At 68.7% G+C, this 42,226-nt stretch carries 43 protein-coding genes and 1 tRNA gene (1 of these 44 only partly in view); 27 read left to right on the top strand and 17 right to left on the bottom strand.

All coding sequences use genetic code 11. From position 1 onward, the window contains the following. The 8 genes from radA to HB724_RS02405 all read left to right on the top strand — a co-directional run. Nucleotides 1-742, top strand: partial view of a DNA repair protein RadA gene (radA, locus tag HB724_RS02370; RefSeq protein WP_213979294.1) — the 3' portion only. 629 nt of this gene lie to the left of the window's left edge; 742 of the gene's 1,371 nt are visible here — the last part of the coding sequence; the start codon falls outside the window, past its left edge; the stop codon is at nt 740-742. A 152-nt stretch (nt 743-894) separates the two neighbouring features. Next, entirely contained in the window at nt 895-2,319 is a 1,425-nt protein-coding gene (locus tag HB724_RS02375) for an amino acid permease (protein WP_213979295.1), read from the top strand. A gap of 130 nt (nt 2,320-2,449) precedes the next feature. Further along, nucleotides 2,450-3,007 carry a CvpA family protein gene (locus HB724_RS02380; RefSeq protein ID WP_213979296.1) on the top strand — a complete coding sequence of 186 codons (558 nt, stop codon included), beginning with the start codon at nt 2,450-2,452 and terminating at the stop codon, nt 3,005-3,007. A gap of 49 nt (nt 3,008-3,056) precedes the next feature. Next, nucleotides 3,057-3,482 (top strand): iron-sulfur cluster assembly scaffold protein, encoded by a 426-nt coding sequence (locus tag HB724_RS02385; RefSeq protein ID WP_213979297.1) that lies wholly within the window; start codon nt 3,057-3,059, stop codon nt 3,480-3,482. Beyond that, nucleotides 3,482-5,269, top strand: a complete 1,788-nt coding sequence (locus HB724_RS02390; protein ID WP_213979298.1) for a cation:proton antiporter — start codon at nt 3,482-3,484, stop codon at nt 5,267-5,269. The genes HB724_RS02385 and HB724_RS02390 overlap by 1 nt, the downstream gene beginning before the upstream one ends. After that, nucleotides 5,266-5,646 carry a diacylglycerol kinase gene (locus HB724_RS02395; RefSeq protein ID WP_213979299.1) on the top strand — a complete coding sequence of 127 codons (381 nt, stop codon included), beginning with the start codon at nt 5,266-5,268 and terminating at the stop codon, nt 5,644-5,646. The genes HB724_RS02390 and HB724_RS02395 overlap by 4 nt, the downstream gene beginning before the upstream one ends. Beyond that, nucleotides 5,646-5,984 carry a DUF423 domain-containing protein gene (locus HB724_RS02400; RefSeq protein WP_213979300.1) on the top strand — a complete coding sequence of 113 codons (339 nt, stop codon included), beginning with the start codon at nt 5,646-5,648 and terminating at the stop codon, nt 5,982-5,984. The genes HB724_RS02395 and HB724_RS02400 overlap by 1 nt, the downstream gene beginning before the upstream one ends. A gap of 11 nt (nt 5,985-5,995) precedes the next feature. Beyond that, nucleotides 5,996-7,105: a hypothetical protein gene (locus HB724_RS02405; RefSeq protein WP_213979301.1), complete on the top strand. Its 1,110-nt coding sequence runs from the start codon at nt 5,996-5,998 to the stop codon at nt 7,103-7,105. 16 nt (nt 7,106-7,121) lie between these two features. Here the strand turns inward: HB724_RS02405 and HB724_RS02410 are convergent, their stop codons facing one another. Genes HB724_RS02410 through HB724_RS02430 form a run of 5 tightly spaced genes read right to left on the bottom strand, consistent with a single transcriptional unit; the run spans nt 7,122 to nt 11,573 of the window. Further along, entirely contained in the window at nt 7,122-8,993 is a 1,872-nt protein-coding gene (locus tag HB724_RS02410) for a M1 family metallopeptidase (RefSeq protein ID WP_213979302.1), read from the bottom strand. 53 nt (nt 8,994-9,046) lie between these two features. Beyond that, entirely contained in the window at nt 9,047-9,451 is a 405-nt protein-coding gene (locus HB724_RS02415; protein ID WP_213979303.1) for a VOC family protein, read from the bottom strand. Next, nucleotides 9,448-9,948, bottom strand: coding sequence for a helix-turn-helix transcriptional regulator (locus HB724_RS02420; protein ID WP_346344649.1), 501 nt, complete (start codon nt 9,946-9,948; stop codon nt 9,448-9,450). Before HB724_RS02420 ends, HB724_RS02415 begins: the two co-directional genes overlap by 4 nt. 9 nt (nt 9,949-9,957) lie before the next feature. Next, a complete protein-coding gene (gene aroB / locus HB724_RS02425) occupies nt 9,958-11,046 on the bottom strand; it encodes a 3-dehydroquinate synthase (RefSeq protein ID WP_213979304.1) in 1,089 nt (362 codons plus the stop codon). Next, nucleotides 11,043-11,573, bottom strand: a complete 531-nt coding sequence (locus HB724_RS02430) for a shikimate kinase (protein WP_346344650.1) — start codon at nt 11,571-11,573, stop codon at nt 11,043-11,045. Before HB724_RS02430 ends, aroB begins: the two co-directional genes overlap by 4 nt. An 83-nt stretch (nt 11,574-11,656) precedes the next feature. Between HB724_RS02430 and HB724_RS02435 the strand changes: the two genes are divergently transcribed. The 4 genes from HB724_RS02435 to HB724_RS02450 all read left to right on the top strand — a co-directional run bounded on the left by HB724_RS02435 (nt 11,657) and on the right by HB724_RS02450 (nt 15,618). Continuing rightward, the gene (locus tag HB724_RS02435) at nt 11,657-11,794 is read left to right on the top strand and encodes a hypothetical protein (protein WP_213979306.1); all 138 of its coding nucleotides are present in this window, start codon (nt 11,657-11,659) and stop codon (nt 11,792-11,794) included. 25 nt (nt 11,795-11,819) lie between these two features. Continuing rightward, entirely contained in the window at nt 11,820-13,568 is a 1,749-nt protein-coding gene (locus tag HB724_RS02440) for a hypothetical protein (protein WP_256731269.1), read from the top strand. Beyond that, nucleotides 13,565-14,482 carry a tyrosine-type recombinase/integrase gene (locus HB724_RS02445; protein ID WP_213979307.1) on the top strand — a complete coding sequence of 306 codons (918 nt, stop codon included), beginning with the start codon at nt 13,565-13,567 and terminating at the stop codon, nt 14,480-14,482. The genes HB724_RS02440 and HB724_RS02445 overlap by 4 nt, the downstream gene beginning before the upstream one ends. A 188-nt stretch (nt 14,483-14,670) precedes the next feature. Beyond that, a complete protein-coding gene (locus tag HB724_RS02450; protein ID WP_213979308.1) occupies nt 14,671-15,618 on the top strand; it encodes an acetyl-CoA carboxylase carboxyltransferase subunit alpha in 948 nt (315 codons plus the stop codon). A gap of 96 nt (nt 15,619-15,714) precedes the next feature. On the opposite strand, the gene HB724_RS02455 is transcribed toward HB724_RS02450, so the two are convergent. The 3 genes from HB724_RS02455 to HB724_RS02465 form a co-directional block, all read right to left on the bottom strand. Beyond that, on the bottom strand, nt 15,715-16,377 hold the full coding sequence (locus tag HB724_RS02455; RefSeq protein ID WP_213979309.1) for an HAD-IA family hydrolase: 663 nt from the start codon (nt 16,375-16,377) through the stop codon (nt 15,715-15,717). Nucleotides 16,378-16,489: 112 nt separating this feature from the next. Further along, the gene (locus HB724_RS02460; RefSeq protein ID WP_213979310.1) at nt 16,490-16,654 is read right to left on the bottom strand and encodes a Flp family type IVb pilin; all 165 of its coding nucleotides are present in this window, start codon (nt 16,652-16,654) and stop codon (nt 16,490-16,492) included. Nucleotides 16,655-16,793: 139 nt separating this feature from the next. Next, a complete protein-coding gene (locus HB724_RS02465; protein ID WP_213979311.1) occupies nt 16,794-16,976 on the bottom strand; it encodes a Flp family type IVb pilin in 183 nt (60 codons plus the stop codon). Between the two features lie 57 nt (nt 16,977-17,033). Here HB724_RS02465 and HB724_RS02470 point away from each other — a divergent pair, with 57 nt between their 5' ends. Then, the gene (locus HB724_RS02470) at nt 17,034-17,444 is read left to right on the top strand and encodes an NUDIX domain-containing protein (protein WP_213979312.1); all 411 of its coding nucleotides are present in this window, start codon (nt 17,034-17,036) and stop codon (nt 17,442-17,444) included. Nucleotides 17,445-17,471: 27 nt separating this feature from the next. On the opposite strand, the gene HB724_RS02475 is transcribed toward HB724_RS02470, so the two are convergent. Beyond that, on the bottom strand, nt 17,472-18,311 hold the full coding sequence (locus HB724_RS02475) for a methyltransferase domain-containing protein (protein WP_213979313.1): 840 nt from the start codon (nt 18,309-18,311) through the stop codon (nt 17,472-17,474). A 43-nt stretch (nt 18,312-18,354) separates the two neighbouring features. Between HB724_RS02475 and HB724_RS02480 the strand changes: the two genes are divergently transcribed. Genes HB724_RS02480 through HB724_RS02495 form a run of 4 tightly spaced genes read left to right on the top strand, consistent with a single transcriptional unit; the run spans nt 18,355 to nt 20,637 of the window. Continuing rightward, nucleotides 18,355-19,086 carry a ComF family protein gene (locus HB724_RS02480; protein WP_213979314.1) on the top strand — a complete coding sequence of 244 codons (732 nt, stop codon included), beginning with the start codon at nt 18,355-18,357 and terminating at the stop codon, nt 19,084-19,086. 47 nt (nt 19,087-19,133) lie between these two features. Continuing rightward, complete coding sequence (gene grxC / locus HB724_RS02485) at nt 19,134-19,391, top strand: glutaredoxin 3 (RefSeq protein ID WP_213979315.1); 258 nt, start codon at nt 19,134-19,136, stop codon at nt 19,389-19,391. Beyond that, on the top strand, nt 19,388-20,212 hold the full coding sequence (locus HB724_RS02490; RefSeq protein WP_213979316.1) for a carbon-nitrogen hydrolase family protein: 825 nt from the start codon (nt 19,388-19,390) through the stop codon (nt 20,210-20,212). The genes grxC and HB724_RS02490 overlap by 4 nt, the downstream gene beginning before the upstream one ends. Beyond that, complete coding sequence (locus HB724_RS02495; protein WP_213979317.1) at nt 20,209-20,637, top strand: DUF1178 family protein; 429 nt, start codon at nt 20,209-20,211, stop codon at nt 20,635-20,637. Before HB724_RS02490 ends, HB724_RS02495 begins: the two co-directional genes overlap by 4 nt. Nucleotides 20,638-20,672: 35 nt before the next feature. Here HB724_RS02495 and HB724_RS02500 read toward each other — a convergent pair whose 3' ends face one another. Beyond that, entirely contained in the window at nt 20,673-20,954 is a 282-nt protein-coding gene (locus tag HB724_RS02500; protein WP_213979318.1) for a hypothetical protein, read from the bottom strand. A 75-nt stretch (nt 20,955-21,029) separates the two neighbouring features. Between HB724_RS02500 and HB724_RS02505 the strand changes: the two genes are divergently transcribed. The 3 genes from HB724_RS02505 (at nt 21,030) to HB724_RS02515 (ending at nt 23,186) form a co-directional block, all read left to right on the top strand. After that, entirely contained in the window at nt 21,030-21,479 is a 450-nt protein-coding gene (locus tag HB724_RS02505) for a helix-turn-helix transcriptional regulator (RefSeq protein WP_256731270.1), read from the top strand. A 35-nt stretch (nt 21,480-21,514) separates the two neighbouring features. Next, a tRNA-Arg gene (locus HB724_RS02510) sits at nt 21,515-21,591 on the top strand. Nucleotides 21,592-21,800: 209 nt separating this feature from the next. Next, nucleotides 21,801-23,186, top strand: coding sequence for a PAS domain-containing protein (locus HB724_RS02515; protein ID WP_213979320.1), 1,386 nt, complete (start codon nt 21,801-21,803; stop codon nt 23,184-23,186). Nucleotides 23,187-23,437: 251 nt separating this feature from the next. Here the strand turns inward: HB724_RS02515 and HB724_RS02520 are convergent, their stop codons facing one another. From HB724_RS02520 to HB724_RS02550, 7 genes are all read right to left on the bottom strand, one after another. Next, nucleotides 23,438-24,952, bottom strand: coding sequence for a SulP family inorganic anion transporter (locus HB724_RS02520; RefSeq protein WP_213979321.1), 1,515 nt, complete (start codon nt 24,950-24,952; stop codon nt 23,438-23,440). Further along, on the bottom strand, nt 24,949-25,644 hold the full coding sequence (locus HB724_RS02525) for a carbonic anhydrase (RefSeq protein WP_213979322.1): 696 nt from the start codon (nt 25,642-25,644) through the stop codon (nt 24,949-24,951). The genes HB724_RS02520 and HB724_RS02525 overlap by 4 nt, the downstream gene beginning before the upstream one ends. A 114-nt stretch (nt 25,645-25,758) precedes the next feature. Beyond that, nucleotides 25,759-27,063 (bottom strand): ATP-binding protein, encoded by a 1,305-nt coding sequence (locus HB724_RS02530; RefSeq protein ID WP_213979348.1) that lies wholly within the window; start codon nt 27,061-27,063, stop codon nt 25,759-25,761. 5 nt (nt 27,064-27,068) lie between these two features. Continuing rightward, nucleotides 27,069-27,779 (bottom strand): response regulator transcription factor, encoded by a 711-nt coding sequence (locus tag HB724_RS02535; protein ID WP_213979349.1) that lies wholly within the window; start codon nt 27,777-27,779, stop codon nt 27,069-27,071. Nucleotides 27,780-28,254: 475 nt separating this feature from the next. Then, on the bottom strand, nt 28,255-29,406 hold the full coding sequence (locus tag HB724_RS02540; RefSeq protein WP_213979323.1) for a serine hydrolase domain-containing protein: 1,152 nt from the start codon (nt 29,404-29,406) through the stop codon (nt 28,255-28,257). A gap of 119 nt (nt 29,407-29,525) precedes the next feature. Then, complete coding sequence (locus tag HB724_RS02545; RefSeq protein WP_256731271.1) at nt 29,526-30,176, bottom strand: response regulator transcription factor; 651 nt, start codon at nt 30,174-30,176, stop codon at nt 29,526-29,528. Further along, nucleotides 30,169-33,216 carry a sensor histidine kinase gene (locus HB724_RS02550; protein WP_213979324.1) on the bottom strand — a complete coding sequence of 1,016 codons (3,048 nt, stop codon included), beginning with the start codon at nt 33,214-33,216 and terminating at the stop codon, nt 30,169-30,171. Before HB724_RS02550 ends, HB724_RS02545 begins: the two co-directional genes overlap by 8 nt. Before the next feature lie 273 nt (nt 33,217-33,489). On the opposite strand from HB724_RS02550, the gene HB724_RS02555 reads away from it, so the two are divergent. The 7 genes from HB724_RS02555 to HB724_RS02585 all read left to right on the top strand — a co-directional run. Then, nucleotides 33,490-34,320 (top strand): alpha/beta hydrolase, encoded by an 831-nt coding sequence (locus tag HB724_RS02555; protein ID WP_213979351.1) that lies wholly within the window; start codon nt 33,490-33,492, stop codon nt 34,318-34,320. Nucleotides 34,321-34,342: 22 nt separating this feature from the next. After that, the gene (locus HB724_RS02560; protein ID WP_213979325.1) at nt 34,343-35,125 is read left to right on the top strand and encodes an alpha/beta hydrolase; all 783 of its coding nucleotides are present in this window, start codon (nt 34,343-34,345) and stop codon (nt 35,123-35,125) included. A 148-nt stretch (nt 35,126-35,273) separates the two neighbouring features. Then, on the top strand, nt 35,274-35,885 hold the full coding sequence (locus tag HB724_RS02565; protein WP_213979326.1) for a TetR/AcrR family transcriptional regulator: 612 nt from the start codon (nt 35,274-35,276) through the stop codon (nt 35,883-35,885). 469 nt (nt 35,886-36,354) lie between these two features. After that, a complete protein-coding gene (locus HB724_RS02570; protein ID WP_213979327.1) occupies nt 36,355-36,774 on the top strand; it encodes a hypothetical protein in 420 nt (139 codons plus the stop codon). Next, nucleotides 36,752-38,011, top strand: a complete 1,260-nt coding sequence (locus tag HB724_RS02575; protein ID WP_213979328.1) for an efflux RND transporter periplasmic adaptor subunit — start codon at nt 36,752-36,754, stop codon at nt 38,009-38,011. The genes HB724_RS02570 and HB724_RS02575 overlap by 23 nt, the downstream gene beginning before the upstream one ends. Before the next feature lie 103 nt (nt 38,012-38,114). After that, nucleotides 38,115-41,300 carry a multidrug efflux RND transporter permease subunit gene (locus HB724_RS02580; RefSeq protein WP_213979329.1) on the top strand — a complete coding sequence of 1,062 codons (3,186 nt, stop codon included), beginning with the start codon at nt 38,115-38,117 and terminating at the stop codon, nt 41,298-41,300. A gap of 105 nt (nt 41,301-41,405) precedes the next feature. Next, nucleotides 41,406-42,226 (top strand): TolC family protein (locus HB724_RS02585; protein ID WP_213979330.1); only part of this gene is annotated, 821 nt, incomplete at its 3' end.

The following is a 42,226-nucleotide window of genomic DNA, read 5'->3' on the forward strand; positions in this document are numbered from 1 at the left end:
GGCGCTGGTGCTGGTGGGGCATGTCACCAAGGACGGCAGCATCGCGGGGCCGCGCGTGCTGGAGCATATGGTCGATACCGTGCTGGCCTTCGAGGGCGAGCGCAGCCACCAGTATCGCATCCTGAGGGCGGTCAAGAACCGCTTTGGCGGCACCGACGAGATCGGCGTGTTCGCGATGGAGAGCGAGGGGCTTTCGGAAGTCTCCAATCCCTCTTCGCTGTTCCTGACCCAGCGCGACGAGAGCGTGACGGGGACGATCGTGTTTCCGGCGCTGGAGGGGACGCGGCCGGTGCTGGTCGAGGTGCAGGCGCTGACGGTGCGGCTGGCGAGCGGCGCGACGCCGCGGCGGGCGGTGGTCGGCTGGGATTCGGCGCGGCTGTCGATGGTGCTGGCGGTGCTGGAGGCGCGGTGCGGGCTGAGCTTCTCGTCGTGCGAGGTGTATCTGAACATCGCGGGGGGATACCGGGTGCAGGATCCGGCGGCGGACCTGGCGGTGGCGGCGGCTCTGGTTTCCGCGCTGGCCGAGCGGCCGATGCCGGCGGACGCGGTGGCGTTCGGCGAGATCGCGCTGTCGGGCGAGGTGCGGCCGGTGGCGCATGGGGCCTTGCGGTGCCGGGAAGCGGGCAAGCTGGGCTTCGCGCGGGCGCTGGCGCCGGTGACGCAGGCCAAGGACAAGGGCGGGCTGGAGATCGCGGGGTTCCGGACGCTCGGGGCGTTCGTGGACCATCTGCTGGGGCGGTAGGGGTAGGTGGCGGCAGTGTGTCCGCTTCTGGTCACACGGAGGGACTGGCTGCCATCCAGGAAGAGGCTGTTGGAGATCGTCAATGCGCAAGGTAGGGTCGGCCCGCTCGCGCCATGAAGCTCCGGGCACGATTCTTCTTGTCGGGGGGCGATATGGCGACGGTCGAGGCACGATCCTACGAACCATCGCTAACGCGCACGCTGACCTTGCTGCCGGCGATGGCGCTGATCGTGACGAACGTCGTCGGCACCGGCATCTTCACCAAGACGCGCGCGATGACCTGCAATGTCGGCTCGCCCTGGCTCGTCCTGCTCGCCTTCGCGGCGGCGGGCCTGCTCACCCTCGCGGGCGCGCTCACCTTCGCCGAGCTGGGGGCGATGCTACCGCGCTCCGGCGGGCACTACACCTATATCGGCACCGCCTTCGGCCGCTTCTGGGCCTTCCTGTTCGGCTGGATGGAGACCCTGCTCGATGGCGCCGCCAGCGTCGCCGCGATCGCCATGGTCTTCGCGATCTTCCTGAACGACCTGACCGGGGGCGCACTCTCTTCAGGCGAGGTGCTGCTCGCCACGCTCGCGACGATCGGCGCGACGACGTTGCTGGCAAGCGCCTCGATGCACGCGAACGGCAGAGTCGTCGCCGTCATGACGGCCCTGAAGCTGCTCTTGATCGCAGGGATCGGCGTGGCCGCCTTCTGGGTCGCGGATGGTTCGTTCGCGCATTTCGCCGGCAATGCGGCGGGCGCGGCATGCGCGGACGTGTCGCTGAGCGCCAGACACGGGATCGCCGGGTTCGGCGCGGCGATGATCGGCGCCTTATGGGCCTATAATGGCTGGGCTGACCTGTCCTTCGTTGCCGAGGAGGTCCGGCGGCCGGGCGTGACGCTGCCGCGTGCCATCATCGGCTCCAGCCTGCTCGTCATCGCGCTCTATCTTCTCGTCAACCTCGGCTATTTCTTCGCACTCGACCCGAAAACGATTGCCGGCCTGCCGGAAACCGCCTCGGTGGCCGGCGCGGTCCTTTCGCGATTGTTCGGCGCAGGCGGCGCATCGCTGCTGATCGTCGCCATGATGATCTCGACCGCCGGCGCCCTTCACTCGACGTCGCTGTCGATCGCGCGCATCCCCTTCGGCATGGCCCGTGATGGCCTGCTGCCGGCATGGCTGGCGGCTGTCTCGCCGAGGAGCCGGGTGCCGGTTCACGCCACGCTTCTGGTCGGCCTGTGCGCCGGCCTGTTCGCGCTCTCCGGGACATTCGACGCGCTGACCGACATGATCGTCTTCGCGCTGCTGTTCTTCAACGGGCTGGGCGTCGCCTCCGTCTATGTCCTGCGCCGCTCGCTCCCGCGGCTCGACCGTCCCTATCGCGTTCCCGGCTATCCTTTCGTGCCGGCGGCCTTCCTGATCGTCAGCGCCGCCTTGATGCTGAACACGTTGATCACGGCACCTGCCCGGGCTCTGATGGGTGTGGCACTCGTCGCAACGGGCGTTCCCGTCTACCTGTTCTTTTCGCGGCGTTCGCGGGCGGTTGCGGCATGGGATGATGACCGCTTTTCAGGCGGCATCGAAGATCTCTGATCGGCTGACTTCGGGGGCGATGGCGGCCTTCGCCGGCGAGGAGATTCCGCACTGCCATGCAACGCTGCCCTCAGGGGGAGTTGGCGCCGCGCCGCTTCCGCGATAGGTCGCGCATCGGGAGGGTGATTGCGTGACCGGACTGGACATCATCGTGCTGATCGTGATCTGCGGGGCGGCCGTGCTCGGCTTCGTGCGCGGGTTCGTGACCGAGGTGCTGGCGTTCGTCGCCTGGATCCTGGTCGTGGTGGCGATCAAGTTCTTCCATACGACCGTGACCGGGTGGCTCACCGGGCTGATCGGGACGGAGCAGGGGGCGGCGGTGCTTGCCTTCGCGATCCTGGGCGGCGTGACCTATTTCGCCGGGCGGCTGCTCGCCAACAATCTGGGATCGCGGATGCGCGACGGCTTCCTGGGGCCGATCGACCGGGCGCTGGGGCTGGGCTTCGGTGCGCTCAAGGGGCTGATCCTGGTGAGCGTCGCCTTCCTGCTGCTGGTGCTGGTGTTCGATACCGTGGGCGGCGGGCGTTCGCAGCGGCCGGACTGGATCACCAAGTCGATGACCTATCCGATGCTCGACGCGACCAGCGCGGGAATCGCGGATTTCGTCGACCGGCGGCGCAAGGGTGAGCCGGTGTTCGGGGAAGCGGAGCCGGACGACCGTGAAGCGAATGCGAGCGCGCCGAGGTAATTCGGTGCAGGGCCTCGCATCTCGGCGCCCGGTCCACTAAGTCCCGGGCATGAACGCGCCGCTCTACAATACCCAGATCCTGCGGCTCGCCGCTTCGATTCCGTTCCAGGAGCGGTTGCCGGCGCCCGCAGTAACTTCCGAGAAGCGCTCGCCGGTGTGCGGGAGCCGCGTGACCGTCGATATCGACATGGCCGAGGGCCGCGTCTCGGCGGTGGGGATGCTGGTGCGGGCCTGCGCGCTGGGCCAGGCTTCGGCGGCGCTGATGGCGGCGCATGTCGTGGGGCGGACAGCCGGGGAACTGGCCGAGGCGCGCGATCAGCTGACCGCCTGGCTGGCCGGCGAGCGTGCCGAGCCGCCCGAATGGCCGGGGTTCGAGCTGTTCGTGCCGGCATTGCCGCACCGCGCGCGCCACCCCTCGATCCGGCTGGCGTTCGAGGCGGCCGCCGAGGCTGCGGCGCAGGCGGAGGCGGGCTGATGGAGGGGCATGCGGACGGAGGACTCTCTCTGCTGACCGACGCCGTGCCGATGCTCGGCTTCGCGCTCGTCTTTGTGCTGGTGTTCCGCCGGCTGGGGCTGGGGCAGACGCTGGGCTTCCTGGTCGCGGGCGCGGTGATCGGGCCGCAGGTGCTGGGGCTGGTGGGCGATGCCGAATCGAAGCTGGGCATCGCCGAGCTGGGCATCGCGCTGCTGCTGTTCCTGGTCGGGCTGGAGCTGAGCCCGAGCCGATTGTGGCGGATGCGTCGCGACATCTTCGGGCTGGGTCTGATGCAGGTGTCGCTGTGCGGGCTGGCGCTGGCCGGGCTGGTATGGGCCGCGACGCAATCGACGCTGGGCGCGGCGCTGGCGCTGGGCCTGCCGCTGGCGCTGTCTTCCACCGCGCAGGTGCTGCCGCTGCTGCAATCGGCGGGCCGGCTGCGGACTCCATTCGGCGAACGAGCCTTCGCGATCCTGCTGTTCCAGGATCTGTCGATCGTGCCGCTCATCACGATCGTCGCGGCGCTCTCGCGCAATCCGGCCGACCAGAGCGGGCCGCCGGGATGGCTGCTGGCGGCCTATACCGTCGTCGCGATCGTCGGGCTGGTGCTGGTGGGGCGCTTCCTGCTGCGGCCGCTGTTCCAGCTGATCGGCAATCTGGGCGAGCGCGAGATGTTCGTCTTTGCCGGGCTGTTCGCGGTGATCGCCAGCGCGGCGCTGATGGAGGCGCTGGGGCTGTCCGCCGCGCTGGGGGCGTTCATCGCCGGCGTGATGCTGGCCGATTCGCCCTATCGGCACGAGCTGGAGGCGGACGTCGAGCCGTTCCGCGCGATCCTGCTGGGGCTGTTCTTCCTGGCGGTGGGGATGTCGCTGGACCTGCGCGTGATCGCCGCGAACCCGCTGTTCGTGGCGGGCATGGCGCTGGCGCTGATTGCGATCAAGGCGGCGCTCATCATGGGCATGGCGATGCTGTTCGGCGCGAAGCTGCGCAATGCGTTCGCGCTGGGCGTGCTGCTGAGCCAGGGCGGCGAATTCGGCTTCGTGCTGTTTGCCCAGGCGCAGAAGGCGATGCTGATCGAGGGGCAGGCGGCGAGCATCTTCGGCGCGATCGTCACGCTGTCGATGGCGACCACGCCGTTCCTGATGATGGCGACCCGCAGGATGCGCGCCGAGCCCGCGCGGAGCGCCGCGCACCTCCAGACGCCGCAGCATGACGGCAGCAACGCAGTGCTCGTCGGCTATGGCCGCTTCGGCCAGACGGTGGCGCAGATGCTGATCGGCCAGGGCATCCCGGTGACGCTGGTGGATACCGATGTCGAGATGATCGAGACCGCCGGCGATTTCGGCATGAAGGTCTATTATGGCGACGGCACGCGGATCGACATATTGCGCCAGGCCGGTGCCGACGATGCCGAGCTGCTGCTCTTCTGCCAGGACGGCGACAATCTGGACACCGAGGCGCTGGAATCGATCCACCACGCTTTTCCCAAGGCGAGCATCCTGGTGCGCGCCTATGACCGGCGATCGGTGATGAAGATGAAGGGCGCGCCGGTGGCGGGGATCGTCCGCGAGATGCTGGAGAGCGCGATCGTGATGGCGCGGCGGGCGATGGAGGCAGTCGACGTCGACGGGGCCGAGATCGACAAGACCGAGAGCGAATATCGTCGCCGCGATGCCGCGCGGCTCGATATCCAGAAGGAGACCGGCGATCTCTATGCCGCGCGCGATCGCATGTTCAGCCAGGGGGCAGGGGCGGCGGCTGCCGAATCGGACGTGAATCCGCGGTGAAGAACCGGCCCTTCCGCGTCCGGATGGGGTTCGCGGTGGCGGGGATGCGCGCATGCTGGCGCGGCGAGGCGAGCTTTCGGACCCAGGTGCGGCTCGCAGGCATCGCGCTGGCGGTGCTGATCGTGCTGCGGCCGGCACCGATCTGGTGGGCGGCGGTGGCGCTGAGCTGTGCGGCGGTGCTGGCGCTCGAGCTGCTCAACTCGGCGATGGAGGCGGTGATCGACCGGCTGCATCCCGAGATCCATCCCGCGATCGGACTGGCCAAGGACATGCTGGCGGGCGCGGTATTGACGACGAGCATTGCGGCGCTGGCCGTGGGGGTGGCGATGGTGGCGGATGCGGGACCGCGCTTCCTGCGCGAGATCGGAGCTTGGTGATGCGGATTGCTATGGTGCTGGCGGCGCTTTCGGGCGCGCTCGCGGTGGCGGCGGGAGCGTTCGGCGCGCATGGCGCGAGCGGCGAGGCGGCGGAATGGCTCAAGACCGGCGGGCATTACCAGCTCGTCCATGCCGTGGCGGCGCTGGTGGCGGTGCGGATGCAGGCGAAGGGGCCGGCCTGGCTGTTCGTCGCGGGGGCCATGCTGTTCGCGGGGACGCTGTACCTGATGGCGCTGGGGCTGCCGCGCTGGCTGGGGGCGGTGACGCCGCTGGGCGGGACGGCGATGATTGCGGGATGGCTGTGGCTGGCGGTGCGAGCGGCGCGCAGCGGAGAGTGAGAGGAGAAGACATGGTGCGTGGTCTGATCGCGTTCGGCGCGATGATGGTGCTTGCCGCCCCGGCGGCGGCGCAGAATTTCGGGCTGGACAGGCGCGACGCCAATTTCGGCGAGCGGCTGACGCTGATCGACGAAAGCCAGGCGCCGGTGATCGGCCCGGACGATCCGGGGCTGGCGGGCAACAAATCGGGGTTCGAGAACGGTTTCACGTTGAAGCTGGGCGACACCTATCACCTGTTCATCTCCGAGATGTTCGGGCGGCCGCATCTCGACCTGCGCATCGCGCACTGGACGAGCAAGGACGCGATCCACTGGACCCGCAAGGGCGTGGTGATGGGGAGCAAGCCCGGGCGCTCGGCGGAGAATCCCTTCTCCGAGGTCTGGATGCAGACGGTGATCTTTGACAGGAAGACCGATCGCTGGAACCTGTTCTACATCGCCTATCGCGGCGGTAGCCCAGCGCATGGCGAGGCGCTGAACATGGATTACGAAGGCGTCGCCCGCCGCGCGGTGGCGGAGGTGCCGGGGATCGAGGGCATCGACGGGCCGTTCAAGGATGCGGGCGTCGCGATGGCGCCTGGCGGCAAGGATGCCGCCCTGTGGGAGGGGCAGCAGGGGCTCGATTCCTTCTTCCCCTATCCGGTGGGCGACAAATGGGTGGCACTGCACGGCAGCCACAATCATTTCCCGGTCGCGCCCTGGCAGGTGGGCGTCGCGACGGCGCCAGGCATGGATTCGAGCGTCTGGACTCGCGTGCCGAGCGAGCAGCCCTCGCCGATCGAGGGACTGTTCATCGAGAACCCGATCGTGAACCGCCTGCCCAACGGACATTATATCGCCGTGTACGACGCCAATCATTTCGCGCCGAACCAGCCCGAGATCGCGGCCAATCCAGGCAATTCGGTGGGCTACAGCATCTCCGAGGACGGTATCCACTGGCACCAGGGCCGATCGCTGGTGGTGCAGACGACCGAGGCGAGCAACTGGGCGTCGGATCTCCGCACGCCGCTGGGGCTGGTGCCCGAGGGCGATGGGATCTTTACCCTGCTCTACACGGGCAAGATGAAGGACAAGCCGTTCTGGGCGATCGGGCGGGTGCGGGTGAAGCTGACCGGCGATTGAGCGGCGGCGCTTCCGATTATTCGGCCACCAGCTTCGCGAGGCCCGCCGCGACGGTCGGGTGATAGCCCGCCTTGGCCGCTTTGTAGAGCTGGCGGGCGATCGGTTTGCCCCAATCGCCCTGCGCCATCAGCCCGCGATAGACCGGATAGATGAGCAGGCCGCGGCCGACACTCGTAGCGAAAGCGCGGATCGAGGGGATCGCGGGATCGTAGCGGTTGGCGATGGCGAGCTCGGCCCAGGCGGAGCGGACATAGGCGTTGCTGGAGGCGGACAGGCCGAGCGTCTCGTCCAGTTCCTTTAGGCGCTCCGGGCTCTGCTGGCGGGGCAGGCCATTCAGGAAGCGGAGCCATTGCTGGGTGCTCCAGCCCTGCGGCTGGACGGCGGAAACGGGACCGCCGGCCTTGACCGTCGCCAGCCTGGCATCGACCGCGGCAAGCGTGGCGGACGGGATGTGTACTGCATTGTCGGGCAGCCCCGGCTGATAGGCCCAGCGATCGAGCTGGAGCTTCGCCTCCAGCGCCGCGTCGCCCTTGATGAGGTTGGCGCGCAGGTCCGCCAGGAAGCCGGCGGTCGTCTGGGGCTGGAAGGCGTGGCGATCGAAATAGGATTTGAGATACGCGTCCCAGCGCGCGCGGCCGACGGCGCGCTCGATCGTGCGCAGGAAGGTCGAGCCCTTGAAATAGTCGAGCTGGCCGGCGGTGGCGCCGGGATCGCCGTGGAGGCGGGTGGTGGGGGCGTCGGCGCCACCGGCCTCGGTGATGTCCTTGTTCAGGCCGTCCCAGTCGAGATCGGCATAGATGGCGGCGCGATCGGGGCCGTAGACCGCCTCCATGATGCGGTTCTCGAAATAGGTGGTGAAGCCCTCGTTGAGCCAGCTATCCGACCAGGTGGCGTTGGTCACGAGGTTGCCCGACCAGCTATGCGCGAGCTCGTGCGCGACGACATCGGTGTTCGAACGGTCGCCGGTGACGATCGTGGGGGTGAGGAAGGTGAGGGTGGGGTTCTCCATCCCGCCGAAGGGGAAGCTGGGCGGCAGGACGAGCATGTCGTAGCGACCCCAGCGATAGGGGCCGTAGAGCGCCTGGGCGGCGTCGATCATCTTCTCGACATCGCCGACTTCGTGCGCGGCGGCGTCGAGCTGCGAGGGCTCGGTCCAGACGCCCGAGCGGGGGCCGGTGGCCTTGAAGGCGAGATCGCCGACCGCGAGCGCGATCAGATAGGGCGGGACGGGCTTGTCCATCCGGAAATGGAAGGTCTGCCAGCCGGGGCCGGCGGGCGTGCCTTTCGCGCCGTCGATGCGCTCGCCGCTCATCACCGCGACCAGATCGGCGGGGACGGTGATCGCCGCCGACCAGGTCTGGCGGATGCCGGGGCTGTCCTGGGTGGGGATCCAGCTGCGGTTGTTGATCGGCTGGCCCTGGCTGAAGAGATAGGGCCTGGCCTTGCCGGCGGTGAGCTCGGGCGCGAGCCATTGCAGTGCCGAAGCGCCGGGCTTCGAGCTGTATCGGATGATGATCCGCTGGGCGCCGTTAAGCTGGATGGTGAGCGCGGAGCCCAGCTCCTTGTCGCGTTCGCCGAGCGTGAAGGGCAGGGGCTTGCCGGCGGCATCGGTGATCGCGGCGATGTCGAGATCGTCGGCGTCGAGGACGATCTCCTTCGCGCCCGGCGCGGCGAGGATGTCGAGCCTCGCGGTGCCGGACATGGTCTTCGCGGCGAAATCGGCGCGCAGGGCGAGATCGACATGGGTGACGCGGGCGATCTCGGGCCGGGCATGGGTCCAGACGTCCTTCGCCTCCGGAGCGGTGAGGATCGGGGCGACGGGCGCGGTCTGGGCGAGGGCGGAGCTGGTGGTCATGAGCGCGGCAAGGGCCGGGAGGAGGATATTCATGACGTGCTGCTATGCCGATCGCGGCCGGACGGCAACCGCTCCCCAATCGCCGGTCATCGTGCCTGGATCATTTTCCATCCATTCCCCGAGGGATCGCGGAAACCGGCGTCGACGCTGCCATAACGCTCGATCGGCTCCTGCGTGAACTCCACGCCGCCAGCGTGCATCCGGTCATAGGCGGCACGGCAATCGTCGACGGCGAGCACGAGCGGCGGCATCGCGCCCTTTGCCACAAGCTCGCGCAGGGTCTGCGCGGTCGCCGCGTCCACCGTCGGCGGCTGTGGCACGAACAGGCCGAGCTGGAGGGAGGGCTGGTCCGGATGCTGCACCGTGAGCCAGCGATAATCGCCGTTTCGCGCATCGGTGTGGACGCGGAAACCCAGCTTCTCGACGTAGAATGCAAGCGCTTCGTCCTGATCGCGGACATAGATACCGATAGTTGCGACACCCTGGCTCATGGAACCTCCTTTTCCTGGGACACGCTCCTATTATCGCCCGCTTCCTGCCGCCGCTTCTCCGAAACTGCTATGTTGAGATCGGGCCGATGGGCGGCGCTCAGGATGCAGGCCGGCACGCGCCCGGGCTGGTGCGGGGCGGATTTCTCCCGCGCGCGCAAGGCGTGCGGGCTTTCGCCCGTGATGTCGCGGAAGGTGCGCCCGAACGTTCCAAGGCTGTTCCAGCCGGTCGCGAACGCGATCTCGGTGATGGACAGGTCGGTCTCCCGCAGGAATGCCGTGGCCCGCTCGATCCGCCGCGTGAGCAGGTAGCGGTGCGGCGGCATGCCGAAGGCCTGTCTGAACGATCGCGCGAAATGAGCCTCCGAGACTCCGCTCACGCGCGCCAGCCGCGGCACGGTCCACGCCTCGTGCGAGGCGGCGTCCATCCGGTCCCTGGCGCGCAGCAGGCGGCGCAGAAGCTCGGGATCCTGGCCTGTACCTCCGCGTTCAGCTGCCACGGCCGGGGTTCAGGGCCGCGCGTCGAGGAAGGCGGCGACCTCTGTCAGATCCACCGTCTTGTCGAGATAGGTCTTCCCGATGCCGTGCGCGAGCAGGAAGGGGAGGGTGCCGGCGGCCATCTTCTTGTCGTGGAGCATGTGCTCGACCAGCCGCGCGCCGCTGGCGGTGACGCCGGCCGCTGCGAGGCCGTCGGGCAGGCCGATGGCGCGGAGATGGGCGGCGACGCGCTCGGCGTCCTGGCCGGGGCAGAGGCCCTTGCGCGCGGAGAAGCCGAAGGCGAGGGCCATGCCGGCGGCTACGCCCTCGCCGTGGAGGAGCCTGGAGGAGAAGCCGGTCTCGGCCTCCAGCGCATGGCCGAAGGTGTGGCCGAGATTGAGGAGGGCGCGCTTGCCCGTCGTCTCGCGCTCGTCCTCCGCGACGATGCGGGCCTTGGCGGATACCGAATGGGCGATCGCATGCTCGCGCGCGGCCGGGTCTCCGGCGAGTAGCGCGGCGGCATTGGCCTCGCACCATTCGAAAAAGGCGAAATCGTCGATCAGGCCGTATTTCACGACCTCGGCATAGCCGGCGCGCAGCTCGCGGGGCGGGAGGGTGTCGAGCACCTGCGGATCGATCAGGACCAAAGCGGGCTGGTGGAAGGCGCCGATCAGGTTCTTGCCGGCGCGGCTGTTGATCGCGGTCTTGCCGCCTACCGACGAATCGACCTGGGCGAGCAGGGTGGTCGGCATCTGGATGAAGTTGCAGCCGCGCTTGAGGATGCTCGTCGCGAAGCCGACCAGATCGCCGATCACCCCGCCGCCCAATGCGATCACATGGTCGCTGCGCTCGACGCCGAGATCGAGCAGCTTGTCGGTGAGCGATTCGAGCTGCGCCCAGCTCTTGGTGCCTTCACCCGGGGGCAGGACGATCGCTTCGCTGCCGGCGCCCAGCGCGGCCTGGAGCGTGGCGAGGTGGGGGCGCAGATTCTCGTCGGTGACGATGACGAAGCGGCGGCCCTTGGCGAGCGGGGCGAGATGCTCGCCGGCGCGGGCGAGGAGCCCCGCCTCGATGCGGACGTCATAGCTGCGCGCGCCGAGCGCGACGGGGACGATTGTCACGGATGAATGGCCTTCAGGATCGCATCGACGGTGGCGTCGTGCGGCGCTGCTATGCTGACGACGCGGATCGGCGCAAGCGCGTAGAAGGGATTGCGGACCTTGGCGAGCTCGGTGAGCACCTCTTCCGGGTCGCGATCGCGCAGCAGCGGGCGGGTGTCGCGCTTGCGGACGCGCTCGGCGAGAACCGACGGCTCGGCGTCGAGCCATACTGCCAGCGCATGATCGAGAATCAGCTTGCGGGTGCCTTCGTTGAGGAAGGCGCCGCCGCCGGTGGCGATCACCTTGGGCGTGCCGTCGATCAGCCGGGCGATGACTCTCCGTTCGCCGTCCCGGAAGTGCGGTTCGCCGAAACGCTGGAATATGTCGGCGATCGTCATGCCGGCCGCGGTCTCGATCTCGGTGTCGGCATCGACGAAAGGCAGGTTCATGCGGTGCGCCAGACGACGGCCCACGGTGGACTTGCCAGCCCCCATAAGCCCGATCAGGACGATCGGCTTGCCCGTCCAGCCATTTGCGTTCGCATGCATTTGTAACATTGTGCGAAGGGCTATACAGCGTGGCCGGGTCTCGGGCAAAAGGCCCGCGCAGTCACTCTTCCACGGACCAAATCATGCCCCGTTCGCTCGTTGCGTTGATCGTCGTCTTGGTCGTCCTGGTGGGCGGCCTGTTCGTCCTGGCCGGACGCAGCAGCGAGAAGGAGCCGGTCCGCATGGAGAAGGTGGTCCCGCTTGAAAATCTCACCAACTAGGGCTTCGCGGCTCGCACTGACGGGATTGCTGCTGGCCGGCGTCGCGATGCCGGCGATCGGGCAGCAGGATAAGCCCGAATCGCTGCTGCCGCCCGGATTCGACCAGCCCGCGCCGACTCCCGCTCCCGTGCCGGCGCCTTCGCGGCCTGCCGAGGCAGTTGCGCCGCCGCCGGTGGTCGCCGCGCCGCTGCCGGACGACCTTGCGATCGGCAACGTGGCCGATCTGGGCAATGCGCAGGAAGCGGCGCCCGCGCCGATCGACCTCTCGCAATATGAGCTGCCCGATTATGCCAGGCACTCGCTGGCGCGCGTCGGCGCGTTCGCGGCGGGCAATGCGGCGTTTCCGGCGGATGCGTTCGGCGCCGCCGACGGCCGGGTGCTCGGCACGCTGCTGCGGCGGTTGAATGCGCCGATCGCGTCGCGCTGGGCATCGATCGTGCTGCGGCGCGCGCTGATGTCGCCGCTCGACACGCCGAGCCATATCAACGGCGCGGACTTCGCCGCCGAGCGCGCCTGGGTGCTGCTGCGGATGGGCGAGGCGACGGCGGCGCGGGCAGTGGTCAACGACGTCGATACCGACAATTATACGACCCTGCTCTATCAGGTCGCGATGCAGGCCGGGCTGGCGACGGGCGATCCCGCTGCCTTCTGCCCGATCGCCGACGATGGCGCGGCGATCATCCACCAGCGCGGCTGGGCGCTCGCCCAGGCGATGTGCAAGGGGCTGGCGGGCAAGCCGAGCGAGGCGGGGCAGCTGCTCGGCGCCGCGCGGCAGGGGACGAGCGCGAGCGACATCGACAATCTGCTGGCGGAGAAGGTGCTGGGCACCGGCGCGCAGGGCAGGCGGGCGGTGACGATCGAATGGGCAGGGGTGACCCGGCTGACCGCATGGCGCTGGGGACTGGCGACCGCGACGGGAGTCGAGGTACCGGCCGAGCTTTATGCGACTGCGGGGCCGCAGGTCCGCTATTGGCAGGCATTGTCGCCCTCGATCGCGCCGGCCGCGCGCGCGCAGGCGGCGGAGCTGGCGGCGACTTCGGGGGTCTTCTCCAATGCCGGTCTGGTCGACCTCTATGGCGAGATCGATGCCGACAGCGAGGCGAACGGCCCCGAGGCCGGCATCGCGCGCGACCTGCGCACCGCCTATACCGACGGCGATGTCGGCGGCCGGGTGAAGGCGATCCAGGGGCTGTGGGACGAGGCGACGACGCCGCGCACGCAATATGCCCGCCTGATCCTGACCGCGCGGGCGGCGTCGTGGATTCCGGCGAGCAGCAATGTTTCGGTGCCTGACCGGCTGATCGCGTCGATGCTCTCGGCCGGCTATGACGGCCCGGCGATGGAATGGCGCGGCGCGGTCAAGTCCGGCAGCGAGGGCTGGGCGTTGCTGGCGCTGGCCGATCCGGCGACGAGCCCGGTCTCCTATGGCGATTTCGAAGGCTATCGCGGCGCGGCAAGCCCGCGCAAGGCGCAGATGCTGCTGGCGGGGCTCGCCGGGCTCGGCAGGCTGAGCCCGTCCGATGCCCAGCGCGGGGCACAGGCGGCGGACGTGCGGATCGGCGGCGCCAACGCCTGGACCAGCGCGATCGACGCGGCCGGGCGGCGTGGCGATCCCGGCATGGTGGCGCTGCTCGCCGCGGTGGGGATGCAGGCGCCCAACTGGGACTATGTGACGCCCGAGGCGCTGTTCCACATCGTCGCGGCGATGCGCGCGGCGGGGATGGGCAATTATGCGCGGATGATCGCCATAGAGGCGGTCACGCGGACAGCTTGACCAGCTTCGACGCCAATTTCGACGACCGCGCCCTGATCGAGCGCTTCCTGGAGATGATGCAGGCCGAGGCCGGCGCGGCGGCCAATACCATCGCGGCTTACGAGACCGACCTGCGGATCGCCTCCGGGACGCTGGAGGGGCGGCTGGGCGCGGCGGGCGCGGCGGATCTGGAGCGGCTGGGCGGCGAGTGGCAGGCGCTGGCGCGATCCACCGTGGCGCGGAAGTCGGCGGCGCTGCGGCGCTTCTTCGCCTTCCTGGCCGATGAGGGTTTGCGGAGCGACGATCCCGGCGGTGCGCTGCCCCGGCCGGGGACGGCGCGGGCGCTGCCCAAGGTGCTGAGCATCGAGGATGTCGAGCGCATGTTCGCGGCGATCGCCGAGCGGCAGGCGCGCATTCCCGCTGATCCGCGCGACCTGCGGCTCGCGGCGCTGGTGGAGTTGCTCTATGGATCGGGGCTGCGCGCGACCGAGCTGGTCTCGCTGCCCCGCAACGCCATCCATCCCGACCGGCCGTACCTGATCCTCAAGGGCAAGGGCGGGCGCGAGCGGCTGGTGCCGATCTCGGATCGCGCGCGGGCGGCGGTGGCGGTGTGGCGCGAGCATGTCGCGAGCGATCGGGCGTGGCTGTTCCCCTCGGGCAAGGGGCATCTCTCGCGCGTGCGGCTCTACCAGCTTATCCGCGCGCTTGCCGGAGAGGCCGGGATTCCGCCCGATCGGGTGAGCCCGCACGTGCTGCGCCATGCCTTTGCGACGCACCTGCTGGAGGGCGGCGCGGACCTGCGCGCGCTCCAGGCGATGCTGGGCCATGCCGATATCGCGACGACCGAGATCTACACCCATGTCGACAGCAAGCGGCTGGTCGAGCTGGTCAACCAGCGGCACCCGCTGGGCGAGGCGCTGGAAAAGCGGGGGTAATATTTCTTGATCCTCCCCGGCACGGGGAGGGGGACCAGCCGCAGGCTGGTGGAGGGGCTCTCCATGAGGGGAATCGCTTGTGGCACTCCCCCTCCACCACCGCCTTCGGCGGCGGTCCCCCTCCCCGTGCCGGGGAGGATCAGGGCCATGCGTTGACGTGAAGCGCGGCCCGGCGTAGCCGCCTGCGCATGACCACGTTCCTCGACTTCGAGAAACCGATCGCCGAGCTCCAGAGCCGGATCGACGAGCTGCGCAATACCGCCCAGGGCGGCGATGTGAACATCGACGCGGAGATCGGGCCGCTCCAGGCGAAATCCGATAAGCTGCTGCAGGACACCTATGCCCGGCTGACGCCGTGGCAGAAGACCCAGGTGGCGCGCCATCCCGAGCGGCCGCATTTCAGGCATTATGTCGCCGGGCTGATCGAGGATTTCATGCCGCTGGGCGGCGACCGCGCCTTTGCCGACGACGCTGCGATCATCGGCGGGCTGGGGCGTTTCCGCGGGCGCCGGGTGATGGTGATCGGCCATGAGAAGGGCGACGATACCGCCAGCCGGCTCAAGCATAATTTCGGCATGGGCAAGCCTGAAGGCTATCGCAAGGCGATCCGGCTGATGCAGCTTGCCGACCGGTTCGGCCTGCCGGTGATTACGCTGGTCGACACTTCGGGCGCGTTTCCGGGCGTGCAGGCCGAGGAGCGCGGCCAGGCCGAGGCGATCGCGCGCTCGACCGAGCAATGCCTCAACCTGGGCGTGCCGCTGGTCGCATCGATCCTGGGCGAGGGCGGATCGGGCGGCGCGGTGGCGCTGGCGGCGGGCAACCAGGTGCTGATGATGGAGCATGCGGTCTATTCGGTGATCTCGCCCGAAGGCTGCGCCTCGATCCTGTGGCGCACCGCCGACAAGGCGCCCGATGCCGCCGAGGCGATGAAGGTGACCGCGCAGCATCTGAAGGAGCTGGGGGTGATCGACCGGATCGTCCCCGAGCCGCTGGGCGGCGCGCACCGGGCGCCGGGCGTGGCGGTGCAGGCGCTGGGCGACGCGATCGCGCAGGCGCTGGACGGGATGCAGGGGCTTTCGGGCGAATCGCTGCGGCAGGCGCGGCGGGCGAAGTTCCTGGCGATGGGGCGGGTTTGAGGTTTTCCTCTCCCGCTTGCGGGAGAGTTGTGTGAACGTGCGATCGAGAGTGTGTCGCACTTAACCCTCACCCAACCCTCTCCCAGAGGGAGAGGGCTATAAGTCGCTCAGCAACAGTGCGCCGGTCTCGGCAGGCGTGACGCGTAGCGCCGCATAATCGGCGATACGCGGGTGCCGCGTCTCCAGCGGCCGGTGGTGCATCGCGGTGACGACCATCACGCTGGCGCCCGCAGCTTCGGCCGCGGCGATGCCGGCGGGAGTGTCCTCGAACACCAGGCATTCTGCGATCGGCTGGCCCAGCCGCTCGGCGGCGAGCAGGAAGCAATCGGGCGCGGGCTTGCCGTGCGTCACATCGTCGGCGGTGATCAGCGTGGCGGGCATCGGCAGCCCGGCGGCCTCGACGCGGCGGAGCGCCAGCACGCGGGGCGCCGAGGTGACGATCGCCCAGCGATCGGGAGGGAGCGCGCCCAGGAAGGCGGCGGTGCCGGCGATCGCGTCTATCCCGGCGACGTCCGCGATCTCCGCCAGCGTCAGCGCCGCCGCCTCGGCCTCGGCATCGACGCCGGGGAGCGCGAGATTGCGGATCGTCTCGACCGCGCGGACGCCGTGGATCGTCGGGAGGAAGGTCTGGACGTCGAGGCCGTAGCGCTCGGCCCAGGCGGTCCAGACGCGCTCGGCGGCGGCGATCGAGCTGAGGATCGTCCCGTCCATGTCGAACAGGAAGGCGGCGAAGCGGCGTTCGGCAAAGGGAGCGGTCATCGCCATCCGCTTAGGCTCCGGGCGGGGAGCGGACAATCCCGCCAAGGGCGCCAGATACGAAAAGGGCGGCGGAACCGAAGCTCCGCCGCCCTCGTCATCCGTTCAGGAAGTCTTACGACTTCATGTTCGACGTCACGTTGTTGAAGGTCTTGGTGAGCTGATTGCCCAGACCGTTCATCGCAGCGATGGCGGCGACGGCGATCAGCGCGGCGATCAGGCCGTACTCGATCGCGGTGGCGCCCTTGGAGTTCTTCAGGAAGTTACGAATCTTCTGCATACCGGTCTCCATCGTCCCAGAAAGTGCTTCATTCACCGACCGGCCCGAGAAGCTCCCGGGACGGTATCGCTGAGACTAGGGGTGGGAAGTAAAGAAACGCCTAAACCGAGACGTTACGAGACCGTTATGTATTTGCCCGTCAGTGCGCGGCCTGGACCTTGTCGCTGACATCGCTCCACATCGCATTGGTGACGCCGGCCAGATTGATGAGCGCGGCCATCATCACGATCACGATCAGCGCGAGGATCAGGCCATATTCGATGGCGGTCGCGCCTTTCCGGTCGCCGATCAGCGCGCGTACAAAATGGGCCGGGGCTCGCATCGAAGCCGGATCTCCTGCAGGACGTGTCCCTACCCATATTAGGAAAGAGATTACCGAGTGCTTAGCGAATCCCCGATTTTGCTGGTGGTCGCCGCGGCGATGATCGACGGGCAGGGCCGCGTGCTGGTGCAGCAGCGGCCCGAGGGCAAGCCGATGGCCGGGCTGTGGGAGTTTCCCGGTGGGAAGGTGGAGCCCGGCGAACTGCCCGAGGCGGCGCTGATCCGCGAGATCCACGAGGAACTGGGCGTTGCGCTGGCGGCGGACAGGCTGACGCCTGCGGTCTTCGCGAGCGAGGGGCTGGGGGCGCGGCACCTGTTGCTGCTGCTCTATCTGGCGCGCGACTGGCAGGGCGAGCCCGAGGCCCGGCACGCCAGCGCGCTGCAATGGCTGCAGCCGGGGGAGTTGCGGGGACTGGCGATGCCGCCGGCGGACGCGCCGTTGATCGGGCTGCTGGAGCGGCTGGTCTGACTCCCTCTCCCCGGAGGGGATAGGGCGTTAAGGCTTCGGCTTCAGCGCTTCCGCCAGCGAGGCGGTGGCGCTGCCACGGCGGGCTGGCTGGGGCTGCGAGGGGTCGGGCGCCCAGCCGGTTAGATAGACGATCTCGAAGCGTTCGGTGGTGCGGCCGTCCGGATCGGCGCGCCCGGCGAACTGCTCGGCGGCGGCGAGCAGTGTGGCACGGCTGAGCGGCGGGGCGCCGGGCAGCAGGTTGGTGGCGGCCATGCCGCGCAGGTCGCGGATCAGGTTGGGCAGGCCGGCATAGCGCACCGCAAGCGTCTCGACGTCCGCCACGGGCAGCGCGAAGCCGGCGCGGCCGAGCAGGTCGCCGGCGGCGCGGACGTCGATCTGGGGATGGAAGCGTGCGACGGGGCGATCGGCCTCGGCGGCGAGGAACGAGGCGCGCAGCGCCGCCAGCGTGCCGGCACCGAGGAACGCACCGAGGAACAGGCCGTCGGGGCGCAGCGCGCGCTGGGCGAGGGCGAGCGCGCCGGGCACGTCGTTGACCGAATCGAGCACCCCCGCCGAAATGACGAGATCGAAGCTGGCCTCGGGGAAGGGGTGGCGGTCCTCGTCGGCCTGGATCGCGCCCGAGGCGGCGGCGAAGGCGGGGCCGGCTTCGAGGCGGGTGATGCTGGCACCCGGCAGGGTGAAGGCGCCGTCGAAGCTGCCGAGATCGAGTATGTCGCGGAATTCGCGCTTCACGCCCTCCAGCCGCTCATGGAGCCCTTCGAGCATGTGATCGCGGACGAAGCTCTCATAGGCGCGGGCGGCACGGTCGCGGCGCTTGCGGCGGAGCGCGCGGTCGAAGATCTCGGAGGGGGAATCGGGCTGGGGCACGGCGCGCTTGTGCAGCGGCGCGGCGCGGGGGACAAGGCGGGCGATGCACGCGCTCGCGCCTCTCGCCCGCCTCGCCGATCTCGCGCTGCCGCCGCGCTGCCCGGGATGCGGCGAGATCGTCGCGGCCGATCACCGCTTCTGCGCGGCGTGCTGGGGGAAGCTCCGGTTCCTGGGGCCGCCCTGGTGCGCGAAATGCCATGCGCCGTTCGACTATGACCGGGGCGGGGACGCGGTCTGCGGACGGTGCATGGATGCGCCGCCGGCGCATGATGGCGTGCGCGCGGCGGTGGCCTATGGCGAGATCGCGCGGAGCGTGGCGCTCAAGCTCAAATATTCGGGGCGCACGGCCTGTGCCGAGACGATGGCGCGGGCGATGGGGCGGCTGATGCCGGAAGGGGCCGAACTGCTGGTGCCGGTGCCGCTGCATCGCTGGCGGATCTGGTCGCGCGGGTTCAACCAGGCGGCGCTGATCGCGCACGGGCTGTCGAAGGCGAGCGGCGTGCCCGCCGATGCCGAACTGCTGCGCCGGGTGAAGGCGACGCCGGTGCTGCGCGGGCTGGGGCCGCGCGGGCGCGCCAAAGCGGTGGCGGGCGCGTTCTCGCTGGCGCCTGGGGCGAAGGACAGGCTGCGGGACAGGACGATCGTGCTGGTCGACGACGTGTACACCAGCGGGGCGACGGGCGAGGCGTGCGCGCGCGTGCTCAAGCGCGGCGGCGCGGCGCGGGTGATCCTGTTGTGCTGGGCGCGCGTCCTCGAAGACGATGCTTTGGATTGAGCCCCCGGCTTGACAGGGGCAGGGGCGCACCACAAGTCGAGGAGGTTATGGCCAAAATCGAAATCTACACCAAGGCGTTCTGCCCCTATTGCAGCCGCGCCAAGCAGCTCCTCGACGGCAAGGGCGTCGCCTATGAGGAATATGACATCACCATGGGCGGGCCGAAGCGCGAGGAGATGATCCAGCGCGCCAATGGCCGGACCACCGTGCCGCAGGTCTTCATCGACGGCGAGCATATCGGCGGATCGGACGATCTGGCCGCGCTCGACCGGCAGGGCGGCCTGGACGCGCTGCTCGCCGCATGACCCGCGCCGCGCTGCTCCAGATGACGAGCGGGATCGATCCCGCCGCCAATGCCCGAGCGCTGGTGGAAGGCGTGGCCCAGGCCAAGGCGGGCGGGGCGGCGATGCTGTTCACGCCGGAAATGTCGGGGCTGCTCGACAGCGACCGCAACCGCGCGGCGGGATCTCTGGTGCGCGAGGATGAGGACCGGGTGCTGGCGGCCGTGCGCGAGGCGGCGGCGAAGCAGGGCATCTGGGTGCATCTGGGCAGCCTCGCGGTGCTGCGCGACGACGGCAAACTCGCCAATCGCGGCTATGTGATCGACGATTCGGGCGCGATCCGCGCGACCTATGACAAGATGCACCTGTTCGACGTCGACCTGCCGACCGGCGAGAGCTGGCGCGAATCGAACAGCTACACTGCCGGCGAGCGCGCGGTGACGGTGCAGACGCCGCTGGGCGTGCTGGGCATGGCGATCTGCTATGATCTGCGCTTCCCGGACCTGTTCCGCACGCTGAGCGATGCCGGGGCGACGATCCTGGCGATGCCGGCGGCCTTCACCCGCCCCACCGGCGCGGCGCATTGGCACGTGCTCCAGCGCGCGCGGGCGGTCGAGGCGGCGGCCTTCGTGATCTCGGCGGCGCAGACGGGCGAGCATGAGGACGGCCGTGCGACCTATGGGCATTCGCTGGTGGTCGATCCCTGGGGCGAAGTGCTGCTCGACATGAGCGAGCCGGCTGGACTGGGCTTTGCCGAGATCGACCAGGCACGCGTGGAAGCGGCGCGGGCGCGGGTGCCGGTGCTCCGGCATCGCCGGGCGATCCCTGCGGCGGAAATATTGTGATCGTCTTCGACCTGAAATGCGGCACCGGTCATGTGTTCGAGGCGTGGTTCGGATCGAGCGACGCCTATGAGACGCAGCGCGCGGGCGGGCTGATCCAATGCCCGATGTGCGGCGACGGCGATGTGGGCAAGGCCGTGATGGCGCCCAATGTCGCGGCGAAGGGCAACCAGTCGGCGCCGGTCGCTCCGCAAGCGGTGAAGGCCGCGATGGCGGCGATCGCCGAGATGCAGACGAAGATGCTCGAAAAGTCGCAATGGGTCGGCACCGCCTTTGCCGACAAGGCGCGGGCGATGCATCTGGGCGAGACCCCGCAGGCGCCGATCCACGGCCAGACCACGGCGGACGAGGCGCAGGCGCTGGTGGAGGAGGGCGTGCCGGTCGCACCGCTGCTGGTGCCGATCGTGCCGCCCGAGGCTTGCAATTGACCTGTCCGACGGCGTAGCGGCCGCGTTGCCGCGGCTCAGCGCGTCTCTTCCGCGATGCACTTCCCGCAGATGCCGTCCCTGATTTTCGCCGGGTCGGCATCGGCTAGATCGGCGAGACAGAAGGAGCAGCGATTCTCCACGATCGCGATCTTGCCGATCTCGTCCTCGACCATCCGGATACTGGCGCCTCTTTGCTGCCCTGCCTGATCGACGCTGTGATCGAACTCGGCAGTGAGAATCCAATATTCGCGAAGAAGCTCGATCAACCTGGGATTCATGGCGGATGTCCAAGCGTGGGGAATGGCCGAATTGCCCATATAACAACCATAGTTGTTGATTCGCTGCAACCAGATTTCCCTACCGCAGCGCGGGCCGTCTCCTAGGGTGGTCCCATGATCCGGGGCGATCGCGTTGCGGCACGCATTTCAGAGCTGGGAACGAGTCAAGCCGCGGTGGCTCGCGCGCTGGGCATCTCGCAGCAGGCCGTCGGAAAGATCGTGAAGGGCGAGACGCACAACACCGCGCACCTCGTCCGATTGGCCCGCACGCTCCAGACCACGCCGGAATATCTGCTCGGCGAGACCGACGATCCGACGCCGGGCAAGGGTTTCTATGCGCCCCGTGTCGAGGCGCCGGCAATGCAGTTCGTCTCGATGCAGGTGGCGCTGCCTGCCGAAGACGCGCTGACGCGGATGTTCGAAGACCTGTTGCGGCCGCTCGACCGGAACATGCCTTTGGCCGATCTCGCCCGCGCCCTGGCCAGGCGCCTGCCGGCCGGCCTTGTCCAGCTTCGCGATTCCATGGGTTCTGAAGATAATGCGCAGCCGCGCGTTGCCGATTGACCGCAAAGGCGCCCGAACCTACGAAATCGCCGCGTGGCCCGGTAGCTCAGCAGGATAGAGCAAGCGATTCCTAATCGAGAGGTCGGAGGTTCGAATCCTCTCCGGGCCACCAATTCGCTTCCGTTCGCGATCGAGGGTTTCCCCTACGTCTTCGCGCGCGGCGCGACATGTAGCCGGTTTCATCCGGTTGTCGGACAGATCTCGCGAGCGCGAATTTACGCGGCATCAAGCAGAAGCCAGTAAATTAGGAGAGAGACAGCAGCTTGATTTGCCGATAGGATCGGTGACGGTTTGTTTGCTGCCAGTGCGTGGGAGTAGCCGTTGTCGAACAACTTGGCGCATACGGGGGACGTGTACCGGAAATCGGTGACGGTAGCGCTCGATCCTCCCCATGAGCCGTCGTTGCAGTTCCTGTACGATACGGCGCCGATCGGCCTTGCCTATCTGTCGCTCGATTGCCGCTATCTGCGGATCAACCAGCATCTGACGGAAATCTGCGGCATTTCGGTGGAGGGGCATCTCGGCCACACGGTGCGCGAGTGCGTGCCGGCGCTGGCCGACGCGGTCGAGGCGATTGTCCACACGATCGTCGAGACCGGCGAGCCGGTGACGGGCATCGAGGTGGCCGGCCAGAATCCCGGCGACACGATCGACCGCTCCTGGATCACCTATTGGCACCCGATGCGCGATCCGAACGGCGAGATCGTCGGCGTCAATGTCGCCGCGATGGAGATCACCCGGCGCAAGCAGGCCGAGATGGCGCTCCAGGCCAGCGAGCAGCAGTTCCGCACGCTGGCGGATTCGATTCCCCAGCTTGTGTGGATGAGCGACGCGGACGGGTCGATCTTCTGGTTCAACGGGCAATTGGCGGAGTTCAGCGCGTTGCCGGCCGGGGAGATCGCGGGGCAGGACTGGTTCAAGGTGCTGCGCCCGGACAAGGGCTGCGGCCAATGGACCCAGTCGGTCACCACCGGCGAGCGGTTCGAGATGGAAATGGCCCTGCGCGGCAGGGACGGGCAGGAGCGGCCCTATCTGACGCGGGTGGTGCCGCTGCACGGCCCCGGCGGCGGCGTGGATCGCTGGCTGGGCACGCATATCGACATCGGCGAGCTCAAGCGCCGCGAGGAGCATATCCAGTTCATCGCCGAAGAGCTTTCCCATCGCAGCAAGAACCTGTTGAGCGTCGTCATCGCCATCGCGCGGCAGACGGTGGGGCAGACGGTGGACATCGCCGATTATCACGCCCGGCTCGCGCTGCGGCTGACCGCGCTGGCCCAGTGCAACGACCTGCTGGTGCGCGACAATTGGTTCGGCACGCCGCTCCTCGACCTGCTGGCCGGGCAGTTGAAGCCGTTCGGCGGGATCGACCAGGAGCGCGTCGAAGTGGCGGGGCCGCGGATCATGCTCAATGCCGCCGCCGTGCAGCATCTGGGGCTCGCGCTGCACGAGCTGGCGACGAACGCATCGAAATATGGCGCGCTGAGCAGCGATGCCGGGCGCGTGACGATCGATTGGACGCTCGATGAGGAGGCACGCCGGATCCGGATATGCTGGCACGAAAGCGGCGGTCCGGCGGTCGCGGCGCCGCAGCGGCAGGGCTTCGGCAGCATCGTGATCGAGCAGATCGTCCCGCGCGCGCTCAAGGGCAAGGGGACGATGGAATATCTTCCCGAAGGCGTGCGCTGGACCTTCGCCTTTCCAGCCTGAGTTCCGCATCGCGTCCGACGCAACGAAAAGGGCGCGGGATCGAGAAGATCCCGCGCCTCCAGTCGTGGTCCAGTCGCTTTCGATGCCGCGGACGGGGGACGCCGGCAGCCTCGCCTGAAAGGTGTCCCGACCGTCGCCCCCGGACGCTGCGCTTCTCAATTCACGGCGGGGGAACGATCGGTCGGGACTGATATCGATGTACCCCGGCGCCGCTGCCTCCGCGTTGCGGCTCTGTAAGGAAGTGTTGCGGCTCAGGCCGCGAGCGCTGCCATCTTTCCGGTGGCACCGCTCAGCTCGACGTCGTTGCCGGCCGCGCGGCGGCGCTGGAGCCAGTCCTTGAGCAGCTCGGCGCAGCTATGGTCGACCGCGGCGAGGTTGGAGAGTTCGAGCCGCACCCGCGCCCCGTGCGGCGCCGCCTCCAGCGTGTCGGAGAGCTTGGGCAGGGTGACGAAGGTCGCGGTGCCGGTGAGGCGGATCGTGTGGCCCTCGTCATCGCTGTGCTGATCGACCTTGAGGCGCAGGCGCCGGGCATTGGGGATCAGCTCGAGCAGCGACAGCGCCAGGCCGACCAGGACGCCGGTGAGCAGGTCTTCGGCCACCACCAGCACGAGGGTCACCGCCCAGATCGCGGCGGGGAGCATGCCATAATGGTGGAAGAGATGGCGGGCGTGGTGGAGGTTGACGAGTCTCCAGCCGGTGACGACCAGCACGGCGCCGAGCGCGGCCATCGGGATCTCGCGCAGCAGCCAGGGCAGCAGTGCGACGAAGCCGAGGATCCAGACGCCGTGGAGGATCGCCGAGAGGCGCGTGGTGGCGCCCGCCTGGACGTTGGCCGAGCTGCGGACGATGACGCCGGTCATCGGCAGCGCGCCGACCGCGCCGCACAGCAAATTGCCGATGCCCTGGGCGCGCAGCTCCTTGTTGTAGTTGGTGCGCACGCCGTCGTGCATCCGGTCCACCGCGGCGGCGGAGAGCAGAGTCTCGGCGCTGGCGATGAAGGCAATGGCGATGGCGGCGCCGATCACGGTGGGATCGAGCCAGCGGGCGAACATGTCGGCGCCGGGGAGGGTGATCGCGGCGGCGATCGACTCGGGCACCTCGACATGGGCGACGCCCAGGCCGAAGCCCCAGGCGACCAGAGTGGCGGCGACGACGCCGATCAGCGCGCCGGGGACGAGGCGCAGCGCCTGCGGGCGGAACCGCTCCCAGCCGAGCATCACGGCGATGGTGAGCAGGCCGACGAACAATGCGAGCTCGGCCCCCGCGATGCTGGTCGGCGAGATGCCGAGCAGGCGGGCGGGCATGGCGGCGAGATTCTCCAGGCCGCTGGGGAGCGGCTTGGCGTCAAACAGCACGTGGAACTGGCCGACGACGATCAATATGCCGATGCCGGCGAGCATGCCGTGGACGACGGCGGGCGAGATCGCGCGGAACCAGCCGCCGACCCGGGCGATGCCGGCGACGAGCTGGATCAGTCCGGCAAGGACGAGGATCGGCCCGAGCGCCGACAGACCCTGGGCGCGGACCAGCTCGAACACGATCACCGCCAGGCCGGCGGCGGGGCCGCTGACCTGGAGCGGCGAGCCGGCGAGCGCGCCGACGACAATGCCGCCGATGATGCCGGTGAGGATGCCCTTTTCGGGCGGCATGCCCGATGCGACGGCGATGCCCATGCAGAGCGGCATCGCGACCAGGAAGACGACGATCGACGCGGTGAAGTCGCGGCCGATCACCTTGGGCGATGGGATTCGGTCGAGCAGGCTCATTCCGCCGCCTCCGCATATTCGAAATCGGTGGCGACGCGCCGTGCGGCGGGGAGGGCGACCGGGAGCGGGCGATCCTCGCGGATCGTCATGAAGCGGCCGGTGACGCCGTCGAGGCCGAGCATCACGCCCGCGCTGATATCGACGAACCAGCCGTGCAGCGCGATCTCGCCGCGCGCGATGCCGGCGGCGACCGAGGGATGGGTGCGCAGATGGGCGAGCTGGACGACGACATTCTCCAGGCTGGCGGCGCGGACCGCCTCGTCGCTGGTGAGCTCGGGATAGCCCTGTTTGACCACCGCATGGGCGGCGTGGCTGTGGCGCAGCCATGCGGCGACGTTGGGCATGTCCGTCAGGCTGGCAGGGTCCATCAGTGCCTGCATCGCGCCGCAATCCGAATGGCCGCAGACGATGATGTCGCGCACGCCGAGCGCCGCGACGGCATATTCGACCGTCGAGGAGACGCCGCCATTCTGGGTCGAGAAGGGCGGGACGATGTTGCCCGCGTTGCGGCAGACGAACAGGTCGCCGGCCTGGGCCTGCATGATATGCTCGGGGACGACGCGCGAATCCGCGCAGGAGATCATCAATGCCGTGGGGCTCTGCCCATCGGCGACGAGCTTCGAATAGAGCGCGCTTTGCAGCGGGAAGACCTGCTTTTCGAAGCTGAATACGCGTCCGATCAGTTCGTTCACTTGAACATGCTCCTTGTCCGGCGCGCGGGTACGCGCGTGCCTGGACGAGCTAGATACGAAGCCGGCTTTGCCGCAGTGCAGCAGTTTTGTAAGGAATGATTGCGCCTGCCGCGATCAGCCGCGCGGCAGGGCGATTTCGGCGCAGAGGCCGCCTTCGGGGCGATTGGCGAGGGTGAAACTGCCGCCCTCGGCCTCCGCCACGCGCACGACGATCGGCAGGCCCAGGCCGAAGCCGACCGTGTCGCGGGTGCGGGCGGTGTCGAGGCGGAAGAAGGGCTGGAGCACCTGTTCCATCGATTCCTCGGGGATGCCGGGGCCGTCATCCTCGACGCGGACCAGCACGCGCGCTTCCTCCTCGATCAGGCGGACGCAGACAGTATCGGCATGGTGGAGCGCATTCTCGACCAGGTTCACGATCGCGCGCTTCATCGCCATCGGGCGGAGCGTCATTTCGAGGTGCCGCGGCCCGGCATATTCGACCGCGTCGCCGAGGTCGGCCCGTTCGTCGCACAGGGTGGCGCAGAGCACGGCGAGGTCGGCGGGGACCGGCCTCTCGATCTCGCCCTCGCCGCCGAGATAGGCGAGCACCGAGGCGATCATCGCCTCCATCTCGGCGACATCGGCCTCGACCGCGGCGCGCAGCGCGGGATCGGCGATGGCGTCGGCGCGCAGGCGCAGGCGGGCGAGCGGCGTGCGCATGTCGTGGCCGACGGCGGCGAGCGCCTGGGTGCGATCGGCGATCAGGCGGCGGATGCGCGCCTGCATCCGGTTGAAGGCATGGACGACCCGGCGGACCTCGCCCGGCCCGGCCTCCGGCACGTCCTCCGCGCTGTTGCTGCCGACATGATCGGCGGCGATGGCGAGACGGCGCAGCGGGAGCAGCATCTGGCGCACCATCAGGCCGCCGATCAGGATCAGCCCCATCGCCGGGATCAGCGCGAGCAGGACGCGCTCGGTCGCGAGGTTCAACTGCTGGACCGGCTCGCGCGTCCGGAAATAGAGCCAGCTCCGATCCGGCAGGCGCAGTCCGCCGACGATGGCCGCCTGGCGGCCGGGCGAGGTGAGCCGCAGGCGCAGATCGGTGGCGGCCAGTTGCGGCTCCCAGGTGACGACCTGATGATAGATATGGTCGAGCGACGGCGCGATCGGGGGGAGCTGGGGCTGCGCTGCCTTCCAATGGACTTCGTAGCGATCGGTGGTGAGCTCGCCGGCCATGGCAGGCCTGTGTTCGACCGGCTGCTCGGCCATGATCTTGCGCGAGATCACCAGATGCTCGGCCAGGCGGCGCGCCTCGTCGTCACGGACGGAGAAATGGCTGGCGCGCTCGTAGAGGACAGTGCTGACAGCGAACTCGATCAGAATGGTGAGCAGCAGGATCGCGAAGACCCGGCCGATCAGCCCCAAAGGCGCGCGGAACAGGCCGCTCAATCGCGCGTGACCGGCACGTTGAGCATATAGCCGACGCCGCGCACGGTGATGATCGGCGCGCCCTTGCCGGCATTGGAGAGCTTGCGGCGCAGGCGGCTGACCAGCACGTCGACGCTGCGATCCGAGCTGTCGCCCAGGCGGGTGCGCGACAGCTCGATCAGCCGTTCGCGGGCGATGACGCGGCCGGCATGGTCGCACAGCGCCACGAGCAGGTCGAACTCGGCGCCGGTGAGTTCGACGACCGCGCCGGTGGGGGAAAGCAGCTCGCGGCGGGGGAGGACGACGGTCCAGCCGTCGAACTGGAGCGTGCCGCGCGGGCGCTCGGCCGGCTGGCGCTCGGCGCCGCCGCGGCGGAGCACGGCGCGGACGCGGGCGACCAGCTCGCGCGTGCCGAAGGGCTTGGCGATATAATCGTCGGCGCCCAGCTCCAGCCCGACGACGCGATCGGTCTCGCTGCCCTTGGCCGAGATGAAGATGATCGGGATCTCGCTCTTCTGGCGGATCGCGCGGCACAGATCGATGCCGCTGGTGCCGGGCAGCATGATGTCGAGCAGGACGAGATCGGCCGGTCCCTGATCGAGCGCGAGCCACATCTCGGGCGCGGACGAGGCGGGGCGCACGGTATAGCCATGCTCCTGCAGGGCGCGCGTGGTGAGGGTGCGCAGCGCAGGGTCGTCTTCGACCAGGACGATGGAAGGCTGGGTCATCGGAGGGTCGGTCAAATACATGCGAGAGGGGAGGTAGGTTCCCGTTTCCGCAGGGTCAACGCGGCGTGGCTGTTTGCGGCGGTGCAGCAATGTTTTGTCACGAAAGTTCGTCCGTCGGGTTTGCGATGAGGGGATCGAACCGGCCGGGAATGCAACAGTTGCCGATATTCGCCTGCCATGAGAGAATTGGCCGTCCGGGCAAAGGATTGGGCCATGAGCGACGGCGATGGATGCGATGCTGGCGGACATCACTGCGACGGTGCGTTCGCATCGCACGGCGGAGATGCGGGATACGGTGCTGAAACAGGTGGGCTCGTCCCTGCGCCGCCTCTCAAGCGCATCGTGGTCAATGGAGCGCCGGTTAGCGAAACCTCACACGAGTTCGTAATGCCCAGATCGGACAGCAGGCATCCGATAAACCGGATAGGGAACGACTGCTGACGATCCACTTGCGGTCATTCGACGGCTATCGAGGTCAATAGCTCGGCAGTCCCGGATACTCCCAACGATAGGGAACGCCTGTCTCGCCGAGCGCGGCGCGGACCAGAGCCGGAAAGGCGCGCTCGGCGCGCACGTCGTTGGACAGGATCAGCACGCAGCGCCGGCCGCGTTCCAGGCACACCAATGTGTTGGCCGTGGTGTCGTTGTGGCCGCCCTTCAGCCATCCCGGCCCCTGAGATCCGGTGAAGGCGAGGACGCCGAGCGCGGCCGAGGCGTTCGGCCGTTCGGCCGGGCGCGCATCGGGGAGCAGCGTCGGGAATTGCTGGCGGGTCGTGATCGGCAGCGTGCCCTTCACATAGGCGGCGCGCCAGCGCGCGGGCAGTCCGTAGCCGCGCACCATCGCCGCCGCCATTAGCGACAGGTCGTGGATCGTCGTGTCCATCGAGCCTGCCGCGCGCACCCGGCTGCGCTCGTCATGGGGCTCGGCCTTGCCTTGCTCGTCCCATCCGTCCGCGATGTTCGGCGCGAAACCCGGTTGCCATATCAGGCTGGTGCGGGTCATCCCGAGCGGGCCGAAGAAGCGGCACTGCAGTTCGGCCTCCACGTCCAGGCCCAGCCCCCGCTCGATGCCGAATTGCAGAAGCGAGATGCCCTCGCCGGAATAGGCATAGCGCGTGCCGGGAGTGAAATGGATGCGCAGCTTCTCGTCCGGCTCGAGATAGGCGAAATTGGCGAAGCCGGTGGCATGGTTCAGCACCATGCGCGGCGTGATCGCCCGCCAGCGATCGTCCCCGGCCAGATCGCCCCAGTTGCCATAGGCGTCGAGATTGCCATAGTCCGGAAGCGGTTTCGGCAGCATCGTGGCGATGGGCCGGTCGAGGTCGAGGCGCTTTTCGGCGGCGAGCTGGGTCACGAAATAGCCGAACACGGCTTTGGTCAACGACGCGCCGTACATCACCGTGTCCGGCGTCAAGGGATCGCCATTGGCATTGCGGGCGCCCCAGGTCCGCACCGTCCGCACCTTGCCGCCGTCGATCGTCGCGATGGCGAGGCCCCGCGCGCCGGTGTCCGCCATCGCCGCGCGCGCCGCCGCATCGACGGCGTCCGGCCGCGCCTTGGCGAGCGCACCGGTCGAGACGAGCATGGTCAGCGTCCCGTACAAAGCCAGACGGCGGAAATGCTTCATGCCTATATTGCCTCCCGTTCGAGTTCGCCGTGACGTGCCAATAGCCCGGATATTGCAGATCGCCTTCGAAACGATACCGACAGCGCCCGATGCTTGAAAGGGGCTGGTCTTGCGGCAGCCTAGATCTCGATAAACCCCCGCCGCGCCGCGACGATCACGGCGTGGGTGCGATCGGCCACGTCGAGCTTGGCGAAGATGCTCTTGAGGTGCGCCTTCACCGTGTCGGTGGAGAGCGATAGCTGCCAGGCGATCTGCTTGTTGGGATGTCCCTCCGCCACCAGGCGCAGGATGCCGAGCTCGCGTTCGGTGAGGCGATCCTCCAGCGCGTGCAGGGCGATCTCCTGCGCGATTTCCGGGGCGATGGCGCGGCGGCCGGCATAGGCCGAGCGGATCGTATCGAGCAGATCTTTGCGAATGCAACTCTTTAGCAGATATCCGCTCGCGCCGGCGCGAAGCGCTCGCAGCGCCTGGGTGTCGCCGGGATAGGTGGTGAGGACGACGATCGCGGCGTCGGACTGCTCTCGGCGGATCGTCTCGATCGCCTCGATCCCGTTCATGCCGGGCATCTGGATGTCCATCAGCGTGACATCGGGGCCCAGCTCGCGGTGGCGCGCCACCGCCTCGGCGCCGTCGCGCGCCTCGCCGGCCAATACCATGTCGGGCTGGCGCTCGATCACCGCGACCAGCCCCTCGCGCAGCATCGGGTGATCGTCGACCACCAGCACGCGGATCGCGGGGGCGGCGGGGGCCGCCATTGCCTGCTCAATCATCGCCGTCTCCTGCGGTCACGGCCATCTTCCGGCCCTTCCTGATCGATGTGTAGGCGATCCCGGCGGGGACGATCAGGACGATCTCGGTGCCCTTGCCGGGGCCGCTGTCTATGCCGAACTCCGCGCCGAGCTTGCGCGCGCGTTCGCGCATGCCGGTCAGGCCGAAATGGCCGGGCTTCTCGCCGCAGCGGACGATGTCGAGGGCCATGCCGACGCCATCGTCGCGGAAGCGCACGGTGAAGGCGGTGGTGCGGAAGCCGATGACGACTTCCACGGTGCGGGCATGGGCATGGCGCCAGATGTTGAACAGCGCCTCGTTGGCGATCCGCGCGACCTCGTCGCAGACGAGCGGATCGAGCGGGCGCGACTGGCCTTCGGTGGAGACATGGATGCGGGTGGCGGAATCGAACGCCTGCTTGCGGGCGATGTCGAGGATCATGTGCTCGATATCGTCGGGCGCGCCGATCATGCGGAGGTCGCGCACGCGGTCGCGGCCCTCGGCCAGCACGTCGTCGGCGCGGTCCAGCGCTTCTTCCAGCGCACGGCGGGCGGGCTGGTCGGGCGGCATGTCGTCCGCGACGAGCTGGAAGCGCAGCACCAGCGCCTGGACGCCCTGGAGCAGCGTGTCGTGCAGCTCGCGGGCGATGCGCTCGCGCTCGGCGAGCCGCTCGGCCAGCCGCATCCGCATCCGCGCCGCCATCCGCCGGAGGCGCAGGCGATAGACGAGCCAGGTCGCCAGCAGCGCGGCGGCGACGCACAGCGCATAAAAGGGCCAGGACTGGAAGAAGGTCGGCCGAATCGTGAATTCCAGCGTGGCGCCGGTGTGGTTCCACACGCCGTCATTGTTCGCGGCGATCACCCGGAAGCGATAGGTGCCGGGGGCGAGATTGGTGTAGAATGCCTGTCGGCGCGTGCCGGGATCGACCCAGTCCTTGTCCACGCCCTCCAGCATGTAGCGGAAGCGCACCCGGCTCGGCACCGACAGGCTGAGCGCGGTATATTCGATCGAGAGGTTCCGCGTGCCGCGCCCGAGGGTGAGCGAGGCGGGATCGACATAGCGATGCCGGTCCGCCGTGAGCGCGCGGATCTTCACCGGCGGCGGCGCGGCGTTGCGCACGAGATGGTTGGGATCGACGCGGACCACGCCCTGGCGGGTGAGGAACCATAGCCGCCCATCGCTACCCGCCGCCATCTGCAACCCGTCGGAGCGCTGGGTGCGACTGGCGAATCCGTCCTGCTCGTCGAGCAGCTTGTGGGGGATGGGATCGCCGGGATGGGCGAAGGCGCGGTCGAGATCGGCGGTCGCGATGCGGATGATGCCGTGATTGTTGACCATCCAGGTCTGGCCCGCGCGCGTCTGGACCATGCCGCGCACGCCGCGCAGCCAGGGGTGATCGGCGATGTCGAGCCGGGCGAAGCGGCCGTCCCGGTAGCGCGCCAGCCCCTGTCCGCCGCCGACGAACAGCCCGTCGGGGCCGCCATGGACGGTGGTGATGCCGGTGACGCCGATCCGATCGTTGCTCCAGGCAGTGGCGATGCTGCCCGTGATGCGGACGAGTGCGTGGCGATCGAGGATGATGACGGGGTTGCCCTGTCCGTCGATCACCACGTCCTGCGGCCGGCCTGGCGCGCCGGGCGGCAGGGGGATGCGCCGCCAGCCCCGCGCATCGCGCATCAGCAGGCCATGGTCGAAACGGGCGACCCATAGCCGGCCGCTGCTGTCCTCGCCGCATCCGAAGCTGAGCGCGCGATCGGGCAGCGCGAGCGTCTCGACCGGCTTGCCTCCGCGCAGGCGTATCATGCGGCCGGGAAGCCCGAGCCATATCGTGCCGTCGCCGCCGCGGCAGAGCGCCTGAGCCTCGTCCTGCCCGGTCAGCACCGGCCGGGGCTCGCCGCCGGGATCGGCGCGGTAGAGCGTCGGGCCGCTGGCGAGATAGACGGTGCCCGTGTCGTCCGCGGCGATCAGATAGCCGAAGGCCGAGCTGGCCGCCGGGGGATCGACGCGCGAGACGTTGGAGATGCGGAACTGGTCGAGCCCCATCTCGGTGCCCACCCAGATATTGCCCTCGCGATCCTGGAACACCGCGACCGCCTGGTTGGAGGAAAGGCCGTTGGCGGTGCCGAAGCCGGTCGGCTGCCCGGCCGCCTCGGGCGCGGGAATGCGGAAGATGCCGCTGGTGAAGGTGGAGCCCCACAGGCTCCCTTCGCGATCGAACAGGATCGTCGTGCGGCGGATCGTGCCCGAGGGCGGGAAGACGGCCGGGTTCGCCGCGACGCGGGCGCCGCGCGGATAATCGGGCAGCATCCGGGTGCCGCTGGGGTCCGACAGCCAGACATGGCCGTGCGGATCCTCGGCCATGCTGGCACCTTCGGCGACGCCGAGGCCGGTCGCCTCGAAGCGCTTCGCCCCATGGCGCAGGAACAGCAACTGCGTGTTGGTGGCGAGCCACAGCGTGCCGTCGCGCGCAGCGAGGACGCTGGCGACGAATTCCTTGTCGGGCACGCCCCAACTCGAATCGATCCCTTGCCAGGTGCCGGCCCGATAGCGCTTGAGCGCCCTGCGCCCGCGGCCGCCCACGGCCCAGATCGCTCCGTCCAGATCCTCGGCAAGCTGGGTGATCTCGCCCGGGGGATCGGGCATGCCGGCGCGCACCATGCGGCCACCGCGATAGACCTCGACGCCGCCCGATCCGGAATAGCCGGCCCAGAGCTCGCCCTTGCGCGTGACCAGCACCGCGCTGACGGGGATCGCGCCGCGCGGGTGATCGGGCGCGGGGGCGATATGCTCGAAGGTCACGCCGTCGAAGCGGTACAGGCCGTCGCCGGTGCCGAGCCACAGATAGCCGTCGCGCGTCTGCGCGAGCGACTGGACCATGGACGGCACCCCGTCCTTGCTGGTCCAGCTGCCATGGGTGAACCGGGTGGGGTGGGGCGTGTCCGCGCGCACGGGCTGCGCGCAGCACAGCGCCCATAACCCGGCCATGACCAGCGCCAGCCGCAAACCCGATCCCCCAGTGTCGCAGCATCCAGCCGGAACCATCCGGCTAACGCCTTCTAGCATGGCCGAAAGTTTAGTGCAGTAACCCTAAAGGGTGCCTGGAATACCTGCTCGCGGGATTTCATCTCCCGTCCGGCAGGCCGATAACCGCCTCCACAACCACAGGGGACACAAGCAATGCGCGAGCAGGACTTCGTCACTCCCCAGGGCGCAAGCCGGCGCGAGTTCATCGCCGGTGCGACTGTCGTCGCCGGCCTGGCCACGCTTCCCACCGCCTTCCCGGCATTCGCCGGAACCATCGCAGGAGAACGAAACATGGGTACGGTAAAGACCACCGACGGCGTCGAGATCTTCTACAAGGACTGGGGCCCCAAGACCGCCACGCCGATCATGTTCCACCATGGCTGGCCGCTCAGCGCGGACGACTGGGACAACCAGATGCTGTTCTTCCTCGCCAAGGGCTACCGGGTGATCGCGCATGACCGGCGCGGCCATGGACGCTCGTCGCAGGTCGGCTCGGGCCACGACATGGACCATTATGCCGCCGACGTCGCCGCCGTCACCGACGCGCTCGACCTGAAGGGCGCAATCCATATCGGCCATTCGACCGGCGGCGGCGAGGTCGCGCATTATGTCGCCCGCGCCAAGCCGGGCCGCGTCGCCAAGGCGGTGCTGGTGAGCGCGGTGCCGCCGATCATGGTCAAGACCCCCGCCAATCCCGGCGGCCTGGACATCTCGGTGTTCGACGGGCTGCGCGCGGCGCTCGCCGCCAATCGCTCGCAATTCTACATCGACCTGCCGACCGGCCCCTTCTATGGCTTCAACCGGCCGGGTGCGAAGATCTCGCAGGGCCTGATCGACAATTGGTGGCGCCAGGGGATGATGGGCGCGGCCAACGCCCATTACGAAGGCATCAAGGCGTTTTCCGAGACCGACTTCACCGAAGACCTCAAGAAGATCGAGGTGCCGGTCCTCGTCGCGCACGGCACCGACGACCAGATCGTGCCCTATGCCGATGCCGGGCCGCTTTCGGCGAAGCTGCTGAAGCACGGCACGCTCAAGAGCTATGAGGGCTTCCCCCACGGCATGCTCTCGACCAATCCGGACGTCCTCAACCCCGACCTGCTCGCGTTCATCAAGGGCTGAACCGAACGGGAAGGGGAAGCGAATGGCCGACACCGTCCTGCTCATCCACGGCGCCTGGCTGACGCCAAGCGCGTGGGACCGCTTCCGGCAACGCTACGAAGCGGCGGGTGTGACGGTGGCGGCGCCGGCCTGGCCCTGTCTCGACGGACCGGTGGAGGTGCTGCGCGCCTCCCCGGATCCGCGGCTGGCCCGGCTGGGGCTGGGGCAGATCGTCGATCATCATGCCGCGCTGATCGAGGCGATGGCCGAGCCGCCGATCTTGATCGGCCATTCCTTCGGCGGGCTGATCGTCCAGATGCTGCTGAACCGCGGACTCGGCGCGGCCGGAGTCGCGATCGACCCCGCGGCGCCCTTCGGCGTGCCGGCGAGCCCTCTGGCGATCTGGACCTCGCTGCCGGTGTTCACGGCGTGGAACGGCTGGAACCGGGTGCTGCGGATGAGCCTGCGCGGCTTTGCCACCGGCTTCGCGCAGACGCTGCCCGAGGCGGAGAAGCCTTATGCGTGGCAGAAGTTCATCGTGCCGGCGCCGGGGCGGATCTTCTTCCAGGCGCTGCTCGGCATCGGCAGCCGGATCCGCTGGGCGAACCCGGATCGCGCGCCGCTGCTGCTGATCGCGGGGGAGAAGGACCGCACCGTTCCCGCCGCCATGGTCCGCACCAATTTCAGGAAGCAGCGGCGCGCCCCGTCGCGCACCGAATTTCGCGAATTTCCCGGCCGCTCGCATTGGCTGTGCAACGAGAGCGGCTGGGAGGAAGTTGCCGACGCCGCGCTCGACTGGGCGCGCGCGCATCGCCGATCCGGGTAGATATTCCAGCAATTCCAGCGGTATCGTCGGTCCGGACCGATCGTGTGCGCGCGGGGGAGCGGAGAAATCGGCCCGCTTGGTCGTTTTGAGACGCAAGCACCACACGGCATTGGACTTTTTGGTGCGGACATCTTATGTACCGATCATTATGAAAACCGCACTCTGTTCCCCCACCAAAGGCAGGCCCCGCGAATTCGACATGGACGAGGCGCTGACGGCCGCGCTGCGCGTGTTCTGGAGCAAGGGCTATGAGGGTGCGTCGCTGACCGATCTTACCGAGGCGATGGGGATCACCCGGCCGAGCCTCTATGCCGCGTTCGGCAACAAGGAGGCGCTGTTCCGCAAGGCACTCGACCTCTACGAGAGCGAGAAGCTCGATTATATGGCCCAGGCGCTGGAAGCGCCGACCGCGCGCGGCGTGGCCGAGCGGCTGCTGCGCGGCGCCTATGCGGTGCAGGCCGACGAATGGGATCCCAAGGGATGCCTGGGCGTCATCAGCTCGGTCGCGTGCGGGACCGAGGCAGAATGCATCCGCGAGGAAGTGATCGCGCGGCGCGCATCGTCGCTGCGCGCGCTGGTCGCGCGATTCGAGCGGGCCAAGACGGACGGCGACCTGCCCGACAATATCGAGCCCGAGGGGCTCGCCAATTATCTCCTCGCGATCATGCAGGGCATCGCCGTGCAGGGCGGATCGGGCGCGACCTGCGCCGATCTGGAGCGGCTGGTGAACACCAGCCTGACGGTCTGGCCGACGCGCTGACCGCCTGCCGGGCGTGCTTGCCGTAGCGGCGCCCAATAAAAACTTGTCCGGCACATTAACAGAATATGGACAAAAAATACCGGGCAGTATAGAAAGCCCCTTGACGCAACGCAGCACGAGTTCTATACCAGTCAGTATAGAAATGATCCGCCGCCGCTGGGGTGATGGATCGGCGACAAAGGAAGCGGCGATGCGTCAGCTCGCACAATCAGGAAGCAGGGCTGGGCCCTGAACCGACAAGGGCGGTGAACGCCTGAATTCGACAGGAGCGGATGACTGGCTGCGGGACCGGATGGCCCCGCGGGTGAGGTGGGTCATACGCATGTATGGGCGGAAAGCCGGCACGCACGATTTAGGGTGAGCCGAGCCTGACGCATCAAGGAACAGCAAGACCGGCAAGCCGGCGGCCAAGGGGCCGCACGGCAAGGGAAGGGCTTTGCCCGGCCGGTCCGACGAAGGGAGACGAACCATGGCCTATCTGAACCTCGCCGAGATGCAGGGCGCTGCGATCCCGATGCCGCGCGACGTGGCCGTCGTGCAGCCCAGGACCGCTACCGGCCTGACCGCTCTCGAATGGCAAGTCGTCGCGATCGCGCAGCACGACCGGCTCTCGACGCTCGAGAAACCGGGCCGGATGGCGATCGCCCTGGGCGTTCTCTTCGGTGGCGAGCGGCCCAATCCCAGGCTCGCCGATCCCAGGCTCGAAGCGCTCCGGCGCATCTCGGTGCTCGCATGGCGCAAGGGTTTCCGCCTGCCGCAGCACGAGATCCGCGCCTTCCAAGAGGCGGGTTACACCGCCGATCAACTCGAAACGCTGCTTGCCAGCATCAGCCGCGGCCGCGCGGCCCTGAATCAGGGGACACGACATGAACATGGTTACACGCATTGAGTCCGACGACGCCGGCGCGCAGCCCGGCACGAAGCGGCTCAAGACCTGGCACAAGGCATCGCTGGTCGCGCTGCCCGTCGCAGTGATCGCAGCCGCCGTAGGCCTGAACAGCCGCGGCACGCCTGCCGCCGCCGCGCCGCCGCCGCCGACCGTGACGGTCGCGTCGCCGCTGGTGCGCGAGATCAACGAATGGGACGATTATGTCGGCCGGTTCGAGCCGAGCCGCTCGGTCGAGGTGCGTCCGCGCGTCTCGGGCGCGGTCACGGCGATCCACTTCACCGACGGCGCGATCGTCCAGAAGGGCCAGCTGCTCTTCACGATCGACCAGCGGCCCTTCACCGCGGCGCTCGCCGAGGCGCGCGCCGGCCTTGCCAGCGCGCAGAGCGATCTCGCGCTCGCCCAGTCCGATCTCGGCCGCGCCCAGCGGCTGGTGGAGGTCGAGGCGGTGTCGAAGAGCGATGTCGAGCGGCTCCAGGCGCGCGTCCGTGCCGGCCAGGCGTCCGTCGCCGCGGCCCAGGCCCGGGTCCGCAGCCGCGCGCTGGACGTCGAGTTCACCGAGGTTCGCGCGCCGATCTCCGGCCGCATCTCGGACCGCAAGGTCGATGCCGGCAATCTGGTCGCTGCGGGCGAGGGGCAGGGCGGCACGCTGCTGACCACGATCAACGCGCTCGATCCGATCTACTTCACCTTCGACGGTTCGGAGGCGCTGTTCCTCAAGGCCAAGCGCGCGCGTGAGGCCGGGGCAACGGAGTCGCCTGTCCAGATCCGCCTGCAGGACGAGACCGACTATCGCTGGAAGGGCAAGATCGACTTCACCGACAACGGGCTGGACCCGCGTTCGGGCACGATCCGCGGCCGTGCGGTGCTGAGCAATCCGGGGATGTTCCTCACCCCCGGCATGTTCGGCAACATGCGGCTCTCGGCCGGCGGCACGGCGCAGGCGCTGATGGTGCCCGATTCGGCGATCGCGACCGATCAGGCGCGCAAGCTGGTGATGACCGTCGCCCCCGACGGCACGCTGGCGCCCAAGCCGGTGACGCTCGGCCCGGTGGTGGATGGCCTGCGGATCATCCGCACCGGCCTGACGCCGCAGGACAAGGTGGTGCTCGCCGGCGCGATGATGGCGCCTCCGGGCAGCAAGGTGCAGGTCAAGCCCGGCAAGATCGCGCCGGTCGCGGCCGCGCAGACACCGACGATTTCGGCTCCGGTCACGGGCGAGGCGACTTTCGCCCGTTGATCGACCCTGCCGCCGGGTAACCCCAGGCCCGGCGGCAGGAACGTATTCCGCCGTTCGCAATGCGGACGGCTTTTTTCGAAGCCCCTTCAACGAGGAGACGGCCATGCGCCTCTCACGCTTCTTCATCACGCGCCCGATCTTCGCGGCCGTGATTGCCGTGGTAATCACGATTCTCGGCGCGATCGCCTATGTAACGCTGCCGATATCGCAATATCCGGATATCGTTCCGCCCACGGTCACCGTCACCGCGGCCTATCCCGGCGCGTCCGCCGAGACGGTCGCCGAGACGGTCGCCGCGCCGATCGAGCAGGAGATCAACGGCGTCGACGACATGCTGTACATGTCGTCCCAGTCGACCGGCGACGGTTTGGTCACCATCACGGTGACCTTCAAGCAGGGCACCAATCTCGATGCCGCGCAGGTTCTGGTGCAGAACCGTGTGGCGGTCGCGGTGCCGCGCCTGCCCGAGGATGTGCAGCGTGCCGGCGTGGTGACGCGCAAGACGTCGCCGGACTTCCTGATGGTCGTCAACCTGATCTCGCCCGACAAGTCGCTCGAGCGCGGCTATATCTCGAACTATGCGCTGACCCAGGTCCGCGATCGCCTTGCGCGTATCGACGGCGTGGGCGACGTCCGCCTGTTCGGCAGCCGCGACTATGCGATGCGCATCTGGATCGATCCGGCGCGCGCCGCGGCGCTCAACCTTACCGCCGGCGAGATCGTCGCGGCGCTGCGCGCGCAGAACGTGCAGGTCGCCGCGGGTTCGCTCGGCCAGCCCGGATCGGGCACGACCGGCCAGGCCTTCCAGCTCAACATCGAGACGCAGGGCCGGCTCAAGGATCCCAGGCAGTTCGCCGATGTCATCATCCGCACCGATCCCAATGGGCGCCAGGTGCGCGTGTCAGACGTGGGCCGGGTCGAGCTGGGCGCCGCCGACTATAATTCCAACACCTATCTCTCGGGCGATCCGACGGTGATCCTCGCCGTGTTCCAGCGGCCGGGCTCGAACGCGCTTGCCGCCGCGCAGGCCGTCGAGCACGAGATGGAGGACATGTCCAAGATCTTCCCGAAGGGTCTGGAATATCGGGTGATCTACAACCCGACCGAGTTCATCTCGCAGTCGATCGACGCGGTCTATCACACGCTGGGCGAAGCCATCCTGCTGGTGGTCCTCGTCATCATCGTCTTCCTCCAGAAATGGCGCGCGGCAATCATCCCGGTGGTCGCGATCCCCGTGTCGCTGATCGGCACCTTCGCGGTGCTGGCGATGATCGGCTATTCGCTCAACAACCTGTCGCTGTTCGGCCTGGTGCTGGCGATCGGCGTGGTCGTCGACGACGCGATCGTCGTCGTCGAGAATGTCGAGCGCAACCTGGAGCACGGCCTGTCTCCGCTCGAGGCGGCGCGCAAGTCGATGGACGAAGTGTCCACGGCGCTGGTCGCGATCGTGCTCGTGCTCTGCGCGGTGTTCCTGCCGACCCTGTTCCTCAATGGTCTGTCGGGCGCCTTCTACAAGCAGTTCGCGGTGACGATCTCGACCGCGACGGTGATCTCGCTGATCCTGTCGCTGACCCTTTCGCCCGCGCTCGCCGCGATCCTGCTGCGCTCGCATGACAAGGATCATCCCTCGAACCCCGTCTTCGCCGCGCTGCGCCGTGCCGGGGACGCCTTCAACCGCGGCTTCGAGCGGATGAGCTCCGGCTATGCCAACCTCACCCGCACGCTGGTGATGCGGCCGAAGCGGATGATGGTCGCCTATGTCGGCCTGATCGCCGCGACGGTCGGCATGCTCTGGGCCACGCCCACCGGCTTCATTCCGGCGCAGGACCAGGGCTATTTCCTCACCGTCATCCAGTTGCCGCCGGGCTCGTCGCTCGAACGCACCGATGACGTGATGCGCAAGGTCGTGCAGCGGCTGCTTCCCATTCCGGGCGTGAAGGGATCGGTGATGCTTGCCGGCTTCGACGGCCCGTCGCAGACGCTCGCGCCCAATTCGGCCGCTGCCTATGTGCCGCTGCAATCCTTCGAGGAGCGCAGGAAGCTGGGCGTGACGCTGCAAAGCATCATGGCCGAGGCACGCAAGCGCACCGCCGACATCAACGAGGCGATGCTGCTGATGGTGCCGCCGCCGCTCATCCAGGGCATCGGTTCGGCCGGCGGCTATCGCCTGATGATCGAGGATCGCGGCGGCAACGGCTATGAGGATCTGGGCAAGGTGGCGTTCGGCCTGATCGGCCAGGCCAACCAGACCAAGGGCCTCCAGCAGATCTACACCTTCTTCAACACCGCGACGCCGCGCGTCTTCGCCGATATCGACCGGACCAAGTCCGATCTGCTCGGCGTGCCGCCGGAGCGCGTGTTCGAAGCGCTCAGCGTCTATCTCGGTTCGTCCTATGTGAACGACTTCAACCTGCTCGGCCGCACCTATCACGTGACCGCCCAGGCCGATCCGGCGTTCCGCACGAACGAAGCCGATATCGCCAACCTCAAGACGCGGTCCAATTCGGGAGCGATGGTGCCGATCGGCTCGGTCGCGACCTTCCAGGACAAGACGGGTCCGTATCGCGTGGTGCGCTACAACCTGTTCCCCGCGGTCGAAGTCGATGGCGACACCGCCCCTGGCTATTCCTCGGGCCAGTCGCTGGATTCGATGGAGAAGATCGCGAGCACCCTGCCGGCGGGATATGCCGCCGAGTGGACGGGCATCGCCTATCAGCAAAAGGCCGCCGGCAGCACTGCCGGGCTGGTGTTCGCGCTGGCCGTGCTGTTCGTCTTCCTGGTGCTGGCGGCGCAGTATGAAAGCCTGACGATGCCGCTGGCGATCATCCTGATCGTGCCGATGTGCCTGTTGGCCGCAATGGCCGGCGTGAACCTGCGGGGGATGGACAACAACGTCCTGACCCAGATCGGCCTGGTCGTGCTGATCGCGCTGGCTGCCAAGAACGCGATCCTCGTGGTCGAATTCGCCAGGCAGGCGGAGGACCAGGACGGCCTGTCGCCGGTGGATGCCGCGGTGCGTGCCGCGCGGGATCGCCTGCGTCCGATCCTGATGACCTCGTTCGCCTTCATCCTCGGCGCCGTGCCGCTGCTGATCGCGACCGGGGCGGGTGCCGAACTCCGCCAGGCGCTGGGTACGGCCGTGTTCTTCGGGATGATGGGCGTGACCGCCTTCGGCCTGCTCTTCACGCCGACCTTCTACGTCGTCTGCCGCGCGCTGGGGGATCGCATCTCCCGCCTGCGGGGGAGCGGGGGCGGGGAGCAGAACGTGCAGCTCCAGCCCGCCGAATAACCGCGGCCGCCGTCCCGGCGAAAGCCGGGGCCCAGGGCCAAGAACGACACCGCCTGTAACCCTGGATCCCGGCCCTGGCCGGGATGACGGGGAGGAGGAATTCAGATGTTCAACTATCGCATTCTCGCCGCAACCGCCTCGGCGCTGGCGCTCGCCGCCTGCGCCAGGGGGCCGGACTATGTCACGCCGCCGCATCCGCAGACGGCCTCCGGATCGTTCCTCTCGACCAGCGCGGCGGTGACGCCCGAGCCGGTCCAGGGCGACTGGTGGCGGCTCTACAACGATCCGGTGCTCGACAAGCTCGTCGCCGATGCGCTCGCCGCCAATACCGATGTGCGCGCGGCGGTGGCGCGGATCGCCCGGGCTCGAGCCGGCCTGCGCGGGGCGCAGGCCGATCGGCTGCCCCAGGCGGACGCATCGGCGGGGGCCAATTACGGCCGCCTGCCCGAAATCCAGCGTCCGGCGGGCGCCGCGCGCGAGGACTGGCAGGTCGATGCCGGGCTGAACGTGAACTATGAGGTCGATCTGTTCGGCCGGGTGAGCCGCGGCGTCGAGGCGGCGCGCGGCGACCTGAACGCGGCGCAGGCCGATGCCGATGCGGTGCGCGTGATCGTCGCGGCGGATACGGCGCAGGCCTATGCCGATGCGGTGTCGTCGGCCGAGCGGCTGGGCGTCGCCGAGCGCATCGTCGCGCTGCTGGACAAGTCGATCGACCTGACCGAGCGCCGCCGCACGGTGGGCCTTGCCACGCGGCTCGATACCGCGCGGATCGGCGCGCTGCGCAACCACCGCAAGGCGGAGGTGCCGGCGCTCGCCGCCGAGCGCGACGCGGCTTGGTTCCGGCTGGGGGCGTGCACCGGCCCCACCCCGGCCACCTGGCCCCCCCGAGGTTGGGGGGAGCCCACGTCGAAACCCACTACCACCCT

Origin of the sequence: Sphingomonas sp. dw_22 (genome assembly GCF_018449795.1) — a bacterium.
Classification (GTDB): Bacteria; Pseudomonadota; Alphaproteobacteria; order Sphingomonadales; family Sphingomonadaceae; genus Sphingomonas.

What these genes read in the sequence shown, in the direction of transcription:
- HB724_RS02375 (WP_213979295.1), top strand. Translation starts at nt 895, where the DNA reads ATGGCGACGGTCGAGGCACGATCCTACGAACCATCGCTAACGCGCACG.
- HB724_RS02385 (WP_213979297.1), top strand. Translation starts at nt 3,057, where the DNA reads ATGAACGCGCCGCTCTACAATACCCAGATCCTGCGGCTCGCCGCTTCG.
- HB724_RS02390 (WP_213979298.1), top strand. Translation starts at nt 3,482, where the DNA reads ATGGAGGGGCATGCGGACGGAGGACTCTCTCTGCTGACCGACGCCGTG.
- HB724_RS02400 (WP_213979300.1), top strand. Translation starts at nt 5,646, where the DNA reads ATGCGGATTGCTATGGTGCTGGCGGCGCTTTCGGGCGCGCTCGCGGTG.
- HB724_RS02405 (WP_213979301.1), top strand. Translation starts at nt 5,996, where the DNA reads ATGGTGCGTGGTCTGATCGCGTTCGGCGCGATGATGGTGCTTGCCGCC.
- HB724_RS02410 (WP_213979302.1), bottom strand. Translation starts at nt 8,993, where the DNA reads ATGAATATCCTCCTCCCGGCCCTTGCCGCGCTCATGACCACCAGCTCC.
- HB724_RS02415 (WP_213979303.1), bottom strand. Translation starts at nt 9,451, where the DNA reads ATGAGCCAGGGTGTCGCAACTATCGGTATCTATGTCCGCGATCAGGAC.
- HB724_RS02430 (WP_346344650.1), bottom strand. Translation starts at nt 11,573, where the DNA reads ATGCATGCGAACGCAAATGGCTGGACGGGCAAGCCGATCGTCCTGATC.
- HB724_RS02435 (WP_213979306.1), top strand. Translation starts at nt 11,657, where the DNA reads ATGCCCCGTTCGCTCGTTGCGTTGATCGTCGTCTTGGTCGTCCTGGTG.
- HB724_RS02450 (WP_213979308.1), top strand. Translation starts at nt 14,671, where the DNA reads ATGACCACGTTCCTCGACTTCGAGAAACCGATCGCCGAGCTCCAGAGC.
- HB724_RS02455 (WP_213979309.1), bottom strand. Translation starts at nt 16,377, where the DNA reads ATGACCGCTCCCTTTGCCGAACGCCGCTTCGCCGCCTTCCTGTTCGAC.
- HB724_RS02460 (WP_213979310.1), bottom strand. Translation starts at nt 16,654, where the DNA reads ATGCAGAAGATTCGTAACTTCCTGAAGAACTCCAAGGGCGCCACCGCG.
- HB724_RS02465 (WP_213979311.1), bottom strand. Translation starts at nt 16,976, where the DNA reads ATGCGAGCCCCGGCCCATTTTGTACGCGCGCTGATCGGCGACCGGAAA.
- HB724_RS02480 (WP_213979314.1), top strand. Translation starts at nt 18,355, where the DNA reads ATGCACGCGCTCGCGCCTCTCGCCCGCCTCGCCGATCTCGCGCTGCCG.
- grxC (WP_213979315.1), top strand. Translation starts at nt 19,134, where the DNA reads ATGGCCAAAATCGAAATCTACACCAAGGCGTTCTGCCCCTATTGCAGC.
- HB724_RS02490 (WP_213979316.1), top strand. Translation starts at nt 19,388, where the DNA reads ATGACCCGCGCCGCGCTGCTCCAGATGACGAGCGGGATCGATCCCGCC.
- HB724_RS02500 (WP_213979318.1), bottom strand. Translation starts at nt 20,954, where the DNA reads ATGGGCAATTCGGCCATTCCCCACGCTTGGACATCCGCCATGAATCCC.
- HB724_RS02505 (WP_256731270.1), top strand. Translation starts at nt 21,030, where the DNA reads ATGATCCGGGGCGATCGCGTTGCGGCACGCATTTCAGAGCTGGGAACG.
- HB724_RS02520 (WP_213979321.1), bottom strand. Translation starts at nt 24,952, where the DNA reads ATGAGCCTGCTCGACCGAATCCCATCGCCCAAGGTGATCGGCCGCGAC.
- HB724_RS02535 (WP_213979349.1), bottom strand. Translation starts at nt 27,779, where the DNA reads ATGACCCAGCCTTCCATCGTCCTGGTCGAAGACGACCCTGCGCTGCGC.
- HB724_RS02540 (WP_213979323.1), bottom strand. Translation starts at nt 29,406, where the DNA reads ATGAAGCATTTCCGCCGTCTGGCTTTGTACGGGACGCTGACCATGCTC.
- HB724_RS02545 (WP_256731271.1), bottom strand. Translation starts at nt 30,176, where the DNA reads ATGATTGAGCAGGCAATGGCGGCCCCCGCCGCCCCCGCGATCCGCGTG.
- HB724_RS02550 (WP_213979324.1), bottom strand. Translation starts at nt 33,216, where the DNA reads ATGGTTCCGGCTGGATGCTGCGACACTGGGGGATCGGGTTTGCGGCTG.
- HB724_RS02555 (WP_213979351.1), top strand. Translation starts at nt 33,490, where the DNA reads ATGGGTACGGTAAAGACCACCGACGGCGTCGAGATCTTCTACAAGGAC.
- HB724_RS02560 (WP_213979325.1), top strand. Translation starts at nt 34,343, where the DNA reads ATGGCCGACACCGTCCTGCTCATCCACGGCGCCTGGCTGACGCCAAGC.
- HB724_RS02565 (WP_213979326.1), top strand. Translation starts at nt 35,274, where the DNA reads ATGAAAACCGCACTCTGTTCCCCCACCAAAGGCAGGCCCCGCGAATTC.
- HB724_RS02570 (WP_213979327.1), top strand. Translation starts at nt 36,355, where the DNA reads ATGGCCTATCTGAACCTCGCCGAGATGCAGGGCGCTGCGATCCCGATG.
- HB724_RS02575 (WP_213979328.1), top strand. Translation starts at nt 36,752, where the DNA reads ATGAACATGGTTACACGCATTGAGTCCGACGACGCCGGCGCGCAGCCC.
- HB724_RS02580 (WP_213979329.1), top strand. Translation starts at nt 38,115, where the DNA reads ATGCGCCTCTCACGCTTCTTCATCACGCGCCCGATCTTCGCGGCCGTG.